This is a genomic window from Cryobacterium sp. Hz7 (assembly GCF_004402815.1).
GTDB lineage: Bacteria > Actinomycetota > Actinomycetes > Actinomycetales > Microbacteriaceae > Cryobacterium > Cryobacterium sandaracinum.
Genome location: NZ_SOFB01000048.1, coordinates 1 through 57,671 on the forward strand (window position 1 = coordinate 1; position 57,671 = coordinate 57,671).

A 57,671-nucleotide genomic window follows, 5' to 3' on the forward strand; every position below is an offset into this window, starting at 1 on the left:
ACGCCCTCATCGCCCTCGCCATGCTCAGCCTCGGCGGCCACAAACCAGTGCTCCCCGGCCGGGTTTAACCCACAGAAGCAGCAGGAGAGCCAGAATCTCCGTCGAATTGATTCACCGCCGGAGACGCTGCTCAACCTGTGATGAACAGCCTCCCCGCCCGGAGGCTGCTGCAGTGTGCCCGCGAAGGGGGGTGAGTGCCCGATCCTCGCACTCCTTTGAGTGCGTCGCCCGGCCAAACGAGGGGTGGGCGCCGCTACCCCGTAGGCTGAACGGGGCACGCTTGACCGAAATTCGACGTGCTCACGCTTGATGAGCTGAGCTCGACGAAAAAAGGCCGAATATGACGCAGAACATTTCCGAACTTCCCCGCATCCGCGCGATGATCCGAAGCGACGGAACGGGAGAGCTCGTCATCGACGGTGTCAGCTCGCGCATCACCGCCGCCGACGAGGCCGGCGTGCGCGAGGAAATCATCAACCGGGTCACGGATGCCGCGCGCGCGATCGATCGCGCGGTGCGCCTGACCGCGGAAGACGAGCAGGGCAAGTCGCCGTTGATCGTTCACCCGAACGGGGACGTAGAAGACGATGGGGCCTTCATCCCGACCTCCTTGGAACCGGGACCGGCATCGGAGCCGGTGTCGACCGCGCCTGCTCCCGTCTCCGCCGCTGTCTCCGCCGCTGTCTCCGAAACCGAGGACGTCGAACTGATCGCGCTGGTCGTGCCCGCGGAACAGCAGAAATCGGGTCTCGACACCGCCGAACTCCAGGCCGCCGGGCTCGATGACGCTGGGCTCGGCACGGCTGCGCTTGACACGGCAACGCTGAAGGAAGCCAAGCGCGATGCCGACATGCGCGATGCCGATGCCGAGGTCATCCAGCAGATCGAACCGGCCCCGTCGGCACGGGCCCATGTCCCACCCCTTACCGCGTTCGATGGCCTCGTGCTCGATCTCGACGCCGACACCGACGATGAGGACGATCAGGAGCAGGACCTCGCGGCCTCGCCCTTCTCCGCTCCCCGGGCAGCCACGAACCTCGTCGGCCCGGCACCGGTGCAGGGCGGCACGTTCGCCGAGGTACCCGCCGACGACCCCTCGATCGCCCCCGCGGCGTTCGCCGGTGGTGGTCCGAACCTCGCGGACTTCATGAATTCCCGTCCGCCGCTCGTGGCGGGACCGGCCCTTCTGGGCTGGCAGGGCACGGTGCGGCGCCTCACCGGCGGACTCGTCTCCCCGGCCCCCGGAACCGGCGAGATGTCGCACCGCGCGGCGGTCGCGTCCGTGCAGCGCAGCCTGGTCGGCCCGCGCACGATCGTCGTGCTCAACCCGAAGGGCGGCGCGCACAAGACCACCGCGACCCTGCTCATCGCCGCGACCTTCGGCATCCATCGCGGCGGATACACCCTCGCCTGGGACAACAACGAGACCATGGGCACCCTCGGCGTGCGGGCGCAGACCGCCGCCCACACCAACACCGCAGTTGACCTGCTCCGCGACCTCGACAACTTCGCCTATTCAAGCTCCGCCCGGGTCGGCGACCTCGACAACTACGTGCGCAACCAGGGTGACGCCCGGTTCGACGCGCTTGCCTCCGACCTCGACCCTGCCGGGGCAGCCAGTATCGACGACGTGGCCTTCGGCAAACTGCATGCCGCGCTCAGCCGGTTCTACCGAGTGCTGATCATCGACACCGGCAACAATATGCGGGCGTCCAACTGGGAGGCGGCCGTCGACGCGGCCGACCAACTCGTCGTCGTCTCCACCATCCGAGAGGACACCGCGTACGGCGCGGCCTCGCTGCTCGACGGCCTGCGTCAGAAGGGCCACGCCGACAAAGTCGCGCAGGCGGTCACAATCCTGGCGTCACCGGCCAAGACGGCCGATCGTCAGCTCTCCGTGCGGCTACACGACCACTTCAGCAAGCTGACCCGCACCGTCGTGGACGTGCCGTATGACTCCGCCCTCGTGGCCGGGGGATCGCTGAACTATGACGCGCTCGCGCCGCGCACCCGTAAAGCGTGGCTCGTTGCCACGGCCGCGATCGCCGAAGGTCTCTGACCCGGCGGCGTCCCGGTGTTGAGCCTGCCCGGCTGACAGTGTGCCAGCCGGGATTCAGGCGGCACTGATCTCGGTCGGGCATACTAGCGAAGGCCCGAACGGATGCCCATCGACTCAGATGCCTCGCAAATCAGTGTGTGCATCGAATCCTGCCGAACAGATCAGTGGTCGAAAAGATCATTGTGATCAGATTACCGTCGAAGAGAAAGATCAGCGTGCGTAAACTTACTGCCCTCATCTCCATTGCCACGGTTGCCGTGCTCGCCCTCGCCGGGTGCAGCGGGTCTCCCTCCGACAACACCGGAGCGGCGGGAATCGCCTGCGTCGATTCCGGCACGGCGTCGGAGGCCGTGAAAGTCTCCGGCAAGGCCGGCGCCGAGCCCAAAGTGAAGTTCGAGTCGCCGCTGACCACGAAGGCCACAGAGGTCTCCGTCGTGACCGAGGGCAAGGGTGACGCCGTCAAGACCGACGACATCGTCGAACTGGGGTTCTCCGTCTACAACGCGAACACTGGCGATAAGATGAACGCCGGCGGCTTCGGTGACGACCTCGGCGCTCCCATCACCCTGGCCAAGGACTCGAGTGTATTCCCGGCGCTGATGAAGGGTGTCGCGTGCGCGAACTACGGATCGCGCGTCGCGGTCGTGGCCCCGCCGGCTGACGCGTTCGGCGAGACCGGCAACGAGGAGCTCAAGGTCGGGGCCGAAGACAACATCATCTTCGTCATCGACGTCAAAAGTGAAATCCCCCCTCGCGCGAACGGCGAGGACCAGAAGCCGGAGGACGGCTTCCCGACTGTCAAGCTGGCCGAGGACGGCGCTCCGACCGTGACGATCCCGGCAACCGACGCTCCGACCGAGTTGAAGACCTCGGTTCTCAAGAAGGGTGACGGTGCCACAGTCGCCGAAGCGGACACCGTGGTCATGCACTACTCGGGCGTCGTCTGGTCCACCGGTGAGGTGTTCGACCAGACCTGGGGCAAGAGCGGTCCGACCCCGATCTCCCTGGCCGCCGTCGTTCCCGGCTTCGCCCAGGGTCTCGTCGGCCAGACCGTCGGCTCCCAGGTGATGATCGCGATTCCGCCGGAACTCGGCTACGGCGCCGAGGGCCAGCCCGACGCCGGCATCTCGGGTACCGACACGATCGTCTTCGTCGTCGACATCCTCGCCGCCGGCTAGCCGGCCGTTCGGCTGCGCTCGAACCGACCGGTTTTCTGGGACAGACGGCCGTCGTGCCGGGCGCCGCCGCAGTGCCGGTGCGGTATAGCACCGACGAGCACGGCGCCCTTCTGCACCTGGCCGAGGTCGCGTCCGGACCGGTCGACATGGAGTTCCACGTTGACCTGATCGGCCGGGCGCATCCGTGCGTTCAGGTGTGGCGCTTGTCCGAGCCGGTCAAGGTCCATAAAATGTTGATTTCGTGGCTCCGCTCGTTCCCGCTCGTTTCCCTCGTTTTTCCCCCGACCAGGCAGGGATGTCCCATGACCATCATTGAGGCCAGAGGTCTGACCAAGGTGTACCACTCCAAATCCGGGCCGGTGCATGCGCTCGCCGGGCTGGACCTGTCCGTGCCGCGCGGGACCGTCAAGGCGCTGCTCGGCCCGAACGGCGCCGGTAAGACGACCGTCGTCAAGATGCTGACCACCCTGATCCGGCCGGACTCCGGCACCGCGTTCGTCGACGGCATCGACGTCGTCGCCGACCCCAAGGGCGTACGGCGCATTATCGGCGTTTCGGGACAGTACGCGGCCGTCGACGAGAACCTGACCGGGTTCGAAAACCTCGAGATGGTCGGTCGGCTGTACCACCTGGGCGGCGCCGAGTCCCGGCGCCGGGCCCAGGAGCTGATCGACCTCTTCGAGCTGACCGCGGCCGGCAACCGCCCGGTCAAGGGCTTCTCCGGCGGGATGCGCCGCCGGATCGACCTGGCCGGCGCGCTGGTGATCAACCCGAAGGTGCTGTTCCTCGACGAGCCCACCACAGGGCTGGACCCGCGCAGCCGGATCGCGCTCTGGGCCGTCATCAAGCGCCTGGTCGCCGACGGCACCACCGTGCTCCTCACCACCCAGTACCTCGAGGAGGCCGACCAGCTCGCGGACGACATCGTCGTCATCGACGACGGCCGGGTGATCGCAGAGGGCACGTCCGACCACCTCAAGGCGCAGATCGGCGGCCACCGCCTCGAGGTGGCCCTGGTAGAGGCCGGCGACGGCGTGGCGGCACGGGATATCCTCGCCCGTTACGGCGCGGGAGAACCGGCGATCACCAGCGACGGCCGCGGCCTCGAGGTCGCGGTGGTCGACGGGCCGCGGGCGCTGCAGCAGGTGCTGGCGGCGCTGGGTGACGCGGACATCCGTCTGCACGACGCCGGCATGCGCCGGCCCACGCTCGACGACGTGTTCCTGAAACTCACCGGCCACAAGGCGGACAAGGCCGCCGACCAGGCGGACGACGTGGAATTGGAGAAGTCGAAATGAGCTCCGCTGCCACCCTCCCCACCTGGAACCCGCTTTCGCTCTGGTACTCCGACGGCTGGACCGTCACCAAGCGCAACCTGATCAAGATCAAGCGCTCGCCCGACATGCTCGTGTTCGCGGTGATCCAGCCGATCATGTTCGTGCTGCTGTTCAGCCAGGTTTACGCCGGGTCGATCTCCGTGGAAGGCACCGACTACGTCCAGTTCCTCATGGCGGGGATCTTCGCTCAAACCGTCGTGTTCGGGTCGACCTTCTCGGGCGCGGCGATGGCGCAGGACCTCAAGGAAGGGATCATCGACCGCTTCCGCAGCCTGCCCATGACCTCCTCCGCCGTGCTGATCGGACGCACCAATAGTGACCTGGCGTTGAACACGATCTCCATGGTGATCATGATGCTGACCGGGCTGCTCGTGGGCTGGCGGGTGAACTCTTCGGTGCCGGAATTCCTCGCCGGCGTGGGACTGCTGCTGCTGTTCAGCTACTCTTTCAGCTGGGTGATGGCGCTGCTCGGCATGAGCGTGAAGACTCCCGAGGTCATCAACAACGCGTCCTTCCTGATCCTCTTCCCGCTGACCTTCATCTCGAACGCCTTCGTGCCCAGCGACACCTTGCCGACCCCGCTGCGCGTCTTCGCCGAGTGGAACCCGGTTTCGTCGCTGGTGCAGGCGGCACGGGAGCTGTTCGGCAACGAGGGCACAGCTCCGGTGCCCGATATCTGGACCATGCAGAACCCGATTGCCACGGTGCTGATCGGCACCACGGTCATGCTGGTCGTGTTCGTTCCGCTCTGCGTGCGCAAGTTCGCGTCCATCAGTTCCCGCTAGCAGGAGTCAGTGAATCCCCTGGAGAGTGCCCATGAGTGACCCGGTGCCATTCCGCACCGACCGGCGCACCGGAGCGTTGCGCGCGCCCCGCAACACCGCGCCCGGCGGGGCCGGCCCCTGGGACGTGAAGCGCGCTCATCCGTCGCTCTACGGGCCTGCCAACGTGGACTGGGAGCTGATCGTGGTTCCGGCCCAGCGGTTCGTCGCTCTCGACGGGGTCGGCGACCCGGACACGGCGCCGGCCTACATCGAGGCCGTCGAGGCCCTCTACGCCATCGCCTTCGCGGTCAAGTTCGCGGCCAAGCGTGCGCTCGGCCGCGAGATGGTCATCGCACCGCTCGAAGGCCTCTGGTACGCCGACGATGCCTCCGTCTTCATCGCCGGCGCGAAGGCGGAGTGGAAATGGACGCTGCTGATGAGCCAGCCGGACTGGGTGACGGATGCCTTCATCGCCGGGGCCATCACCGGCGCGCTCGCGAAGAAGAAGCTGTCCGCGCTCGCCCGGGTGCGGGTGGAAAGGCTCGACGAGGGGCTGTCGGCGCAGCTGCTGCATGTCGGGCCCTACGCCGCCGAGGCACCCGCCCTCGACCGTCTGCACGGGGAGTTCCTGGCAAGCTACGGGCTGAGGGTGAACGGCCGGCACCATGAGATCTACCTCGGCGACCCGCGCCGCGCCGCGCCCGCGAAGCTGAAGACGGTGCTGAGACAGCCGGTCGCGCCGGTCTGACCCGCGCCGGCCGGGCGGCGCCTACTCCTGACGCCGGCCGAGGTCGGCCTGGATCAGGAGGGCGAACTCCCGCAGCAGCACGGGGTCGACCTCGGCGGCGCCCCGGGGTTCCGAGTCGAACACGCACAGAACGCCGATCCGCTCGCCGGAGTCGGCCTCGATGGGGAAACCCGCGTAGAAGCGGGTCTGCTCCTGGCCCAGACGGGGCGGGCGGGCGGTGAACCGGTCGTCCAGGAGCATGTCAGAAATCACGAACGCTCCGGCCCCGCTCACGGCGAGGGCCGTGATCGACCCGGCCAACGAGTAGACGCGTGGAGTGAAGCCCACGCTCACCAGGTCCCAGAGCCGGTCGCCGTCGATGAGCGTCAGGGCGGCCGACCGGGTGCCGTAGGCGCTTCTGGCCAGGGCGACGATGTGGTCGCAGCGCACCTCGGTGTCGGCGGCGAGGATGCCCAGCCTGGCGACCGCCCGGCGGGGGCCAGGCGAGAGCGGCTCGGCACCCCACGCTTCCGCGCGGCCCTCGGCCGTTCCTCGGGAAGTTCCTCGGGCAGCAGCCAGGTACTCGGCATCGAGCGGTGGCGCCATCTTGTCGGCGAGGAGATTGGCCCAATGCACGTACTGCGCGGCCGTGCGCACCCGCCCCGGCGTTGAGGCGAGGGTTGCGGCCATGGGCACAAAGCAGCTCCGCTCCTGCCCCGCGCAGATCGCCGCGCTGGCCTCGTTCAGGCTGCGGGCGTGCTTCTCGGCCACGGAGCCCAGCCCGGAGTCGAAGGCCGCGATGGACCGGATCGGCTGCATGCCGAGCACGAAGATCCTGGTGCTGAGCGAGGACTCGTGCCGGATCCGGTCGAGCAGGGCGGACAACTCGCGCTGCCAGACCAGGGCTGACAGGAGTGTGACGGCGTCGGTCGTGCCGAGGCTCACGACGACCGCGTCATAGCGCCAGAGTCCCAGCCCGTCGAGTTCGGCCTGCGATGTGCGGATGGTGACCAGCGGGTTCGGGATGACGTCGACATCCGTGCCCCGCCCGGTGCGAGACGACAACGCCCGCGCCAGAGATCCGGGCAGGGCCACGTTGTGGCTGAGCACACCCCAGCCGACGGCCGGTCCGCTGCCGAAGAGGAGCACGCGGTCGCTGTCGGTTCCCGGGGAATGCGCCTGAGGAGTGTCCCGGGGCCGCGGGATGTCGTCGTAGTCGCGCGTCACGGCGGCCGACCAGGCTCGCATCAGGGGTACCAGCACCCACCGCAGGAGTTGCGGCACGGAGGGCTACCGGCCGCCGCGGCGCTTGCCCGCCCGGGGGCTGGGGGTGTTGCGGGTGCGGCCCGGGGCGCTCGTCGCCTTCTTCGCCACGGCCGGCTTGGATTTCGCCGCCGCGACCCGTACGGCCTTCGCCGCCGCTTTGGCCTTGTCGGTCTTCTTCTCTTTTTTGACCTTTTCAGTGCCGGCGGGCAGTGAGTCGACCCGCGAGCTGTCTTTCGTGCGGCCGCGCACGATGCCGATGAACTCCTCGACGTCTACCGTGGTCTCACGGGAGAGCCAGGCCAGGGACACCTGGCTTTCGGCGACATCCTCGACCGGGCGCGAGACGACATCCTTTCGGCCGTACAGTCGGGCGATCGAATGGGGGACGATCAGGATGCCGACCCCAGCTGCGACCTGCGCCATCGCGTCGTCGAGGTCGCGCATGGCCGGGAGCGGGCGGCGGGTGCCGTCCTTGACCTCGGTGGCCACGAGGCGCCATTCGGGCACGTCGTCGGGGTCCTGCAGCAGGTGTTCTTCGGCCAGGTCGGCCACCAGCACGCTGTCGGCGTCGGCGATGAAGTGGTCTTTGGCCGCGACGACCACCGGGATCTCCCGGTAGAGGGCGATCAGGCTGAGATCGGTCTCATCGACGGGCAGGCGCACCAGGCTGACCTGGGCGCGGCCGTCACGCAGCACCGCGTCCTGTTCGGACGGGTCGGTGCGGAAGACCTCGAGTGGCTGGTCGGGGCGTCGATCGGCCCAGGTGCGGGTCCACTTGGTGGGGGTCACACCGGCGACGAAGGCAAGGGAAAAGGTCACCGGCATCCTTTCTCGTGATGGCACTGCGAACGTAGATCCGTGGGGAGCGGCTGTCTCTCAGGCTATGCGGGTGCTCTCAGGCTATACGCTTGACTGATGAGCGAGAAGAAGACCCAGACCATGAAGCCCGCCACGGCGGCCCAGAAGCTCGGGATTCTGCTCGAAGCAGCCCCGGAAGAATTCCAGAGTGCGCCCGTGTCGCGCACCGAGTTGGCCGCGCTCGAAGCGAAACCGCCTGCCTGGCTGGTCGACCTGCGAGCGAACGGCCCGCATCCCAAGCAGGTCGTCGCCGCCAAGCTTGGCGTCTCGATCTCCGGTCTCGTGCGCGGCGCCGTGACGGAGCCGCTCACCTCCGCCGAGATCCAGGCTCTGCTGCAGCAGCCGCCAGCCTGGCTCGTGACCGAGCGTGCCACCCAGTATGAGGTGCGCGAGGAGCAGATCCGGGTCAAGGACCGCGACGCCGAGCGCGCCCGCAAGATCGCCCACGTCGCCCGCCAGGCAGCCCAGAACGAGAAGGCCGGTCGCGGCCGCTAGCGCCGCAGTCCCGCGCGCACGCCGCTCCCTCCGCGTCGTCTCACCAATTCGACGGAGATTTTGCCCGTAGGACGTCGATTCCGGCCTTTTTGGCCAACTCGGGCCAAAATCTCCGTCGAATTCGTTCGGGGCGGGAGACGCTGCTGTGTCGGGTGTCGGGTGCGGGGTGCGGGGTGCCGGGTGTCAGGGTGTCGGGTGTATCGGGTGTATCGGGTGTATTAGGGGTCGGGGTGCCGGGCCTCCTAGGCGTCGTACTGCGCGCGCAGGAACGTGACGATCTCGCCCAGTTCGGCTTGCGAAATGGAATGGCCCATGCCCTCGTAGATGCGCTCGGTAAGTGTGGAGTGTTCGGGAAGCCAAGCCCGGGTGCGGTCGACGGCATCCTGCGGGATGACCGGGTCGGCCGTGCCGCGACCCCAGAAAACCGGCAGGCGCCGCTCACGCAGGCGCTCGTCACCGGTGTGCTTGCTGCGCCCCACGAAACCGGACAGCTGCACCGCGAACGCGAACCGGTCGGGTGCCTGACGCAGCAGCTGCAGCGCCATAGCCCCGCCCTGCGAGAAGCCGAGTAGTCCGACGGACGCAGGCTGCTCGGGAAGGCCGTCCAGCCATTCGAGCACCCCGGCAGCGGCAGCATCCAGTGCGTCAGCGCTCGGCGAGCCCGGGTTGACCTTGGCGCCAGCGGCCCCGATCGGGAACCAGGCCCAGCCCGGACCGGCCGGGAGCGGGGCGCGCAGCGCGGCGATCACCGGATGCAGCGGCAGGTGCGGCGCCAGCGAGAAGAGATCCCCCTCGTGCGAACCGTAGCCGTGCAGAATCAGCAGAAGCGGTCGCCCGGCGCGGTCGGCGCCAGACGCGCTCCACAGCACGGCATCCGGGTCGATGGGCTCGGCGCACGCGGCGGCGGCGCCGGTGGTGCTGCTCTCGGTGGTGTCGTCGCTCCCGGTGGAGGCGTCGCCGCCGGGATTGGTGTCGTTCGGGCCCATGGTGGTCCTCCTGTTCGAGGTCGACACCGAGAAACGCCGACGGGTCAATCTTTCCACTCCCGGGGACGCGGCAAAATCGGTCGGCATCCGTCGTACCCCGTGCAGAACTCCGGCGATCCGCTGCGAGAAGCCGGAAAGATGCCCGTATTTGCGGGAACCGTGCCACCGCTCCGCCGAATTTCAGGGGTCATGCAACACTGGCCGGCATTTCCCCACGTGGCGGCGGCATCCGCGGGCACCCCGTGGCCAACTCAGGAGATTCCGGCAGCGGCGGGCGCGCCCCCGCAGAGTTCCGCATGTCACCGCGTCGTTTCGCGGGGCGGCCGTGCCAGCCACCCGTTTCTCCTGAGTCAGCCTCACCTCACTCGCCCCGCCTGGCCTGCCCTGGCCAGCCCGAGCATCCGTCGCCACCTGCTCGACCGGCGACGGATGTCCCGATCAGCTGGTCCGCCGCCTCGCGCCGCGCCGCCGGAGTGAGGCCCGCGAGGTGGCCCGTCGCCCACCAGAGACGGCCGGCGAACCCCAGTCCGGTGTTGTGGGTGACTGCGCCGGCCCGGGCCACTCGGTCGATGAACGCGGCGAGGGGAGCGAGGCCGAAGGAGATCCCCACTGGGTGATGCGCATGGCCGCGCCGTTGGTCGTGCCGAAGCGCCCGGACTCGAGGGATGACACGCCGGATCGCAGGCGCTCAAGCGTCGTCGTCGAGGGTCCGAGCAGATCGAGGGAGCCGCGCGCCCGCGCCCGTTTCACTTAGTCGAGAAGCTGCTTCGCGAAGACGCCGGGGTCGCCCTGGCCGTAACAATCGATCAGGAGCGGGCCAGCAGACTGGCCTGCTCCGTGTCATCCGTGATCGACCCGGCGGGCATCCCGACGGCGATCGGCTGGTGCTGTCCGGGGTCCCGAAACCCCTCACTGGCGCCGTAGTCGGCCTCGATCTAAGCCCGGGACAGGTCCTGCGTCGGCATCCCGAGTGCATCGCCGAGGGCCAGCCGGTGAAGGCGCCGAGCGCGCGGTCGTGGCGCGCCGCCGCAGTTCTCTGCCTCACCATGCGCAAACCGTCGCCGCACGCGCGCCGGACCGCGCCCGTTCCGTCCGACCCGCGGCGGGGTGCCCATGGCGTATCCGGGCGCAGGGTAAGACAGAATAGCCTCATGAGCGTGCGCACACCTGACCCCGATCCGGACTGGACGCCTGGGCCCGAGGGCGCGGGGCCGCCCCACACCAACCCGGGCTGGCTGAGCGACGTCGAGCTGGCCGAAGTGCGGCGCCGACTTCCGATCCTTTACATCGAGGCGGTGCCCGTGCGAGTCGACGGCCTCGGCCAGGTCGTGGAGGTCGGCGTGCTCCTGCGCGCCCGGTCGACCGGCGAGATGACCCGGACGCTCGTGTCCGGCCGCGTGCTCTACGGCGAGACCCTGCGCGACGCCCTCTTCCGGCATCTCGAGAAGGATCTCGGCCCGATGGCCTTCCCGCAGCTGCCGATGAGCCCGGTGCCGTTCACGGTGGCCGAATACTTCCCGATGCCGGGCATCACCGCGTTCACGGATGACCGCCAGCACGCCGTTTCGATGGCCTACGTCGTTCCCGTCACCGGCACCTGCGACCCGCGCCAGGACGCCCTCGAACTGACCTGGATGACCCCCAAGGAGGCTGCCTCCGACGCGGTGGCAGCCGAGATGGAGGGCGGGCGCGGGGCGCTGCTGCGCATGGCGCTCGCCTCGGTCGGCGAGCTGCGCTAAGCCGCCTGATGGCGGCCCGATCCTGCGGGCCGCTGCTGCGAGCTACTCGGTCGTGACGAGTGACAGACGACGCGCGAGCGAGCGCGGTCGCACCAGGCGCACTTCGTGGAGCTGTTCGCCGAGCACTTCCTGATCCTGCTCGTGGCCGTCGGGGGCGTAGCCGTTGCGCTTGTAGAACGAGTGCGCGCGGGGGTTGTTTTCGGCGACCCACAGGTAGGACGGGCCCTCGTCGACGACGGCGTCGAAGAGCTGCTGGCCGATGCCGGTGCCGTGGTAGGCGTCGAGCAGGTAGATGAAGTAGAGCTCCATCGGGGCCGGTTTGTCGGCGTCGCGGGACGGCCCGCTGCCGGCGAATCCGACGATCTCGCCGTCGACGAGGGCCGCAACCTGGCGGTGGTTCGGTCCCTGGGCGCTGAACCGGCGCCACATGGCGGCCAGGCGTGCGGGCTGCAGCTGCTCAAGGGCGGCCTCGCTGAGCAACTGGTCGTAGGTTTCGTGCCAGCAGGTGGCATGCACGCGGCCGAGGCTGTCGGCATCCGCTTCTGCGACGGGACGAAGTACTGCTGTGGTTGCCATGACCCGAGACTAGCTCAGCCGCAGGCACCCGATTGACGCTGCCGGGTTCTGCCCGTGGTCACTGCGCCGACGGCTCCCGTCCGACCCGCGACTTCCCGGTCTACGGCGGCTCCAGACCCCGCCGATGAGTCGGATAACAAGTGGCTAACTCCTGAGATACGGTGGCGCCATGGTGCGGCGCCACGTGATTCCGGGGCCGAGCATCCGTCACGGGCATGTTTCTCCTGAGTTGGCCACAACGCAGAACGGGCCGGCCTCGGGAGAGGCCGGCCCGTTCACAGTGGAACTAACGTGCAGATGCTGCCGAGCGACTAGCCCTGCGCGCGGCGCGGGGCCGAGCGACGAGCGCCGCCGGTGGCGCCGGCGCCGCGCACGAGGCCTCCGACCTGGAGGCCGCCGGAGCGACCACCCTGGGCCGGACGGCTCTGGGCGTTGCCCGATCCCTGGCTGCGACCGGATGCCGCGGGGCGGCCCGAGCGCTCCTGGCGCGCTCCGCCGGTGGGTGCCACTGCGTCGCTGCCGCGGTGTCCGCGGTTGCCACGTGCTCCACCGGCGCGGGCGCCGGAGTCACGGGAGCCGGAGTCGCGCTCATCGCGGTTGACGCGCTTGCGCTGGGCGTTGGCGCCCTGCGAGCGGCCGCCCTGGGACTGGCCGTGCGGCTGCTCCACGCGGGGGAGCGGCTTGACGTACGCTGCGACGTCGCCGACTAGGGCGTCCACGGCGGGGGAGGACGCGGTCACGCGCTGCGGGGTCACCTTGATGGCGGCCTTGCGCAGCAGCGCGTCGGTGTCGCGGCGCTGTTCGGGGAGAACCAGAGTCACGACGTCGCCGGCGCTGCCGGCGCGGGCGGTCCGGCCCGAGCGGTGCAGGTACGCCTTGTGCTCGGCCGGCGGGTCGACGTGGATGACGAGTTCGATGTCGTCGACGTGCACGCCGCGGGCGGCGACATCCGTGGCGACGAGAACCTTCACGTCGCCGGCGCTGAACGCGGCGAGGTTGCGGTCACGGGCCACCTGTGAAAGGTTGCCGTGCAGGTCGACGGAGGGGATCCCGGCATCGGTGAGCGACTTGGCGAGCTTCTTGGCCTGGTGCTTGGTGCGCATGAAGAGGATGCGGCGGCCGGAACCGCTCGCGAGCTTCTCGACGAGCGCCTTCTTCGATTCGACGCCGTCGATCTCGAAGACGTGGTGCGTCATTGCGGAGACGTGGCTGTTGGCCTCGTCGACCGAGTGCATGACCTCGTTGTGCAGGAAACGGCGCACGATCTTGTCCACCCCGTTGTCGAGCGTGGCCGAGAACAGCAGGCGCTGGCCGCTGCTGGGCGTCTTGTCCATGATGCGCGTGACGACGGGCAGGAAGCCCAGGTCCGCCATGTGGTCGGCCTCGTCGAGTACGGTGATCTCGACGGCGTCCAGGCTGATGAAGCCCTGCTTCATGAGGTCCTCGAGGCGACCCGGGCAGGCCACGACGATGTCGACGCCGGCCTTGAGTGCGGAGACCTGGCGGCCCTGCGAGACGCCACCGAAGATCGTGGTTGTGTTGAGGCCGTACGCCTCGGCCAGCGGCGTGAGCGCGTTGGTGATCTGCGTGGCCAGCTCGCGGGTCGGGGCGAGGATGAGGCCGAGCGGGCGGCCCGGACGACGTCGGCCGCCGGCGAGCTTGCCGCCGAGGCGCGACACCATGGGCAGTGCGAACGCGAGGGTCTTGCCGGAGCCGGTCTTGCCGCGGCCGAGCACGTCGCGGCCGTTGAGGGTGTCGGGCAGCGTGTCCACCTGGATCGGGAACGGGCTGTCGATGCCCTGCTCGGTCAGGATGGCAACGAGAGGGGCCGGCACGCCGAGCGCGCTAAAGGAAGTTTCAGACAAAATGGTGCCTTTCGGGCATCAGATTCCTCGGGCATCCGTTCCGCACGGGCGGCAACTCGGAGCCTCAGAGGTTTCACATGGCGAAGGTGCCGATGGGCACATCCGTTCGCCGTAAGAAGGTTTAATTCGAAAAATCGGGCCGGCCCTGGTGGGCTGCCGCAATAAGAAGAGGCGTTCTACGACGCAGTGGGCGCAACTACACGCCCGCAAGCTTCTATCGTAGCGGATGCTGTCAAGCCCTAGGGTCGAACGCCCGCCCGACGGGAGCCGTGGGGTGCCGCTCCGCACCGGGGGTCAGCTCGCCGACGGGCACCTCCGCGGCCACGGTATTGCCGGCCTGGGGCAGCGGACAGGCCCACATCGGGTCGTACGCGCAGGACGGGTTGTAGGCGAAGTTGAAGTCGAGGATGATGCTGTCGTCGTCAGCCCCGGCGCCCAGGTCGGCGCCCTTGACCGTGTCGAGCAGGTAGCGACCGCCGCCGTAGGTTCCGCCGGGCTTGCCGGCCAGACCGTCGCGCACAGGCAGAAAGAGCCCGCCGCCGTAGTTGGAGAGCCGCCACAGGTCGATTGGTCCCAGGTAGGGCAAACGCACGGTGCCGACGAGGTCGAACTGCACCTTCCCGTCGGTGCCGGTGTCAACCGAGATGCGCATCGGATGTTCCGCGCGGTGCACCTCGGCCTCGAACCGCCAGTCGGGGTCGTAGGCGGCGACCGGCAGCCCGGTGAAGCCGGCCCGGTCGTCGGGCATCAACGGCGACGCCGAATGCCCGCCGAACAGGTCGTCCCTGCCGCTCCGCCACAGTTCGTGGCCGGCGGCCGGGTCGTGCGCGCTGAGCTGGCGCACGCCGCCGTACAGCCCGAACACGCGCCGACGCCAGTCGGCCACCTGCAGGGCGCCGAGGGTGGTGCTCACGAGCTCGCGCCGGACTCATCGACGCCGAGGTCGAGGCTCCAGTTCGGCGCGAGGCGCTTGAGCTGGTGCAGCCGCCACTGCCAGAGCGCCCAGAAAACGGGCCAGCTGGCCAGGGTGAGCGCGCCGGTGCGGAAGATCAGCTGGTCTCGAAAAAGCGTCTTGCCGGTGCCGGCCGGGTCGGGAGACACGGCCATCCGGTGGTCCCAGAGGGTGACCGAGGCGAGCGGCCCCGATACCCCGCGGCCGGTGTCACGCAGGATGCGCACGCCATCCTTCCGGGTGGTCGCCATGGTCAGGCGAATCACTTGGTCGCCCATCGGCACCAGGCCGAGCGCAGTCAAGCTGACCGGATGCTCACCCGGCTCCCAGATGGTGGGGAACCCATCCATCTCAAGCGATTCGACGCTCACCACGGGCGAACTTACCTCGCGGAACACGGCAGGACTCCGCAGGGCGCGCCAGGCGGCATCGGGGGAGCAGTCGAGGATCTCTTTCAGAAGAACACGCATGACCCCAGTCTGTGGTGCTGGGGCATGCAGTACAACTAAGAGGGTGGCAATTCGACACTGGCTGGGCGTTGCCTCACGCGAACACGTGCTGCGCGCCGTCGCGGTGGGGCTTGTGCAGGCCAGCCACGGGGCCCGGGTGGCGCTCGAGCAGATGGGCGAGTCCGACGGGGTGGTCTACTATTCCCCGAAGACGAACATCGACGGCGACACGCTGCGCGAGTTCACCGCGATCGGTCGCATCGCCCCCGGAATCGTGCATCAAGGCGAGTCCGCCGCCCCGAGCTCGTACCGCCCGTGGCGACGTCACATCGATTACGAAACGGATGTCGTGGCCGCCTCCATTCGCCCGCTCCTGTCGGTGCTCGAGTTCACCCGCAGCAACCCCGACTGGGGCTACCAGCTGCGCCGGGGGCTGCTCGAGATCTCCCGGCACGACTTCGAGGTGATCCGGCGGCAGATGCGCCGGGAGTAGCGCTGGTACCAGCCGTTCTTCGCAGATGCTGCCGAGGCGACCCGTCTCCGCGGCGATTGTGGGTGGGATCGGCGATTTTCGAGGACGTGCCACCGGGTGCGGCGCCGGGGTGAGGCGCATCCTTTCGGTACACTGAAGGCATGACTGGCGAGTTCTGGTGGGTGCCCTCGGCCGTCGTTTTCGGTGGGGCGGCAGCGGTCGTCGTGGTGATCGTGATGATCATGCGGCGCCGGGTCCGCGCGCGCGCGCGCGTCGACCTCGCTCTGGCCGCGGAGCGCACCCGAGCCGCCGCAATCGCCCTCGTGCGTGCGGATGACCTGATCGAGGTCGCCACCGACGAGCTCGGTTTCGCGGTCGCCCAGTTCGGGGAGAACGCCACCAGCGACTTCGCCGCCGCGCTTGACGCCTCCCGGCGGCAGGTGCGTGACGCGTTCCTGCTGCAGCAGAAGCTCGACGACAGCGTGCCCGACTCCGAGGGTGAGCGTCGCCGCTGGACCGAGGAGATCATCGTGCTCGCCGACGAGGCCGTCAAGCGCCTCGGCGCGCAGACCCGCACTTTCGACTCCCGGCGCGGCGTCGAACGGGATGCCCCGCTGCTGCTTGAGAAGTTGCGTCGTCGCCTCGACCGGGTCGCCGACCGCGTCGCGGCCGGCACCGCCAGCCTCTCCCGGCTCAGCCGCACGTATGCCGCGCACGCCCTGGCCCCGATCAGCGGCAACGTCGCCCGCGCTGAAGAGGCCGTCGATGACGCCCGCCGGGCAGCGGATACCGCGGCCGCCCGTCTCTCCCGCGAAGCCACCGACCCCGTGGGTGACCAGTTGCTCGCGGCCGAGCAGGCCCTGCACCGCGCCGGCACCCTGCTCGACGCGATCGAACAGGGCGAAGACCAGTTGCACGTCGGATTCGCCTCCCTGGCTCGAGCGCTCGACGCGGCGGACGCCGAGCTGGCCGAGGTGCGCGCGCTGCGCGACACCCACGAGGAGACCACGGCCCGCGGCGAACTGAACCGCGTTATTGCGGAGGCCGACCGGGTGGTCGGCGAGCTGCGGCAGCCGTCGCGCTTGAGCGACCCTGCCGCTGACCAGTCCCGACTGCGCACGGCAATGGACGGTCTCGACCTGATCCGTTCCGAGGCCCGCAACCGCCAGTTGCGGCTCGACAACGCCCGCGGCGCGCTGACCGGCGCTCTGTTGGCCGCGCGCAGCCAGATCACCGTGACCCGCGACTTCATCACCGCGCATCCCGGCCGCGTGGGCGCTGTGGCGCGCACCCGCCTCGCGGAGGCCGAACGCAAGCTGAGCCTGGCGGCTTCGGAGGCCGACCCGGTGTCCGCACTGGACACCGCGCGCAGCTCGATGACCCATGCCACGGATGCCGACGCGCTCGCCCGCTTCGACGACCGGTAGCGCCGCCGCTACCCTTGGGGAGTGAACAAAGACGCGCCCCAACAGAAGTACCAGGTCCGTTTCGATGTCGGCCTGGCCGGGTTCCAGGCTCTGGCCGCCGAGGCCGACGTGGTCATCCTGGCCGACGCTTTGCCGTCGCCCGGCTCCGAGATCGTTCTCCCGACTGCCCTGCACGAGCACCAGGTCATCGCCGCGAACCTCGCCAATCGCGAGAGCGTGGCTGATTGGGTGCTCGCCCGCCAGGCGGAGAAGGGAGACCGGTTCTCCGTGGCCGTGATTGCCGTGGGCGAGCAACGCCAGGGCGGCACCCCCCGGTTCGCGGTGGAGGACTTCCTCGCCGCCGGCGCCGTGATCGACGCCCTCGCCGCCCGCGGCATCGACCACTGCTCGCCGGAGGCGGCCGCGGCCGCCGCGGGATTCGCGGGTCTCGCGCGGGCCGTGCGGCACCTGGTCACCGCGTCCGAAACCGCCCAGGCGCTCGTCGCCGAGGGGCGGTCGGCCGAGGTGCAGGCGACGGATGCCCCGGCGCGCTCCCCGGGAATCTCCCGATTGCGGGAATTCGCCTTTCCGGGCTGAGGTTGTTCCTGAAGCGGTCTCTGAGCCGAACCCCTCGTTTCACCCTCACCGTTTGAATCTCACTGAAGGAGCAACTCCCATGAAGGCAGTACTCAACGGCACCGTCATCGCCGAAGCACCGCAGGCAGATCTTCTCAAGATCGAGGGCAACTGGTACTTCCCACCGGCGAGCGTGAACTCCGAGTTCCTCGTCGAGAGCCCCACGCAGTACACCTGCTCCTGGAAGGGCGCGTGCCAATACTTCAGCGTCAAGGACGGTGAGACTCTGCTGCAGGATCGCGCCTTCAGTTACCCGACTCCGCCCTCGGCCTCCTTCGACCGGGTCGGCCAGGACTACAGCAACTACGTCGCCTTCTGGAAAGAGGTCCAGGTCTCCGAGTAGCCCGCTCCCGGCCGGACGGACGGCCCGGGTAATCGGTGGTCGAGCCTGTCGAGACCACAGGGCAGCGCTAGGGCTTCGCCGCCCCCGCAGCCTGTCGCCGGGCGGCGGCCGTGATCTCGCGCCGTGTCCACCGGATCAGGAACCGCTTGTCGAATCCGCGCACGCACAACCCGCAGGCGAACGCCCGGGTGGGTTGTCGGTAACGATAGTGCGCGTGGCCGGCCGGGCAGGTGCCGACCCACGGGGCGAGCTCGTCGGCGATGTCGCCGTCGTGCGTGCTCTTGCCGTCATAGCCGAGGTTCCGCGCGATCACCTTCCACTTCGGCCCGTGGCCGGCGCGCGGTCCGGCCAGAGCGTGCGCGACCTCGTGCAGCAGGATCTGGTGCACGTCATCGTCTTCGTAGCGCGCCGCCAGGTAGCGGGACACGGTGATGCGCCGCACGGTGAAGTTGCAGAGCCCCGCTCGCTTCTTCGCGTTGTCGAAGGCGAAGGTCCAGCTGGGATCGAGGTGCAGCGTGATCAACGCGTCCGCCCAGTGCCGCACCCGGTCGAGGTCGGCCATCAGGGTGCGACCGCCACCTGGTAAAGCCGGTCGTCGCCGGAGGAAGGGGTGCCGCGGCCATCCGTATTATTGCTCACGAACCACAGTGTGCCATCGGGCCCCGACACCACATCGCGCAGCCGCCCGAAGCTGTTCCCGAACCAGTCATCGACCTCGCCTGTGGAGGGATCGATGCGCCACAGCCGCTCGCCGCGCAGGGTTGCCATGAAGATGGTGTCGTTCACGATGGCGAGCCCGCTCGGGCTGGCCTCACTGGTGGGCCACTGCTGCTCCGGGTCGAGGTAGCCGGAGTCTGCGCTCTGTCCCCGGCCCTCGACGATCGGCCAGCCATAGTTGCCGCCCGGGGTGATGAGGTTGAGCTCGTCCCAGGTGTTCTGTCCGAACTCGCTGGCCCAGAGTCGGCCGCTGGAGTCCCAGGCGATCCCCTGCGGGTTGCGGTGGCCGTAGGAGTAGACGAGCGTGCCGAACGGGTTGTCGTCCGGCACGGCGCCGGTCGGCGTCATCCGCAGGATCTTGCCGCCGAGGGAACCCAGGTCCTGAGCGTTCTCGGGGTTCCCGGCGTCGCCGACCGTGGCGTAGAGCAGGCCGTCCGGGCCGAAACCGAGCCGACCGCCGTTGTGGTTACCGGCCTTCGGGATGCCGCCCTGCACCGGTTCGGATGCGCCGAGGGTGTGGCTTCCGACCGTGCCGAGCAGCGGCATCCGTACGATCCTGTTGTCGTCGGCGGACGTGAAGTAGGCGTAGACCCACCCGGTTCCGCCCGGTGCGGCCGGGTCGACCAGTGCGGCGAGGCCGAGCAGCCCGCCTTCACCGCCTGGGCTCGCCTCGGCGACCCGGCCGGCGTCGCGCAGGCTGCCGTCGGGCAGGAGTTCGCGCATGAGGGTCGTGTCGCGTTCGCTGATCAGGGTGCCGTCGTTCGGCAGTCGCAGGATCGACCAGGGGGCATCCAGCCCGGATGCGATCACGACCGGGGCGTCGACCGGCCGCACCGATGGCCCGGCGGTGCCGGTCGGCCCGGGTGCAACGGTGTCGGACGGAACCGGCCGGGCGGGGGTCGAGGTCTCTGCCGCGGGCCCGGGCGCGGTCGCCGTGCACGCGCTGAGCAGCAGGAGCGCGCCCAGGGCCAGCACCCCGGCCGCGCCGCTACGTGGTGGCATCCACCCGCTCATCTTCCACCTCCTTCGCACCGGCACGCTCGCCGGCGCTGTGTCCAGCATGCCCCGAATTTCTGCTTCGTGGTGAGTGGCCCGTTCCGTGCGTAGCTCCTGCAAATCGATGTCCGGATGCAGCCGGCCGGTCAATCGCCGGCCGGCGCCCCGCGGCGCCGACGCGCTACTGCTGTAAGCGGGTCTGTCGCCGCTCGGCGATGAAGGACTCGACCACCGCAACGGCGACGAGCGCGCTCTCGAGGAGGGCGGGTGTGGCGCCGGCCTGCTCCCGCAGCGTCACCGAGGCCGTGAAGTCTGCCAGGGCGGCGTCGAGGTCGCCCTGTTCGAAGTGAACCTTGCCGCGGCTTTCCCGGGCGAACGCCGCGACAGCGCCCCACTCGTGCGTCTCGGACTCGAGCACACAATGGGTCAGCTCGGTCACCGCCTCGTCGAGCTTGCCTCGGTACTGCTGTACCTGGGCGCGACGGATGCGACTGAACGCGAGTTCTTCCCGCGACCCGGTGAACCGGGACTGGCGCAGCGCAGTGTTCGCCATGTCCCAGGCCTCGTCGATCCGGCCGGTCAGCCGCAATAGCACGACCTTCTCGTTGAGGGCGGACAGGCTGCGAAGCTCGCCGAGTTCTTCGAGGCGCAGCTCAGCAGCAGAGAGGTCGACTTTCTCACGCAGGGTGACGGCGTCGTAGCCAATGATGATGGGCAGGGTGTGGTCCTGAGGCGAAGGCGGCACATGCCGCGGAGTAAACGTGGTCCCAACCAGCGTAGCCGGGCCGGGCCGGGCTGGTCCCCGATCCGGCCTGATCCACCGGCATCCGTCGCCCTCGTTCCCCCGCCGCGAGCCGCACACGTGGCTAACTCAGGAGATCCCAGCGCGTGAGCACATAAAGCCGCATGAACACGGATGCCCGCAGCACCTTGGCCCCGGATCTCCTGAGTTGGCCACACATCACCCGGCGCGCGACGCCCAACCCGTGACCCCCGGCGTAACCGCGGCTCAGCTGCCGAGTTGGAACACCGTGCGGCCGGGCAGCGGGGACGGGGTGGCCGTCACATCCGTCGTCACCATCGCGGTCGCCATGAAGTGCGTGAGCTCAGCACCCTCGACCACTTTCGACGGATGCGGCCCGCCCGCCAGCAGCCGCGACACCCAGCTCGTGTCGATGGGGGTGTGCGCGGCGACGAAGACGATATTGCCGAACCGGCGCCCCTTGAGCACCTGGGTCTCCGCGAGGGCGAGCACGTGTCCGAAGACGGCTGACAGCGTCGCGGCCTGTGAGCGGGCGAACGGCAGACCGGGCCCGTCGGCGACGTTCACGACGAGCACCCCGCGCGGCGACAGAAGGGGAGCGGCCAACTCGTAGAACTCGCGGCTGGTCACGTGGGCCGGGGTGCGGGCCCCGGAGAAGATGTCGACGACGACGAGGTCCACCGCGCCGTGCAGCCCGGCCGGCAGCTTGGCCAGAACCTCGCGGGCATCACCGTGCCGCACGCGCAGCTGCGCCCGCTTGTCCCAGGGCAGCTCGCCGCGAACGAAATCGATCAGGTCGCTCTCCAGCTCCACGACCTGCTGGCGGGAGCCCGGCCGGGTCGCCTCCACGTATCGGGGGAGGGTCAGCGCGCCGGCGCCGAGGTGCACGGCGGTGATCGGCTCGCCCACCTCGCCGATCAGGTCGATCACGTGACCGATCCGCTGCACGTATTCGAAGAACAGCTCGCCCGGATCGTCCAGGTTCACGTTCGACTGCGGCGTGCCGTCCACGATCAGGTTGAAGCTGCCCGGGGTGAATCGGTCGGGCTCGATGACGGCATGGTGGCCGCTCAGTTTCAAGTTGATCGACGGATGTTGCGCTACAGGCCTGCTCATCCCTCAAGTCTGCGCCCTCCGCAGTCTGAACCGGAGCGGCCCGAAACCGGGTTATACCTGAGAATTTATGGCACGTCAAGAATTGAGTGGACACAGAGAGCTAACCGGCATATAGTTGTTCTTTGCGCTCCCAGACTAAACTCTGCCTTCATATTGCGGTCGGCTTTGCGTGCTCAAGCCACCTTGACGCATACCTCGTTCCAGGATTTCAGAAAACCGGAATTTCAGAACCCGAGGGTCTGAGGAGTTCGTACTCGGTATTCCTTACTAACAGTGACTAGACCTGACGGGGTCCACGGAGGTTATTTCCTTGGCTGCTGCGCGCAACGCAACCACCAACTCACCCAAGAACGGACGCGCCGCTGGCCGTCTTTCGTTCGCGAAGATCACCGACAATCTGACTGTTCCGGATCTGCTTGCTTTGCAGACCGAGAGCTTCGATTGGCTCGTCGGTAACGACAACTGGAAACAGCGTGTCGCAGAAGGCCAGGCGGCCGGTCGACAGGACCTGCCGACTCGCACCGGGCTCGACGAGATCTTCGAAGAGATCTCACCCATCGAGGACCTCGGCGAAACGATGCAGCTGTCGTTCACCAACCCGGAGCTCGAGCCGGAGAAGTACACCATTGACGAGTGCAAGGAAAAGGGTAAGACCTACTCCGCACCTCTCTATGTGAACGCTGAGTTCATGAACCACCTCACCGGTGAGATCAAGACCCAGACCGTGTTCATGGGTGACTTCCCGCTGATGACCCCCAAGGGCACCTTCGTGATCAACGGCACGGAGCGTGTCGTCGTCTCACAGCTGGTCCGCTCCCCGGGCGTCTACTTCGACCGCCAGCAGGAGAAGACGTCCGACAAGGACATCTACTCCGCTCGCGTCATCCCGAGCCGCGGTGCCTGGCTCGAATTCGAGATCGACAAGCGCGACCAGGTCGGCGTTCGCATCGACCGCAAGCGCAAACAGTCCGTCACCGTCTTCCTCAAGGCCCTCGGCCTCACGAGCGAAGAGATCCTCGAAGAGTTCAAGGGCTTTGCGTCGATCGAGCTCACCCTGGAGAAGGACAACATCCTCACCAAGGAAGAAGCCCTCAAGGACATCTACCGCAAGCTGCGTCCGGGCGAGCAGGTTGCCGCCGAGGCCGCGCGTGCGCTTCTCGACAACTTCTTCTTCAACTCCAAGCGCTACGACCTGGCCAAGGTCGGTCGTTACAAGATCAACCGCAAGCTCGGACTCGAAGCGCCGCTCAGCGACTCCGTGCTGACGCTCAAGGACATCCTGGCCACGATCAAGTACCTGGTTGCGCTGCACGACAACCAGACCACGATCGCCGGCGTCCGCGACGGCAAGCAGACCGACATCCGCATCGACATCGACGACATCGACCACTTCGGCAACCGTCGCATCCGTGCCGTCGGCGAGCTCATCCAGAACCAGGTGCGCACCGGCCTGTCCCGCATGGAGCGCGTCGTTCGCGAGCGCATGACCACGCAGGACATCGAAGCGATCACCCCGCAGACCCTGATCAACGTGCGCCCCGTCGTCGCCGCGATCAAGGAGTTCTTCGGTACCAGCCAGCTGTCGCAGTTCATGGACCAGAACAACCCGCTCGCCGGACTGACGCACAAGCGTCGCCTGTCCGCGCTGGGTCCGGGTGGTCTGTCCCGTGACCGTGCCGGCGTCGAGGTGCGAGACGTTCACCCCTCGCACTACGGCCGCATGTGCCCCATCGAAACCCCGGAAGGCCCGAACATCGGCCTGATCGGTTCGCTCGCCTCGTTCGCGCGGATCAACGCCTTCGGTTTCATTGAGACCCCGTACCGCCGCGTCGTCGATGGCAAGGTCATGAACGACCAGATCGACTACCTCACCGCCAGCGAAGAAGACGAGTTCATCGTCGCCCAGGCGAACGCCCCGCTCACCAAGGACTGGCACTTCGCCGACGCCCGTGTTCTCGCCCGCAAAAAGGGTGGAGAGGTCGACCTCTTTCCCGCGGAAGACATTGGCTACATGGATGTTTCGCCTCGCCAGATGGTGTCCGTCGCCACCTCGCTCATCCCGTTCCTCGAGCACGACGATGCGAACCGCGCCCTCATGGGTGCCAACATGCAGCGTCAGGCCGTCCCGCTCCTGATGAGCGAGAGCCCGCTCGTCGGTACCGGCATGGAGGTCTTTGCGGCCATCGACGCCGGTGACGTGCTCACCGCCGACAAGGCCGGCGTGGTGATGGAGGTTTCGGCCGACGTCGTCACCATTCAGCTCGACGAGGGCGGCACGCAGGAGTACTACCTGCGCAAGTTCGCGCGCTCCAACCAGGGCACGAGCTACAACCACCGTGTCATCGTGCAGGCCGGCGAGCGGATCGAAGTCGGCGAAGTCATCGCCGATGGCCCCGCCACCGAAAACGGAGAACTCGCTCTAGGCAAGAACCTGCTCGTCGCGTTCATGCCATGGGAAGGCTACAACTTCGAGGACGCGATCATCCTGAGCCAGAACCTGGTCAAGGACGACACCCTCTCGTCGATTCACATCGAGGAATACGAGGTTGACGCTCGCGACACCAAGCTGGGCAAGGAAGAGATCACCCGCGACCTGCCCAACGTGTCGCCTGATCTGCTCGCCGACCTCGACGAACGCGGCATCATCCGGATCGGTGCCGAGGTTCGCCCCGGCGACATCCTCGTCGGCAAGGTCACGCCCAAGGGCGAGACCGAGCTGTCCGCCGAGGAGCGCCTGCTGCGTGCCATCTTCAACGAGAAGAGCCGCGAAGTTCGCGACACGAGCCTCAAGGTTCCCCACGGTGAACGCGGCACCATCATCGGTGTCAAAGTCTTCGACTCGCAGGACGGCGACGACGAGCTCGGCTCGGGCGTCAACCAGCGCGTCGCGGTCTTCATCGCGCAGAAGCGCAAGATCACCGAGGGTGACAAGCTCGCCGGCCGTCACGGCAACAAGGGTGTCATCTCCCGCATCCTGCCGATCGAGGACATGCCGTTCCTCGCCGACGGAACCCCGGTCGACATCATCCTCAACCCGCTGGGCATCCCGGGCCGAATGAACTTCGGTCAGGTTCTGGAAACCCACCTGGGCTGGATCGCCAAGCAGGGCTGGCAGGTGGAAGGCAAGCCCAAGTGGGCCGGCCGTCTGCCCGAGGCCGCGCACAGCGCAGCTCCGAACACCAAGGTCGCGACCCCGGTATTCGACGGCGCGCTCGAGGTCGAGATCGAGGGTCTTCTCGACTCGACGACCCCGACTCGTGACGGCGACCGCCTGATCGACCGCACCGGTAAGACCCAGTTGTTCGACGGCCGCTCCGGCGAGCCGTTCCCCAACCCGGTTTCCGTGGGCTACATGTACATCCTGAAGCTGCACCACCTTGTCGATGACAAGATCCACGCCCGTTCCACCGGCCCCTACTCCATGATCACGCAGCAGCCGCTGGGTGGTAAGGCGCAGTTCGGCGGACAGCGTTTCGGTGAGATGGAGGTGTGGGCGCTCGAAGCATACGGAGCCGCTTATGCCCTGCAGGAACTCCTGACCATCAAGAGCGATGACATCCTCGGCCGGGTGAAGGTCTACGAGGCCATCGTCAAGGGCGAGAACATTCAGGAGCCGGGTATCCCCGAGAGCTTCAAGGTTCTGATCAAGGAAATGCAGTCGCTGTGCCTGAACGTCGAGGTGCTGTCGAGCGACGGTACCGCCGTCAGCCTGCGCGACACGGATGACGAGGTGTTCCGCGCTGCGGAAGAACTCGGCATCAACATTTCCACCCGGTTTGAGTCGTCTTCGATCGACGACATCTAGGCCCGGCCGATGACGAACACTTCGAATACTTTCCAAGGAGAGAAATTGCTCGACGTAACCACATTTGACGAGCTTCGCATTGGCCTTGCGACCGCCGACGACATCCGTCGCTGGTCTCACGGTGAGGTCAAGAAGCCCGAAACAATCAACTACCGCACGCTCAAGCCGGAAAAAGACGGCCTGTTCGGCGAGCAGATCTTCGGCCCGTCCAGGGACTGGGAATGCTCATGCGGCAAGTACAAGCGAGTGCGCTTCAAAGGCATCGTCTGCGAGCGCTGCGGCGTCGAGGTCACGAAGTCGTCGGTGCGCCGTGAGCGCATGGGCCACATCGAGCTCGCCGCCCCGGTCACCCACATCTGGTACTTCAAGGGTGTCCCCTCGCGTCTCGGCTACCTGCTGGACATGGCTCCGAAGGACCTCGAAAAGGTCATCTACTTCGCCGCGTACATGGTCATCACGGTTGACGAAGACGGCCGCCACCAGGACATGCCCGGCCTTGAGAACGAGCTCCGCCTCGAGATCAAGACCATCGAGGGCCAGCGCGATTCCCGCATCGCTGACCGTCTGCAGCGCCTGGAAACCGACCTCGCGGCACTGGAGGCCGAAGGTGCCAAGAGCGACCAGAAGAAGCGCACCAAGGACGCCGCCGAAAAGGAGATGAGCCAGGTCCGCAAGTCTCTCGACGAGCAGATCGCTCACCTCGAGCGCGTTTGGGAAGACTTCCGCACCCTCAAGGTCGGCGACCTGAAGCCCGAAGACTCCGTTTTCCACGAGCTGCAGGACCGTTTCGGCATGTACTTCGAGGCCTACATGGGCGCCGAAGCCATCAAGAAGCGCCTGCTGGCCTTCGACCTGGTCACCGAGAGCGAAAACCTGCACCTGCAGATCGCCGAGGGCAAGGGCCAGAAGAAGATCCGTGCGATCAAGCGCCTCCGCGTGGTCAACGCGTTCATCATCACCGGCAACTCGCCGGCCGCGATGGTGCTCGACGTCGTCCCCGTGATCCCGCCCGAACTGCGCCCGATGGTGCAGCTCGACGGTGGCCGCTTCGCGACCTCCGACCTCAACGACCTCTACCGTCGCGTGATCAACCGCAACAACCGCCTGCGTCGTCTGCTTGACCTCGGTGCCCCCGAGATCATTGTGAACAACGAGAAGCGGATGCTGCAGGAGGCCGTTGACGCACTCTTCGACAACGGTCGTCGTGGCCGCCCCGTCACGGGTACCGGAAACCGCGCCCTCAAGTCACTGAGCGACATGCTCAAGGGCAAGCAGGGTCGTTTCCGTCAGAACCTGCTCGGCAAGCGCGTCGACTACTCCGGCCGTTCGGTCATCGTCGTCGGCCCGCAGCTCAAGCTGCACCAGTGTGGTCTGCCCAAGCAGATGGCACTCGAGCTGTTCAAGCCGTTCGTGATCAAGCGCCTGATCGACCTGAGCCACGCTCAGAACATCAAGGCCGCCAAGCGCATGGTCGAGCGTTCACGCCCGCAGGTCTGGGACGTGCTCGAGGAGATCATCCGCGAGCGCCCCGTGCTGCTGAACCGGGCACCGACGCTCCACCGCCTCGGCATCCAGGCGTTCGAGCCTCAGCTCGTGGAGGGTAAGGCGATCCAGTTGCACCCTCTCGTCTGTGCCGCGTTCAACGCCGACTTCGACGGTGACCAGATGGCTGTCCACCTGCCGCTGTCGATGGAAGCCCAGGCCGAAGCGCGCATCCTGATGCTCGCCTCGAACAACATCTTGAAGCCGTCTGACGGTCGCCCGGTGACCCTGCCCACCCAGGACATGATCATCGGTCTGCACCACCTGACCACGCTCAAGGAAGGCGTCATCGGCGAGGGCCGGGCGTTCTCCTCGATCGCGGAAGCGATTCTCGCTTTCGACCAGAAGAAGGACGCGAACCAGGGCCTCGACCTGAACGCCAAGGTGCGCATCCGTCTGGCCGACAAGTACTTCGAAGAGGGCACGCAGCCCGAAGGCGTCGAACTCGTCAACGGCCAGGCCGTCGGAACCGTGTTGGTGACCACCACGCTCGGCCGCGCGATCTTCAACGAGGCCATGCCGGTTGACTACCCGTACTTCGAAAAGGTCGCCGACAAGGGCAGCCTCTCGGCGATCGTCAACGACCTCGCCGAACGGTACCCGAAGGTGGAAGTCGCCGCGACGCTTGACCGCGTCAAGGACGCCGGTTTCTACTGGGCCACCCGGTCCGGTGTGACCGTGGCGCTCAGCGACATCCTGACCCCGCCGAACAAGCCGCAGATCGTTGCCGGCTACGAGAAGCAGGCCGCCAAGGTGCAGTCGCAGTTCGAGAAGGGTCTCACGACCGACCTCGAGCGTCGCCAGGAGCTCATCCAGATCTGGACCAAGGCGACCGAAGACGTTGCCGCGGCCATGCAGGAGAACTTCCCTGCCGACAACACCATCAACCGCATGGTTACCTCCGGTGCCCGTGGTAACTGGCTGCAGGTGCGGAACATCGCTGGTATGCGAGGCCTGGTCAACAACCCGAAGGGTGAGATCATTCCTCGCCCGATCATTTCGAGCTACCGCGAAGGCCTGTCCGTCGCCGAGTACTTCATTGCTACTCACGGTGCTCGTAAGGGTCTGGCCGACACGGCTCTGCGTACCGCCGACTCCGGGTACCTCACGCGTCGTCTCGTGGACGTCTCGCAGGATGTCATTATCCGCGAAGACGACTGTGGCACGACCAAGGGTCTGGAACTGCCGATCGCCGAGGTCAACCCGATGGGCGATCTCGTCCGCCACCCCAACGTGGAGAACGCGGTCTACGCTCGCAGCCTGGCCACCCCGGCGGTCAACGCCAAGGGTGAGATCGTGGCTGACGCCGGCGACGACGTGGGTGACGTGCTCATCGACAAGCTGGTCGAGGCCGGTGTCGAGACCATCAAGGTGCGCTCGGTGCTGACCTGTGAGTCGGCCGTCGGAGTGTGTGCGGTCTGCTACGGCCGCTCGCTCGCCACCGGGCTACTCGTCGACATCGGTGAGGCCGTCGGTATCATCGCCGCACAGTCCATCGGTGAACCGGGTACCCAGCTCACGATGCGTACCTTCCACACCGGTGGATCGGCATCCGCCGACGACATCACCCAGGGTCTGCCTCGTGTGCAGGAACTGTTTGAGGCCCGAACCCCCAAGGGTGCGTCGCCGATCGTCGACACCGCCGGTCGCATCACCATCGAGGACACCGACCGCAGCCGGAAGGTCATCCTGACCCCCGACAACGGCGATGAGCCGATTGCCTACCCGGTGCTCAAGCGCTCCACTCTCCTCGTCGAGGATGGCCAGCATGTCGAGCTCGGCACGCAGATCATCATCGGTGCCGTCGACCCGAAGGAAGTTCTTCGCGTCAAGGGTGTTCGCGCCGTGCAGAAGCACATCGTCGGTGGCGTGCAGGATGTCTACCGGTCGCAGGGTGTGCCGATTCACGACAAGCACATCGAGGTCATCGTTCGCCAGATGCTGCGCAAGGTGACCGTCGTCGAGCACGGCGACACCGGCCTGCTCCCCGGCGAGCTCGTTGACCGGTTGAAGTACAACGACCTCAACCGCACCGCGCTCACCGAGGGCAAGAAGACGGCGTCGGCTCGTCAAGAAGTCATGGGTATCACCAAGGCTTCGTTGGCGACCGAGTCCTGGCTGTCGGCCGCTTCCTTCCAGGAGACCACCCGGGTTCTGACCCAGGCGGCCATGGAAGGCAAGAGCGACCCGCTGATGGGCCTCAAGGAGAACGTGATCATCGGTAAGTTGATCCCGGCCGGCACCGGTCTTCCCCGCTACCGCGACGTCACCGTCGAGGCAACGGATGAAGCCAAGGCTGAGCGTTACCCGAACCGCATCTTCACCGATGATGCAGCGTTCAACGAGGGTGACCTGAGCTTCGTCGACTTCGACAGCTTTTCGTCGGATGACTTCACCCCCGGCACCTACAACTAGTCACTAGCGATAGGTTCCACGGACGGCCTCCTGCCTCGGCAGGGGGCCGTCCTCGGTTAAGCCCGTTCGCCTCCGCTGGTCGAGCCTGTCGAAACCCGAGCCTGTCGAGACCCGCGATAGGCTGGTCCAGAATCTTTCTGGGGGTATCGCATGGGTGCAGGTCCGGTGTCCGCTTCGGCAATGACGCGTCGACGGATGTGGGTGCTCCTCGGCGCCGTCGGCTCCATGCTGGTCATCGCCCTCATTGTCCTGCTCATTGTCTGGCGGGGCGGCGCGGGCGCGCCGGAGCGAGAGGCGGTCGGGCGGCCGCAGCCGCACTCGTCCCCTGCGCCTCTGGCCCTCGCGAGTGTGCCTGCTCCGACGGCCACGACGGATGGGCCGCATCCGTCGACCTGTGATGAGCTCTACAGCCCGGCGATCGTGGCCGCTTTCGATGACCTGGTGCTCAACCCGGCCTGGGTCGCTGAGGAGAACTCGGACGTCAACCGCGGGTCCGGGGACCCGGAGTTGATCGCCCTGATCGACGCTACCGGGGAGCGCCTCACCTGCGTGTGGGCGAACGCCAACGGCGGGTCCGGCCTGGGACTGACCACGGAGTTGGTGTGGGTGACCCCGGAACAGTCGACCAAGATTCAAAGCCGGCTGACCGCCGCAGGTATGAACTGCTACGAGGAACTCGGCGGAATGCGTTGCCTCATCGAGACAACCGAGGATGGTGAACTCGTCGGTGAGTCGCACTTTCTTCGCGACGACATCTGGCTGGCCACCAGATATGTCAATACCGGACCGGACGGCTACACGCACGACATCATCGCCAACGTGTGGGCCGACGAGTAGTCGCCCGGGAGATCCGCAATCCGCGCACAAAGTAGGGTAGAAGCAACGACCGGCAGACCTGCTTTTCGGGAGCAGAGGAACAGTATGCGGTTGGTCGGGCAGCTCGGTGGAGCGCTAGTCGGTGCCATGGGTCTCCTGGTGCTGGTCAGTTGGTACGTCGGAGTCGACGCCCTGCCGCCCGTGCTCCGCGACCTGCTGGCGATGAAGCCGATGGCAGCCCTGGGGCTCGTGCTGGTGGCGGTTGCCGTGCTGGCCGTCGATCGTCGCAGGCTGACCGTGATCCTGGGTCTGCTGGCACTGATGATCGGCGCCCTCACGATCGCGGAGTTCGTCGTCGGCCGATCACTCGGCATCGATGTGCTCCTGCCGGGAATCGACTTCGGCGGGCGGTCGGAGCGGATGGCGCCGTCCACGTCGGTGGCGCTGGTCCTGCTCGGTGCGTCCGTCATCGCCAGCCGGGCCGCTCGATCCGCCGTGATGCTCGGCTTCGCATTCGCGGCTCTGGGCGTCAGCCTGGTCGCGATCCTGGGTTATGCCTATGGCGTCTCCTCGCTGTATTCGCTGGGCGGCTACACGAGTATGGCCTGGCAGACGGCCTTGGGCGTCGGAATCCTCGCCACGGCCCTGTTGATTCAGCGCCCCGATGCCGGTCTGATCGGCCTCTTCCGAGACGGTGGCAGTGCGGGTCGGCTCCTCCGCCAGGTCATTCCATTCCTAGTTCTGGGACCGTTCATCCTCGGTTGGCTGCGGCTGTGGGGACAGCGCCAGGGCTGGTACGACACGGCCTTCGGCGTCGCCATCCTGATCCTCGGCATGACAGTGCTGAGCTGCGTGCTGGCGTGGGTCGCTGCCCGCCGGCTGCGTGACCTCGATCGTCAGCGTGATGGCGCGATGCAGGCTCTCGCTGAGGCCAACCACACGTTGGAGGCGACGGTCGAGGACCGAACCCGCCAGCTCGCGGAGACGGCCGACACGCTGCACACCCTCATCAAGATCGCACCCGTTGGAATCGTGCAGATGGATGCCGCGGGCGGGCTCGTGTCCGCCAACGACCAGTGGCTGGCACTCAGCGGCCTCACGAAGAGTCAGTCGCGCCGCGACGGCTGGGCCACCGCGCTCCATCCGGATGACGCGGAACGGGTGCTCCTCGGTTGGGAAGCGAGCGCCGCAGCCGGCGAGCCCTTCGAAACCACCCTGCGGTTTCGCACCCCTGAGGGCCACATCAACTGGGTGCAGGTGAACACCGCTCCGATGCGTGATGAGAAGGGCATCATCGGGCACCTGGCCAGCGTCACCGATGTCACCGCGCAGCGTGAGGCCGAGAACGCGGCCACGGCCGCCGCGGCCCGGTTCGAGGCTGCCTTCGCTTCCTCGCCGTTGGGAACGGCCATCGTGACGCTCGACGGACAGGTAGTGGCCGCCAACAGGCGGCTCCTGGAACTGGCGGGTCACCAGAACCCGCTTGTCAGCGCCCATATCGAGACGATCTTCATGCCGGCTGAGGACGCTGACGATGAGGAGATGGAGAGCGCTGGCCTGGAAGGTCCGTCGACCCGACAACGCATCGACCGGCGGATGCGCCACGAAGGCAATCAGGAAACCTGGGTCAAGGTCAGCATCGCCGAGATCTTCGAGGGCGACCAGGCCGGGGGACTGCTGTACCAGCTGGAGGACATCACCGCCCGACGCCTGGCCGAGGCGCGGGTTGAGCACCTGGCATTCCACGACCCGCTGACGAACCTGCCCAACCGTCTGCTCCTGCTCGACCGGTTGAAGCAGGCGCTTCTGCAGGCGTCGCGCCAGGGTCGCGGCGTTGCGGTGCTATTCATCGACCTCGACCGGTTCAAGTTCGTCAATGACAGCCTTGGGCACCACGCCGGTGACACAGTGCTGAACGAGGTTGCCATCCGCCTCCGGCAAAGCATCCGGGCCGGCGACACGGTGTCCCGGATCGGAGGCGACGAGTTCGTCGTGATCTGCCCGGATGTCGGTGGCAGCGAGGATGTGCACCGGATCGCCGATTCGATCCAGGCGGCCATCGCGCGGCCGATCACGATCGGCGACCAGTCGGCATCCGTCGACGCCAGCATCGGGATTGCTTTCGGCCTCGGGCACGACGATGCCGAACTGCTCCTGCGCAATGCGGATCAGGCCATGTACCTGGCGAAGGACCGCGGGCGCGCCCGCTACGAGGTCTTCGACGACGACCTGCGGTACCGCATCCATCAGCGGCTCGACAGCGAGTTGGCCCTGCGCGACGCGGTGGAACTGGGCCAGATCGAATCCTGGTATCAGCCGATCGTGGATCTGCAGGACCACAAGGTGGTGGCGACCGAGGCTTTGGCACGCTGGCGAAGGCCCGAGCGCGGGCTCGTGATGCCGGGTGACTTCATTGCTCTCGCCGAGGAAGTGGGTCTGATCAAGGGAATCGGATCGACGGTGCTCGGCCAGGCGTGCCGGGCGGCCACGGGGCTGGCTCAGGGAGTGGCGGTCAGCGTCAACGTGTCCGCGCGGCAATTCGTGCAGGATGACTTCGGTGACGTCGTCAAGCGGGTCCTCGCCGAGTCGGGTCTGCCGCCGGAACAGCTCTGGCTGGAGCTGACCGAGAGCGCGGTGCTCGACGCCATCGATTCCGCGGCCCGGACCTTCCAAGAACTGCGGAGCCTCGGCGTGCGGCTGGCCATCGACGACTTCGGCACGGGGTATTCATCTTTCACCCACTTGCGCGCGTTCACGGTTGACCTGCTCAAGATCGACCTGACGTTCATTCGCGACGTCGAGAGCTCCGATCACGATCGCGCGATCGTGGAGGGAATCCTGCGTCTGGCCGATTCCCTGAACCTGGATGTCGTCGCCGAGGGCATCGAGACGACGAGCCAGCGGGACCTGCTGAGATCCATGGGCTGCCGCTTCGGCCAGGGCTATCTGTTCTCCAAGCCCACGCCGTCCGTGCATCCCGAAGTGCAGTTCGCCCACTAGCCTTGGCGCTCTGCGGTGCCCGGGGCGGAGGGTGATGTCGCAGCCGCCCTATGAGAGTGCCACCGCTCGGCCTTATCCCGTCGGGTTCGCCCGGTCGAATTGAAGGCCGGCCTCGTAGCCCACCCAGCGTCGTTTCACCCACCGCACCTCGGCCACCTCCGGTTGTGCCAGGCTTCCGGGGATCTCGACGATGACGAGCGCTCCCGGTTCCAGACGGTGGCGGAGCGATAGGCGGCACCCGCCGAAGCCGATGTCCTCGACCGCTGCCGTGAGCGCCCCGGGATCCCGATCCAGGGATTCCGCTTCCGGATGATCGACGACGTCGAGTGCCAGCCCTCCCGCCGCGGCGGTGGGCACGCGGTCGACGGCGAACGCGGCCTCACGTTCCCGGGCGAGTTCGAGAGCTGGGCCGCGCTCGAAGAGGGTGACGGGATGCAAAACAGCCGACGAGTTGGTAGCCATCCGAACCTGGGCGCGCCGCCAGGGAAGCGTGGGCGTTGTGGCCCCACGTACTGCACGCCAGCCGGCAGTGGCGAGGTAGGCCTTCTCCTCCTCGTCTCCCCGGACCCAGCTCGGTGATTCGGTGATCACCTGTACCAGGTCCACGGTCTGCTCTGGGGTGAGCGGATCGAAACGGAAGCCGATCGTCACACCGTCCGAGGAGTTCACGATCCAGCTGCCTATTCCGGGCAGTTCGCCGACCTCAGGGATCTGAAGAGCGGTGACCGACGATGCCTTGGAGGCGAAGCCCTTCGGGTCGAGCCGCTCCGACCAGGGAATGGATATGCGCGCCCCCATCAGGCTCAGGTCGACGAGTTCACCCGGGTGAGCGCCAAAATTCTGGAAGGCCGCGGTCACCGGTGTACTCATCGGCGTGCGCTCGGCTGACCGGAGGCGTGGACGCTCAACGCACAGAGTGACGGCCAGCACCAGGCCGACCACGAAGTACAGGCACCAGAAGACGTTGATGTACAGCGCGCTCGTGTTGGCGAGTTCCGGGCTGAGGAAGATTCCTCGCACCAGGCCGACGGCCGCCAGGGTCAGAAGCACCAGGTGGGGGAGCGCGATTCGCCAGTGGAAGACCTGTTCTTTCAGGCCAACGCCCTTGGGGGTGACGTTGAAGGCTTTGACTCGCAGGCCCAGCGTCTCAGCTGCCGCGGAGAGCGCGATGGCGGGGGTCAGAGCCAATTCGTAGATGTTGCTCCAGGAATGGCTCCGGCGACGTCCGACGATGATGGCGAAACACAGCATCACGCAGAGATAGGTGGGCAGCCAGAAGATAAGCAGGGCCTCCACGCTCGTGTCCAGGGCGACCACCCCGAAGAGGAGGAAGAGCAGCGGGGTAATGATGTAGATCAGCTTGAAAACCCCGAAGTACCAGTAGACGACCGCATCGGAATAGAGCCACCTCTGCATGAGTGTGAGTCCGGGCAGGGTCAGTGGGTTCCACTTGCGGGCCGTCTGGATGTTGCCGCGGCACCAGCGGTCACGCTGCTTGAGCATGTCGGCCAGGTTCTCCGGGGCCAGCCCGGCCGCAATGATGTCCGGCACGAATTCGGTCCGGTACTTGGCCCCCTGGATCAGGAGGCCCGTGGCGAGATCCTCCGTGATCACACCCACTGCAAATCCTCCCACGCTTTCCAAAGCCGAGCGGCGGAACATCGTGTTGCTCCCCACGTACATCACCGCATTGAAGCGCGATTTGCCGGCCTGCAGGGTACGCATGAAGAAGTCCTGCTCGTTCGGCAAAGCCTGACCGGAGAACAGGTTGTACTGGAACGGGTCCTCGTTGTAGAACGCCTGGGGCGCCTGGACGAAGCCCAGCTCGGGGTCCTGAAAACGACCGACGGTGCGCTCCAGGAAGTCCGGCCGGGGAACCATGTCCGCGTCCAGGGTCACGATCAGGTCCCCGTCGCTCCGCCCAAGCGCATTGTTGAGGTTGCCGGCTTTGGCGTGAGCGTGGTCAGGCCGGATGAGATGGATGGCCCCGTACTCTTCGGCAAGTTGGCGCACTTCCTCACGCGCGCCGTCATCGCAGACGAAAACGCGAACGCCGTCGGTCGGATAGCGCATGCCCACGGCGCCGGCGATGGTCATCCGGAGCATTGACACGGGCTCGTTGTAGGTGGCAATGAACACGTCGACCCGCGGGAGCTCGTCTGCTGGCGGCAACGGCACAGTGCGCCCGGCGTATGGGGTCCAGAGGGTGACATACACCGCCAGCGATTGTGCGAATCCGAGTACTTCGACCGTCAACAGCAGAATGCCGGTCGCAGTGTTCCACCAGGCGTCGGACGGGATGGTGAACAACACGCGCCACGTGAGGTAGATGATTCGCACGACAATGGTGATCACGATGGCACTCTTGTGCCCGAAGCCGGGGCGCCGGCGTGAACCGATCCAAAGCGTTTCCATCACGACCAGTATCAAGGCCGGATAGACAAGCATCCAGTACCAATTTTCAATCATCATGCAGCCCCCTGGTCGTTCCTAGGGAAAACCTAGCAGTGCTGGTTCAGATTCGGTGAGCATCAGAATTTTCGGTTTCCCGGGGGTTTTGATGATTGCAGGAGGGCGTTCTTGCCGGGCAGGACCGCCGGCGTCTGCGAGCCATTGGTCGAGGTGGTGGGCTTCGGTCCAGGCGGGTGGGCGTTCGTAGCCGGGCCAGCGGCATCCGACGTAGCGGGCCACGATTCCCGCGCGTTGCTTCTCGGTGAAGAGGCGCTGCGCGAGGCGGACGTTGACGCATTGTCCGTCGTCGAGAAGTGTGACTGGACTACAGCCCCGATCTCTTGCTCGGCAACGCCACCAGCGTCTGCTCTGGATCGAACTCGACCGGTGGCCTCAGCCAGTACTGCGTTCCGGTGCGAATGATCGTCCAGTGCTGGTTGTGCAGTAGCAAATGGTGCGGATGGCACAGCAGCACTCCGTCGGCCAAATCGGTGTACCCGTTTTCCTTCAACCATTCGTTGACGTGATGGGCCTCAGTCCACGCCGGTGGCCTGTCGCAGCCGACCCAGAGGCATCCACCGTCACGGACTGCCATTGCGGCGCGCTGGTGCTCGGTGAAGAGCCGTTCGTCGCGGCCGACATTGATGATTTGGCCGTCCGCGTCGAACTTGATGCCGCGGGTTCCGGTGTCGCAGAGGAGTCGGTCGATGGTCTCCTGCGAGATGGGGACCGGGTTGCCCTCGATCTGCCCGTGAGCGGCCGGTGCGGCCGGCTGCCGCGCCTCTGCTTCCTGCGCGGCTGCTTCCGGCTTGAGCGCCTTCTCGGTCACGATCACGCGCACCGAGGGTCGGCGTCCGCCGAAGACCTGGCCCGGGTCGGCTTCGCCGGCGATTTTGAGCAGCTGCACGAGAGAGTCCGCGGCGATCTGTTCGGTCGTGCGGAGGTCGTCTTGCATCTTCTTTGCCCAGGCTGCCCGCTCTGCGTCCACGAATCGAACCCCGCCGCGGCGCGGGCCCGTGATCGAGTCGAAGGTGGAGAGCACGAACTCGCCGTCTTCGGGCGCGAACAGCCCGTTCAGGCGCACGGTGCCGTTGCCCAGCCGGTAGACCCGCAGGTAGCGGTCGTCGTAGGCCTGCTTCTCGCGGGCGGCGATGCCGGCCTCGTCAAGCCGGTCGCGAATCCGTCTCGCCTGCTTGAACACCTGATCGGCATTCAGTGACGAGGCCTCGGTGAGCAGCGCCGCCAGGGCCACCCCGAGCTTCTCCGCGGTAACTGCCGCATCGACCTGGCCGAGCCCGGCCCGGATCGCCTCGGCCGCGTCAACCGAGAGCGTGCCGGCGGTAACGGCCCGGGCGATCGGCGCCTGCCACGGCACCTTCGCCTCGAACTCGGCGACCTCGGCGGCATCCCTGTCGGGCGAGGACAGCGCCGCCTCGACGAGCCTGTCGGCCGCCTCGGCATCGGCCATCATCGTGCCGACCGCGACCAGCTTGTAGGCGTCGCCCTTGGACGAGCCGGTCGAGTTCTGAATCAGGGCCTCCGGGGAGAGATACCCCTGCTGCGCCGCCAAACCCGAGTGCCCGAGCTCCGGTCGGGAACGCTCGGCGATGGTCGCCGCCATCCAGGCAGCATAGGTATCGACGAGACGGCGGATCGAAGCGATTCGCTTCTGACCGGCCAACACCTCGGCATCAGGAAGGGCCGAGAAGTCAGCGCATGACGAGCCCAGCAGGGCCACGGCATCGGCCGCCTGCCNAGAGAATACCTCAACTCGCACCCAGTGTCGAGAGATACTCACATAATTTGAGAGAATAATCGAATTTATCTCTGAGCAACTCCGGCCGCTCCGAAGCCGTCCAAGGCCGCCGGTTGCCTCAATGGAGACCCCGGGGCGGTGAAGGTTTCCCGGGCGCAGGCGAGACCCCCGGAACCGCCACCGTGGCGCCCGCCCCGACCAACGCACCCACCCCTACAGATTCTCCGACCACCACCACGCCCCCGGCAACCCTCAAGCCGACTCAATCCGCACCCGGGCAGACCGCGGCGCCGGGCGATCCACGTTCAACCGCGTGCACGCAGCTCTACAGCCCGGCCATGGTCGAGGCGCTCGGCGACCTGACCTTGAACCCCGTCTGGAGCCAGGACCCGGATGCCGCCGTGTCCCACGGCACCGACGATGCCGAGCTGCGCGTCCAGATCGACGCTCTCGACCACCTGACCTGCGTCTGGGCGAGCCCGTACCGGGGATCCGACACCGGGATCATCACCACTGTGGTCTGGGTGACCCCGGAACAGACCGTCGCGGTGGAGGCCCGGCTCGTCGCAAACGGACTGGAGTGCTTCACCCAGTCGGAGGGCCGCCGCTGCATCATCCAGACGACACGGCAGACGGCACTTTCGGTGAGTCCCACTTTCTGAGGGGCGGCATCTGGCTCGCCACGAAGTACACGAATGCCGGCCCGCTGGGCTACACACAGAACATCATCGACAACCTTTGGATGGGCGTCTAGACCGTTTCGAGCAGGCCGAGCCCGGCCCGGGCATCGCCCAGCAGCGGCCGCATTCCGCCTGCCGCCCCGCGGGCCGCAACCGGATCGAGGCCGGGTCGATGCCGTGTCGATGCCGTGTCTATGTCGGGTCGAAGCCCCGCCCCGTTAGGATCACTGAACAGAGGCTGCTTTCGAACCGTGTCCCCCTCATTGTGGGTCTGGCCGGATTCCCTGCCCCCGAGATAGCGTTGTCCGTTACTTACTTACCGAGCCTGTTCGAGAGGATCGCGTGGCCAGCCTCACCGAAATCTTGATCCTGCACGGTCTGCTGCCGATCGAGGAGCTCGACCACCTGATGGCCGGCGACCCCGCCGATGAGAGCGCCGTCCGCGCGCTCGTCGCCAAGGGCGTCATCACCGAGGTGCAGTTCGCCAAGGCTCGGGCCCAGCAAGCCAACCTGCCCTTCGTCGAGCTGATCGACTACCCGGTCGATCGCCTCGCCGTGGCTCTCGTTCCGGTGGCCGTCTGCAAACGCCACGAAGTGCTCCCGATCGCCGTCGACGACGGCCGGCTCATCCTCGCCATGGTCGACCCTGGCAACGTCTTCGCCGTTGACGACGTGCGCGAAGCATCACGGATGCGCGTCACCCAGGTTGTCGCCGAGCGCAGCGACCTCCTCGCGGCTATCACCCGCTACCACCGCGCCGACGACGAGCTCAGCGACCTCACCTCCACACTCGAGGAAGAGAACGCCGCCACCGAGAGCTCCTCTTTCGGAGTCTCGGACTCCATCGACGACGATGCCCCGATCGTGCGGTTCGTGAACCTGTTGGTCAGCCAGGCCATCCAGGACCTGGCCTCGGACATCCATATCGAGCCCGGCGAGCACAGCCTGCGGGTGCGCTACCGCATCGACGGCGTGCTGCACGAGATGCAGACCGCACCCAAGAGCATCCAGAACGGTGTTATCTCCAGGCTCAAAATCATGAGCGATATCGACATCGCCGAGCGGCGCAAACCGCAGGACGGCCGCATGACCGTGCGCCATGCCGGCCGTCAGATCGATCTGCGCGTTGCGACTCTCCCCACAGTGTGGGGCGAGAAGGTCGTCATGCGCATTCTCGACAACTCGAACACGACTCTCGACGTGCGCGCGCTGGCCCTGCTCGAGCACAACTTCGAGGCCTACAAGACCTCCTACTCCAAGCCTTACGGCATGATCCTGATCACCGGTCCGACCGGTTCGGGCAAGTCGACCACGCTCTATACGACCCTGGGTGCGGTCGCTCGCCCCGAGATCAACGTGATCACGGTCGAAGACCCGGTGGAGTACCGCATGGCGGGCATCAACCAGGTTCAGGTGAACCCGAAGGCGGGCCTCACCTTCGCGAGTGCGCTGCGTTCCATCCTGCGCAGCGACCCGGATGTCGTTCTGCTGGGTGAGATCCGCGACCACGAGACCGCACAGATCGCCATCGAGGCCTCGCTGACCGGCCACCTCGTGCTCTCCACTTTGCACACCAACGACGCGCCGAGCGCCATCACCCGGCTGACGGAAATGGGTATCGAGCCCTTCCTGGTGGGTTCCGCCCTGGACTGCGTGGTCGCCCAGCGCCTGGCGCGGCGCCTCTGCGACAAGTGCAAGACGCCATCCGTTCTGACCCCCGACTACCTGACGCGCCTCCGCTTCGCGTTCGACCCGGAGCACCCACTGCCCACGATCTTCGAGGCGGTCGGCTGCACGCAATGTTCGAAGACCGGTTACCGGGGGCGCATCGCCGTGCACGAGGTGATGACCGTGACCGAGGAGATCGAGCGGCTCGCCGTGGCCCGAGCATCGAGCGCCGAAATCGGCCGGGTGGCGCGCGAACAGGGCATGATCACCCTCCGCGAGGATGGCTGGGCCAAGGCCCAAATGGGTTTGACATCGATCGAAGAAATCTTGCGAGTGGTCGCATAGTGCAAAAGGGGATATCTGCATGAGCCAGCCCATCTATGAAATTCCGGTCACGCCTCCTGGGGCTGCCGGGGGCAGCTGGAGCCTCGGCGATCCCGAGCGTCGTGGTGCCGAACCGACGGAGCACGATGCCGCGCCGGCCGCTCCTGACTCGGCGGAGTTCGAGTTCGTCGATGTTACGGATGCCGCGCAGCCGGCGACAACGGTCCTCCCGGTGGACACCGGCGCGGTCGAGACGACCGGGCGCCGCGCCCGCGCTAACCGCACCGGCGACAACGAGGTCTCCGACCTTGACCTGCTGAACGCCCTGGCCGAGGTTCTCGACCTGAACGCCTCCGACCTGCACATCACCGTCGGAGCGCCACCGAGCATCCGTGTCGATGGCGGCTTGCGGCCGATTGAGGGCGCGAGCAAGTGGATGGGTGACAAGGTCACCTCTGCGCTCTACAGCATCCTCTCGGCGAAGCAGCGCGCGCAGTTCGAGGAGGAGCTCGAACTCGACTTCGCCTATACGGCCGGCGGCGCGCGCTTTCGCGTGAACTACTACTACCAGCGCAACTCGATCGGCGGGGCCTTCCGCCTGATCCCGCGCGAGATCAAGCCCCTGAAAGAGCTCGGCATCCCCGAAACCGTCGGCCAGTTCGCCAAGCTTCCTCGCGGCCTGGTTCTGGTGACCGGCCCCACCGGTTCGGGCAAGTCCACCACCCTGGCGGCACTGATCGACCTGGTCAACCGCACCCGTGCCGACCACATCGTCACGGTCGAAGACCCGATCGAGTTTCTGCACAAGCATCAGAAGTCGCTGGTCAACCAGCGCGAGGTCGGCCACGACACGAAAAGCTTCGCCTCCGCGCTCAAGCACGTGCTGCGCCAGGACCCCGACGTGATTCTGATCGGCGAGCTGCGCGACCTGGAGACCATCTCCGTGGCCCTGACTGCTGCCGAGACCGGCCACCTCGTCTTCGCCACCCTGCACACGCAGTCGGCGGCCCAGACCATCGACCGCGTGATCGACGTGTTCCCGCCGCATCAGCAGGGTCAGGTGCGCGCGCAGCTGGCCGCCACCCTGCAGGGTGTGGTCTGTCAGACCCTGGTCAAGAAGATCGGCGGCGGCCGGGTGGTCGCCACCGAGGTCCTGGTCACGACCTCCGCGGTCGCAAACCTGATCCGCGAGGGTAAGACCTACCAGGTGGCGTCCGCGATGCAGGCCGGCCGTGCGCTCGGCATGCACACCATGGATCAGCACTTGGCCGAGCTCGTCGACGCGGGTCTGATCACCCGCGCATCCGCTGAGGAGAAGGCGCAGGACCTCGAGGGGCTCAACCAGTTGATCCGCCGCGTGGACCCCACCGAAACCACTGGCCGGGGAATGTCGGCTAGCGGAATCGACTTCGGCGACTCGTACTCATCCAGAGGACACTAAATGGCAACAACTCAGGCTTATGCCTACAAGGCGCGCAACGCCGCTGGTAAAGCTGTAAAGGGGCGACTGGACGCAGCCTCTGAGAGTGCCGCGATGGCACGCCTGAGCACCATGGGGCTGTCACCGATCTCGGTCAGCGAGGCCGCGGACGGAACCGGACTCAGTACGGAGATCCGGATTCCCGGGTTCAGTAAAAGTATCGGACTCAAAGATTTGGCGATCATGAGCCGCCAAATGGCGACGATGACCTCGGCTGGCCTCTCGCTCTTACGAACCCTGAATATTCTCTCCGAGCAGACCGAAAACAAGGAACTTGCCAAGATCTTGGGGAAAATCCGTACCGATGTGGAGACAGGCGTTTCCCTGTCAGAGGCCATGGAGAAGCACTCCATCGTCTTTCCGCCCATCATGATCAACTTGGTCCGGGCAGGTGAGACGGGTGGATTCCTCGAAAAATCGCTCAATTCAGTGGCTGGGAACTTCGAATCCGAGGTGAAGCTGCGCGACACCATCAAGTCAGCCCTGGCCTATCCGACCATTGTGCTCATCATGGCTGTCGTCGCTGTGATCGGCATGCTTACCTTCATCGTTCCGGTCTTCGAGAAGATGTTCGCTGGTTTCGGCGGGCAGCTCCCCGCGCCCACGATGGTATTGGTCGTGCTTTCGAAAGCAATGGTATGGCTGCTACCTGTTCTCATCCTCGTGGCAATTGCGTTCAGTATTTGGTGGAAGAAGAACAAGAACACCGAGCGCGTGCGCAAAGCCGTCGACCCGGTCAAACTCAAACTCCCCGTCTTCGGTCAACTCTTGACGAAGCTCGCAATTGCGCGTTTCAGTCGCAACTTCTCAACGATGATTGGGGCCGGTGTGCCTATCCTCCAGTCGCTGAGCATCGTGGGTGAAACCTCCGGAAATTGGGTCGTCGAGTCTGCCCTGCATAAGGTGCAGGAATCGGTGCGTCAAGGTAAGTCAATCGCGGGACCGCTCAGTCTGGAGCCGGTCTTTCCAGCCATGGTGACCCAGATGATCGCGGTCGGCGAGGACGCCGGCGCCCTGGAACAGATGCTGGGCAAGATCGCCGACTTCTATGACCAGGAAGTCCAAGCGACCGCCGAGCAACTCACTGCGCTGATCGAACCCCTGATGATTGCGTTCATCGGTGTTGTCATCGGCGGGATGATCGTTGCCCTCTACATGCCCATGTTCAGCATCTTCGAATACATCAAGTAGCCCCCCCGCATTGGGGGCATGAAATCGGCCCCCTACCCCTGAACGTGGGATAGTACAACGTTGGCTGGCCCATAAGCTCAAATCAGGCAAACGCAATCGCCTTTCCCAGCACCCATCCAGAAAAGGACTTCCACATGATCCGCAGCATCTCGGAAGCGCTTGCCCACAAGCGTTCAGAACTCGGCCAGAAGGAAAAGGGCTTCACGCTCATTGAGCTTCTCGTCGTCGTCATCATCATCGGCATCCTCGCCGCGATCGCCATTCCGATCTTCCTCGGGCAGCAGGATTCAGCCAAGGACGGCGGCGTGAAGTCCGACCTCGCAACGGCGAAAATCGCCGTCGTGTCCTACTTCACGGACGGGGCGACGACAGTGCCGGCTTTGACCGTCGCCGGACTGGGCAAATATGGACTTGCCATCAGCGACAACACGGCATCCATCGCTTGGAAGGGCACCGGCCCGGCTGCCTCTGGTGTCGCTTTCTGCATCGATGGTGTGAGTAAGAGCACGGGTGCCACGAAGTTCCACATCACGGACAGCAGTGGAGTTAAAACTGGCGTGTGCCCGTAGGCGCTACCGCTAATCCTGTCTTATGCCGAACGGGGGTACCGCAAAACTGCGGTCCCCCGTTTGGTTCATTCCTGTAACCTTCCGCAGCACGACCTGGCAGACCGGAACCCAACCGTGACGATGCTACAGATTTCGCCGGGTGCGAACCCAGACCGCGGCGATCCCGGCTTCGGCTTGATTGAGGTTGTCATCTCGATGTTCCTTCTCTCCCTGTTGACAATTGCATTTCTGCCCCTCCTGATCACGGCAATGAAGACCACGGTTCTGAGCTCGACCATTGCCTCTGCGAGTCAGCTGGTGAGTCAGCAACTCGACGCGATTCGTGCGGTGGCTCCGAACTGCGCCGAAGTAGGTGCGTTCGATGACGGGTCCGTCGCTACCTCGGGTTTGTCCGGAGGTACAGTTTTCCAGCCGCACCGTCTGGTGGGCCCTTGTCCCGGAACCTATCCTGGAGTGGTCAGTGTTAGGGCTTGGGTTACCAAAGCAGGCGACGTCAAGGTGATGGCCGAGGCGACAACTCTGGTCTACGTCAAGTCGGCCACCCCATGAGTGCTGTGCGCGGCCTCCCTCTCAGTGGTGATAAAGGCGTTAGCCTCATCGAATTGATCATCTATTCAATGCTCTCAGTCGTAGTGCTCTTTATTGTTGGAAGCCTCCTAATCAGCTCGCTTTCCGCACAAGGCACTGTGCGGAAATCCTCTCAAGCCAGTAGCACCGGCCAATTGGTCTCAAAGTCCGTCACGCAGGGAATTCGAAACGCAAGTTCCATGCAATTGATCGTCCCCTCCGCAGGCACGCAACTTCTGAAGGCGCGAACCGTCGGCGCGGGTATCGATCCCATCTGGCGCTGTCAGGCTTGGTACTTCGGCAACGGTGAAGTGCGATACACGACTTCAGGAACGACTATCCCCACGCCGACCCCGACTGACGTTGCGACGTGGACGCTCCTGAGTACTGGTATTCAGCCGATCTCTGGAGCGACCGTTTTCACCCTCACGGGCCGACAGCTCGACCTCGCAATGCAAGTGAGAGACGACGGAGGCAACTCCGTGCTCATTAAGACGTCTGCATTGAGTCGTCAACCCGTGCCTGATGCTGGGGAGAGTGTGCCGACATGCTTATGAGTCTTTCGTCTTTCACCTCTCGACCGTCACCGTCCAATGAGCAGGGCAGCACTCTATTGGCTGTCATCGGCGTCATGGCCGTTACAGCGATCATCGCTCTCACGGTAACAGCGGCGACGCTGAACGGACTAGGTGCCACGAGCTCCGCGCGAGCGTCAGTCCAGTCCCGCGCCGCCGCCGAGGCAGGCATCGACGTTACGATGGTCGGCCTTCAGACCTCGACAGGGCCAGAAAGTTGCAGTGCACGCAGCAGTTTGTACAGCTCCGCATCGGGAGCTGTGCCGAAGTACGACACCAAGGTTCAGATCGACACGGGAACTGGCTGGGTCACCGGCTGCCCTACCAGCGCCTCCACAAAGGTGAAAATCATCTCAACCGGATTCGCGCAGGCGAACGGGGTCTCGGGTGCATCTTCGGGTGACGACAGCGTGCTCGAAGCGGTCTACACCTACATTCCTACCCAGGTAACAATTCCCACCATCGGCTCCGCGGTCTACGCCCACACCATCTCGGGTGTGCTCAAGAACTTCACCCTCGACTCCGCCGTCAACACCGTTGCGGCTGACGTTCAGATCAAAAACGGCAACGCGATCTGCACGAATGGAGCCAAGATCGCCGGGAACCTCATTCTCGGTAACGGCTTTGCGTTACTCGACAATTGCACCGTCTCGGGCACGATCCACGTTGCCAAGTACGTCACCTTGGAGGGTGGCGCGAGTCTCGTTCAAGGCGACGTCATCGCCGCAGGTCAGGGAGTCGCCGCAGGGTCAAATGTCATTTCCGTCGCGAATGGTGCCACAGTGAACGGGAGCCTGCTGTCCAGCGGGAACGTGAGCGTAACGAGCAGCCCCGGTTCCACGGTCAAGGGGAATGTCACCGTTGCCGGAAGCGCAACGAGCGTCGCTAGGGTGGCGAACAATTCCAAAGTCAACGGCTTCGTGCAGTCCAGTGGAACAATCTCCAATCTCGGCACCATCGTCGGTGCCAAAACCCAGAATGTCACCGGATTGGTCCCTCCTCCTGTTCCAGCCGTCCCCAACTGGAGCGAGATCCCATACCCAGCACCGTTCTCCTCGACGACTTGGGCTGCACAGGGATTCCAGGAACTCGTCTGGAACGGACCGTGCGTGATCAGCGGCGTTGAGCCCGCGTGGACGGGCTTGTCCGCCCTCACCGTACCAACCGTCGTCAACACGCTGACCAAGTGCGGTGCAGCCGGCATCTCGACCGACTCTAACGTCAAGACTCTCACGCTGCAGACACACGTTGCCCTGGCCGCCCATAGTTTCGCCTTCACCAAACTCAAGGTTCTTTCCAGCGACACGACCGCACGGAAACTGTGGCTCTACGTCCCGGACAGCAACAGTGCGGACGGCCTCCCGACCTGTGTCGCGCCGTCTGGGAACATCACAATGAGCAGTGAGACTGACATCGCGCCAGAGGTATCCGTCATGGCATACACGCCCTGCAAGTTCTACAGCGACCGCGACGGCTGGCGAGGGCAGATCTACGGCGGCGAGGTCGAGTTCGGCCAGCAGGCCAAACTCACCTTCGTTCCCGTCGGCGTGCCCGGAGTCGACCTTTCGGGAAACCCCTACGTTCCTCCGATTCCCGCGCACCTCGGCGAACGGATCAGCCTGCGCGACCGGGAAACGAGTGATTAGCCTGTTCGTCGCGGGCACTGGACTGTTCGGCTCCCTGATCGGTTCGTTCTTGAACGTGGTGATTTTCCGAGTTCCTGCGGGGCGGTCGATTGTGTCACCTCCGAGTGCCTGCGGTGGCTGTGGGAGGCGCATTCGCCCCTGGGATAACGTTCCCGTACTCTCGTGGCTGGTATTGGGCGGACAATGCCGGGATTGCAAGGTGCGCATCTCGGCGCGTTATCCGCTTGTTGAGCTCGGAACGGCGGTCTTCTTCGCCTGCGTGGCCGTGTGGGTGCTGTCGGGGGTCTCGACAGGCTCGACCACCGGGTTCGGCTCGACCACCGGGCTAGCGATGGCAGGGGTGCTTGCCACCCTGGTGGCGTTCCTGTATCTGGCGGCCGTGAGCGTTTCGCTCGTCATGATCGACCTTGACACCCAGACTCTGCCCAACCGCATCGTGCTACCGGCATATCCGGTCGCCGGCATCCTGCTGGGTACGGCGGCGTTACTTGCCGGTGAGCCAGAACGAATCCTCGGCGCTCTGGTCGGTGCTGCGGTGCTTTTCGGCGTCTACCTGCTGCTGGCCTTGGCATACCCGGCCGGCATGGGACTCGGCGATGTGAAACTCGCCGGCGTACTCGGCCTGTACCTGGGTTGGCTCGGCTGGGGAGAACTCGCGGTGGGCGGCTTCGCCGCCTTCCTGCTTGGTGGTGTCTTCGCGCTTATTCTCCTGATCGCACGCAAAGCGAACCGCAAGAGCGGCATCCCCTTCGGCCCCTGGATGTTGTCGGGCGCCTGGCTCGGAATCTTCTACGGTGAACAGATAGCCAACGGTTATCTCTCGCTCTTTGGTTTGGCATCATGACTCGATCCTCGAAGGAGACGCAATGACGGCGAACGTCGTAGGAATCGATATCGGCACGGCCGGTCTGAGGGCCGTCGAGGTGAGCGATGCTGGCAGCAGCAAGCCCACTCTGGTGCGCTACCACGAGGTGGGACTGCCCGAGGGGGCGGTCAACAGGGGCGAGGTCGTCGAACCCAATACGGTGGCAGCGGCGATCAAGAGCCTGTGGTCGTCCGGTGGCTTCAAGAGCAAGAACGTCGTGCTCGGCATGGGAAACCATCGAGTGCTCGCCCGCGACCTGACCGTCCCTAAAATGTCGATCAAACGCATCCGCGAATCGCTGCCCTTCCAGGTGCAGGACATGCTTTCGGTGCCGGTGGCGGACGCTCTGCTCGACTTTTACCCGATCTCCGAGACCGAGGGTGAGAATGGTCCGGAAATCAATGGATTGCTGATCGCCGCAATCAAGGAAGCGGTTCAGAGCAACGTGAAGGCCGTGCAGCTGGCTGGGTTGAACCCGGTTGAAGTCGACCTCATCCCGTTCGCCTTGAGTCGAGTCATCTATCGCGGGGCCAAATCCGAAGATGCCGTGGTGCAGATCGACGTCGGCGTCGCGACGACGACGGTAGTCGTGACACGGGCGGGCGTCCCGCAGTTCGTGCGCCTCATACCGGCCGGTGGAGGCGACCTGACACAGGCGCTCGTCCTTCGCCTGGGAATCACGGCGGAGGAGGCAGAAGCGTTGAAGCGAACGCAGGGCCTGCACTCCGCGTCGGTGACTGACAACCAGATGGCCGACACAATCATTTCCGAGGTGACAACAGAGTTGCTCACGAGCCTGCGCAACACCGTCAACTACTTCGTCAACACCAGGCAGAACCTGCCGGTGACCCGCATCGTGCTGACCGGTGGCGGTGCCCAGCTGAATGGATTTGCCAAGGCATTGGGCGAAATGACACGGATGCCGGTCTTCTCGGCCGACCCGAGCGCGGCGGTTGCACTGGGCAAAGGTGTCACCGCGCAAGCCCTGCAACAGTCGCGCGGTGCATTTTCTGTCGCGCTGGGTCTCGCGTTGGGGAGCCAGGCATGAGCCGCCGTTCATCCGTCACCGACGAGCTGGTGCTGGGAGCAGAGCCGCGCGTAGACCTTCTTCCTCCCGAAGTGGCCGCAGGACGACGAGGCAAAGCCCTGCGGCGAAACCTCGGTGCCTCCGTCGTTCTTGTGGTCCTCCTTGCTTTGGCGGGCGTGGCCGGCTCTTCATGGCTCGTGATGCAAAGTCAGGACAATCTGGTTGCAGCGCAGGACCGCACAATCGAACTCCTGGCCGAGCAGTCGAAGTACGTCGAGGCGCGCAACGTTCAGAACGAGGTCGACCTGGCGATCTCAGCACGCCGGCTGGGCGCATCCACCGAGATCGACTGGAAGGAGTACCTCGAAAGCGTGCGGACCATTCTGCCCACGGACGTGACCATCGACGCCGTAACGGTGAACTCTGCATCGCCGCTGTCGCTATATGACCAGGCGACTGTGCCGTTGCAGGGCGCCCGAGTGGCAACACTCATACTCGACCTCACCAGCACGAATCTGCCCGAAGCCCCTGCGTGGCTCACAGGGCTGAAGGACCTGCCCGGCTATGAAGATGGAACTCCGGGCACGATCACACAGACCGATCTGGGTACCTACCAAGTGAATCTGGTCCTGCACATCAACGAGGAAGCGTTCTCACAACGCTTCGCCGACGCTGAGGAGAAGTAACCGTGGATCGGAACCGACTCTGGGTGCTCGGCGTAATAGCACTAATGGGGGTCACCATCCTCCTCGGCTGGATGGTGGGCATTTCCCCGAATTTGAAGACGGCGAGTGCTGCGAACGCAGATCGCCTCCTCGTCGAACAACAGAATGCGGACGCTGACGAGCGTCTCTCGGCGCTCAAGAAGCAATTTGAGGGCATTGGCGCACTCAAGAATGACCTGGCGTCTGTTCGGAAGGCCGTCCCCGATGGGGCAGAGATCCCAGCCTTCCTGAGCCAGCTCGATGCCTTGAGTAGCCAAAACGAGGTCAGGCTGACGGCTTTCTCCGTCGGCGATGCCGAGCGGTATGCACCCGAGGCGCCGGTTGCTCCTGTGGCCACCGAAGCTCCCGTTGCAGAGGAAGAAGCGGCAACCGTCAGTGAGGACACGGCTGCAGCTGCGGCTGCTCCGGCCGCTGCCGCCGCAGCTCCTACCCTCCCGGTGGCCCCTGCAGGCATCACAGGGGAAAACTTCGTGGCTGTGCCGATCACGGTCTCCATCGAGGGCAACTACTCCAAGCTTCTGGATTACCTCGACGGTCTCCAGAAGGGCGACCGCCTCGCACTGGTGACGTCAATTGAGACGACGACCGTATCGCCGGACATCTCGACCGCCAAAATTTCTGCTTTTGTCTACGTCTTGCTCAATCCGGCTTCCGTCGCAGCAACCCCCGCAGGCTAGCTCGACTTGACTCGACACAGCGCCCCGTCCGGTCGAGCCTCCCTCAGCTGGGGGGCACACATTGCTAAAGTTATGGCTGATCGTCACGGCCAACCACAAGGAGCGCACCATGAGCGACACATCGTCCCCTGAGGGCAACCGCAATCGCAACCACGACAACGAGCCTGAACCGGTCGACTACGCCGGCCATGAAGAGCGCACGGATGCCCCCGACTACACCGGCACCGGCTCCCACTCCGCTCCGGCCGAGTCCGGCGACGCGACCGATGCTGCCGCTGAGACACCGGCGCACTACCCGGCCACCCCCGTCGGCGAGCCGATCTCCTATGACACCTCCGCGACCTCCCGCGAGCCCGCGACGCCTACCTACGTGCCCGCCGCCTCCGTGAACATCGCCCCGGTGAACACCACCGCCGAGACCCGGCGCATCGAGCCCGGCGAGAACCCGGCTGCGACCCCATCAGAGGCCCCGCCCGCCGAGGCCTATGCCACTACGAACAGCACGGCGCAGCCCCCCGTCTACATCCAGGCGCCGACCGCTCCCCGCTACAAGAGCAACCGCGGTCCCGGCGCGTTGATCGCCCTGCTCTCCACCGTCATCTTCGCCGCCCTCTACGCCGTGGTCGCCTTCGTGCTGTCCGGCATCGGCAGCTTGTCCATTGCGGACACGGCCTCGAAGTTCACCGACTTCATCGTGCTGCCCATCTTCTACGTGCCGGTCATCTTCTTCTTCGTCGCGTTCGCCCTGCTGGTGCTGATCGTGAACCGCGGCGGCTGGTGGGCCTACGTGCTCTTCGGCTTCCTGGTGGCCGTGGTCGTCTACTTCTCCTACATCGGTGCGGCGCTGCTGAGCGTGCAGGCCTGGAACTTCACGCCCGACCAGGCAGCGCGCTTCATCAGCCAGCAGTGGCTGAACCCGGGGGCCATCGCCGCTGCGGTCGTCGCCCGCGAGGTGCCGATCTGGGCCGGCGCCTGGATCGCCCGCAACGGCCGTGCCGTCACCGAACGCAACGCTGCAGCGAAGGCCGAATACGACCGCGTCCTCGCCGCCGGACCGCAGGGCATCCGCAGCAACTAGTCGGTCGACGCCCGGCGCTCAGCGTGCCGGGCCCCAGCAGGTACGCCATCAAGGAGGATCGATGCGAAATTACCAGAAGTACGCGACGGTCGTCGCCGTCTTCGCGGCAGTGCTCCTTGCCGCGCTCCTCGTCGCCGCCTTCGGAATGATCAGCCTGCTGACCGACACGGATGTCATCAGTGACCCCAACGCCGGACCTCTCGTCGGCCCGATCATGACCGCCGCCGCCGTGGTGCTGGTGTTCACCCTGATGCTGCTGCTCGGGCTGCGCACCAGACCGGAGAACCAGCGGATCGCCGTCGGGTACTCCCTCGGCACCGGGGTCGCCGCGCTTGTCGTCTTCGTTCTGGTGGGCGGGGTGCTCTACGCGCTCGGCACCGGGGTGCCGGCCGACACCGCCGGGCTCCCGGGCGATAGCGTCGGGTTCGCAGCCTCCGTGCTGCTGGGCCCGTTCGCGGTGACCACCGGCATCCTCTCCTTCATCGTCACCCTGCTCTACTCGCTGGTCCTCGCCTCACGGATGCCCGAACGCGGCCCCCCGAAATGGCCGTGGGAGCACGGCGAAGACTGAAACACCGCCGGCCTGAAAGTCGCTGACTGCGGTGCACTCCGATCGGGTACCCTTGTCTTTCATGGGCGGTTCCATCGAGTTGCGGGTCAGCCAGCAGGTTGACGACTGGCTCAACTGGCTGCCGCGCTGGCGCCCGGGCACGCATCGTGGCCGTTCACGCCTGTGCCGCACCTGCTTCGGGTCGCCGGTCATCGCCGCCGCCGGCCTCGCCACGGATGTCCCGCACGCCGTGCAGCACGCCCTCGCCATGCGCCTGAAGCACCTGATCGACGCCGAGGTCGACGAGTTCACCGAGACGCACCTCCCCCTGCTGCTCCGGGAGATCCGCCTGAACGAGGAGCGCAAGCAGGCCGCGTTGACCTACCGCCCCGCTGAGGGTCTGGACCCGGCCTACACCGGCCTCGACCTCGACCCGCCGGCCATGCCCGACGCCCCCTACCTCTTCACCTTCGCCGAACTCGCCCGGCCCGAGGCATCCGTGGCCCTGCCCGTTGACCCGCCTCCCTTGACCGTCGAGGAGAAGGCGGCCATCCGCGCCGAGGTCACACGCGCCGACGAACACGCGGCACTGGTCGGCGGTCGGGTCTGCGCCGAACTGTCCCGGCACCGTGAACGGATGCGCAGCGCCGTCACCGAATTCGCCGAACCCTGGGTGCTCGCTCTCCTCGCCGACCTCGACACCGCGCTCGATTCCCCGCTCTGGCCGCGCGGCCCGTGAACAACACCTGAACGAACCCCCGGGGCCGCGTGATCCATTTGACCCAGCGGTCACCCCCGGGATATCCTTTCGAGGTGTGCGCTTTGACGTGCGCTTGAGTCATGCCACCGCGATCTTGTCGTGCCGCACCTTAGGCGCCTTGATGTGGCACTCACACAGGGTGTGCTCTCCGAGCAGCCCCCACGGCATACCCACTACGGCCCGCGAAACTCATTCCGCGTGTTTCGGTGGGTCCAGATGAACTCGATCGGGCCGGAAACGGAACGATTCGAATGCTAACCATCAATGAGCTGTCACCGTGCAGCACAAACAAGGAGTAATTAGTGCCCACCATTCAGCAGTTGGTACGAAAGGGCCGCAGCCCCAAGGTCACCAAGACCAAGGCGCCCGCCCTGAAGTCCAACCCCCAGCAGCGCGGCGTGTGCACCCGTGTTTACACGACCACGCCGAAGAAGCCGAACTCGGCCCTCCGCAAGGTCGCCCGCGTCAAGCTGTCGAACGGTACCGAGGTCACCGCCTACATTCCCGGCGAGGGTCACAACCTGCAGGAGCACTCGATGGTGCTCGTCCGCGGTGGTCGTGTGAAGGACCTCCCCGGTGTTCGATACAAGATCGTTCGCGGCGCACTGGACACCCAGGCCGTCAAGAACCGCAAGCAGGCTCGTAGCCGCTACGGCGCCAAGATGGAGAAGAAGTAATGCCTCGTAAAGGCCCAGCGCCCAAGCGTCCCGTTATCGCTGACCCGGTATACGGCGCCCCCATCGTCTCCCAGCTCGTCAACAAGATCCTCCTCGACGGCAAAAAGGGCCTCGCCGAGCGCATCGTTTACGATGCACTCGAAGGCGTCGTTGCCAAGAACGGTGCGGATGCCGTCGTCACCTTGAAGAAGGCACTCGACAACGTGCGCCCGACCCTTGAGGTGCGTTCGCGCCGCGTCGGTGGTTCCACCTACCAGGTGCCCGTCGAAGTCAAGCCGCACCGCGCCAACACCCTGGCTCTGCGATGGTTGACCAGCTACGCCAAGGCTCGTCGCGAGAAGACGATGACCGAGCGTCTCACCAACGAAATCCTCGACGCATCCAACGGCCTCGGCGCCGCTGTGAAGCGCCGCGAGGACACGCACAAGATGGCCGAGGCGAACAAGGCCTTCGCTCACTACCGCTGGTAGTCGCGCTCCGGAATCCGGGCTTGTCGAGAGCAGATCTCGATGGGCCCGGCGACCGGATGCTCTGTTTCGCCCCAAGATCCACAAGCAAACTTCCGGAGGACCCCCGTGGCACTTGACGTGCTCACCGACCTGAGTAAGGTCCGCAACATCGGCATCATGGCTCACATTGATGCTGGCAAGACCACCGTCACTGAGCGCATCCTGTACTACACGGGTGTCAATCACAAGATCGGCGAGACGCACGACGGCGCCTCGACCATGGACTGGATGGCGCAGGAGCAGGAACGTGGCATCACCATCACGTCTGCCGCGACGACCTGTTTCTGGGCCTCAAACCAGATCAACATCATCGACACCCCCGGCCACGTCGACTTCACCGTTGAGGTGGAGCGTTCGCTCCGCGTCCTCGACGGCGCCGTCGCAGTGTTCGACGGCAAGGAGGGCGTTGAGCCCCAGTCGGAGACCGTCTGGCGCCAGGCCGACAAGTACGACGTGCCCCGCATTTGCTTCGTCAACAAGATGGACAAGCTCGGCGCCGACTTCTTCTACACGGTCGACACCATTGTCAAGCGCCTCGGCGCGAAGCCGCTCGTCATCCAGCTTCCCATCGGCGCCGAGAACACCTTCGAGGGTGTTGTCGACCTCGTCGAAATGCGTGCACTGACTTGGCGCGGCGACTCCAAGGGTGACGTCGAGATGGGCTCCAAGTACGCCATCGAAGAGATCCCGGCCGACCTTGCCGAGCAGGCCGCGGAATACCGCAAGCTGCTCCTTGAAACCGTCGCCGAGACCGACGACGACCTCATGGAGAAGTACTTCTCCGGCGAAGAGCTCACCGTCTCCGAGATCAAGCACGCGATTCGGGGGCTCACGGTCTCCAGCGAGATCTATCCGGTCCTCTGCGGTTCCGCGTTCAAGAACCGCGGCGTTCAGCCGATGCTTGACGCAGTCGTCGACTACCTCCCCACCCCGCTCGACGTGCCGGCCATCGAGGCCCACGACGCGCGCGACGAGGAAAAGGTCATCATGCGTCACCCCGACGCGACGGAGCCGTTCACGGCCCTCGCGTTCAAGGTCGCCGTTCACCCGTTCTTCGGTCGTCTGACCTACGTTCGCGTGTACTCCGGTCACCTTGACTCCGGCGCCCAGGTCGTCAACTCGACCAAGGGCAAGAAGGAGCGCATCGGCAAGATCTTCCAGATGCACGCCAACAAGGAGAACCCGGTGGCCTTCGTGACCGCCGGTCACATCTACGCGGTCATCGGCCTCAAGGACACCACCACAGGCGACACCCTGTGCGACCCGAACGCGCAGGTCGTGCTCGAGTCGATGACGTTCCCTGACCCGGTCATCGAGGTTGCGATCGAGCCGAAGACGAAGCAGGACCAGGAGAAGCTGGGTCTTGCGATCCAGAAATTGGCCGAAGAAGACCCGACCTTCCGCACCGAGCAGAACCAGGAAACTGGTCAGACGGTCATCAAGGGAATGGGTGAACTTCACCTGGACATCCTGGTCGACCGGATGCGACGTGAATTCAACGTCGAAGCCAACGTCGGCAAGCCTCAGGTCGCCTACCGCGAGACCATCCGCAGGGCGGTCGAGCGTCACGACTACACGCACAAGAAGCAGACCGGTGGATCCGGGCAGTTCGCGAAGATTCAGATCGCGATCGAGCCGCTCGAGATCACTGCCGAGAAGAGCTACGAGTTCGTCAACAAGGTCACGGGTGGCCGCATCCCCCGGGAGTACATCCCCTCGGTGGACGCAGGAATCCAGGATGCGCTGCACGTTGGCGTCCTGGCCGGTTATCCGATGGTGGGCGTCAAGGCAAGCCTGCTTGACGGCGCCGCGCACGATGTCGACTCCTCGGAGATGGCGTTCAAGATTGCCGGTTCGATGGGCTTCAAGGAAGCCGTTCGTAAGGCTGACCCTGTTCTGCTCGAGCCGCTGATGGCCGTCGAGGTTCGTACGCCCGAGGAGTACATGGGCGACGTCATCGGCGACCTCAACTCGCGTCGTGGACAGATCCAGACCATGGAGGACGCTCAGGGCGTGAAGGTAATTCGCGCCAACGTGCCGCTGTCGGAGATGTTCGGATATATCGGTGACCTGAGGTCGAAGACCTCGGGCCGCGCGGTGTACTCGATGACCTTCGAGAGTTACGCGGAGGTCCCCCGGGCCGTGGCCGAAGAGATCATCCAGAAGAACAAGGGCGAATAGCCTGAGGCTTCCGGTCTCTCCGGGCCTTCGGGCCCAAATCGCTTCGGCCTCCCGGCCCGAGTAGCATAAGTACACAAATCCAGCAGTTTCACCGGCCGCAAACCAGCGGTCGATGGAGCCATGAGTCCTGAGGAGGACCCACAGTGGCCAAGGCCAAGTTCGAGCGGACCAAGCCGCACGTAAACATCGGAACGATCGGTCACGTTGACCACGGAAAGACCACGCTGACTGCAGCGATCTCCAAGGTCCTTGCCGACACGTACCCGTCCAAGACGAACGTTCAGCGCGACTTTGCGTCGATCGACTCTGCTCCGGAAGAACGCCAGCGCGGTATCACGATCAACATCTCGCACGTTGAGTACGAGACCGAAAAGCGTCACTATGCGCACGTAGACGCACCGGGCCACGCTGACTACATCAAGAACATGATCACCGGTGCTGCTCAGATGGACGGGGCGATCCTTGTGGTTGCCGCTACTGACGGCCCGATGGCTCAGACCCGTGAGCACGTCCTGCTCGCGAAGCAGGTCGGCGTGCCGTCCCTGCTCGTGGCACTGAACAAGTCCGACATGGTTGACGACGAAGAGATCCTCGAGCTCGTTGAGCTCGAGGTTCGCGAACTCCTCTCCGCCCAGGGCTTCGACGGCGACAACGCTCCCGTCGTGCGCGTTTCCGCACTCAAGGCGCTTGAAGGCGACGAGAAGTGGGTCGGCAACATCCTTGAGCTCATGAAGGCTGTCGACGACTACTTCCCGGAGCCCGTCCGCGACAAGGACAAGCCCTTCCTGATGCCGATCGAGGACGTCTTCACGATCACCGGTCGTGGAACCGTCGTCACCGGCCGCGCCGAGCGTGGAACCCTCAAGATCAACTCCGAGGTCGAGGTTGTCGGCATCCGCCCGACCATCAAGACCACGGTCACGGGTATCGAGATGTTCCACAAGCAGCTCGACGAGGCATGGGCCGGCGAGAACTGTGGCCTTCTTCTTCGTGGCACCAAGCGCGAAGACGTCGAGCGCGGCCAGGTTGTCGTCAAGCCGGGTTCGGTCACGCCGCACACCGACTTCGAGGGCACCGCGTACATCCTGTCCAAGGATGAGGGTGGGCGTCACAACCCGTTCTACGCGAACTACCGCCCGCAGTTCTACTTCCGCACCACGGACGTCACCGGCGTCATCACGCTGCCTGAGGGCACCGAGATGGTCATGCCCGGCGACACCACCGACATGAACGTCGCGCTGATCCAGCCCATCGCCATGGAAGAGGGCCTCGGCTTCGCCATTCGTGAAGGTGGCCGCACCGTCGGCGCCGGAACGGTGACCAAGATCGTCAAGTAGTTCCCTTCAGAAAATGGGGTCGGTCCTTCGGGGCCGGCCCTTTTTTCGTGCCCGACTTGCGGGGCCAGTTGATCCCGAATCGCCCAGGAACTAGCCTTGACATGGACCTCAACAGCCCCAGATCGGAGCACCCGTGAATTTCAACGACATCAGCCGCAAAGCGCAGGAGTTCCTCAAAACAGAGAAGGGCGAGAAGATCGCCGACAAGATCCTCGACGGGGGCGCCGCCGCCGCGAACAAGGTCACCGGCAACAAGCACGCCGACAAGATCAAGGATGCCCGAGCGGCGGCGGACAAACACCTCGGTCGCGGGGACGGTCCGACCGACCGCGACGCTCGAGGCACTGGCCCCGACGGCAGGTAACCGCTGGTCGAGCTCACTTCGGTGACCGAGCGCACCGTGGCGCGGGTCGTGCGCCGCTTCGCGCGTGGCATGCCACCTGCGAACGGGTCCGCGGCTGTCCTGTGGGGACTCCCCACTCTCGCCGGCTGGCCGCCCGAGGTCCACTCCCTCACCGAACGCACCCGCGGCGGACGCTCGACGCCGGGTATCCGCAAGCATGCATTGGGACTCGACACGCGGGATATCGCCGTGGTGAACGGACTCCTGGTCACCAGCGTCGAACGCACGGTCGTCGACCTCGCCGCCACTCTGGATCTGAAGTCCGCGGTCGCCATGGCCGACCGCTCCATTGCGGTGGATCGCAGGGGGCGCATTCTGCCTCTGACCACCAGAGCCAGGCTGCTTGAGACCTGGGAAGGGTTGCTTCCCTTCCGCGGGTCCGTGCGGGCGCGGGCCGTGATCGACTTCTCTTCGACGCTGTCCGGTTCCCCCAACGAGTCCGGAAGCCGCGTCAACGTGGCGCTGAACGGATTTCCGGAGCCGGTGCTGCAGCATCCGTTCGTCGTCGAAGGCAAGACCGTCTTCACGGACTTCTACTGGATCGACGAGAACTCGGTGGGGGAGGCCGGCGGCAAGGGCAAATACTTCGACCCCGTGTTGCGAGGCGATCGCACCACCGCCGAGGTGTTCTACGACGAGAAACGCCGTGAGGATGGCGTGCGGCACCAGGTGCACGCGTTCACCCGGTGGGACTTCC

At 65.7% G+C, this 57,671-nt stretch carries 50 protein-coding genes (1 of these 50 running past the window's edge); 35 read left to right on the forward strand and 15 right to left on the reverse strand.

Going from position 1 to position 57,671, the window contains the following annotated elements; all coding sequences use genetic code 11:
* The first annotated feature begins 340 nt into the window (after nucleotides 1-340).
* Nucleotides 341-2,059 carry a chromosome partitioning protein gene (locus tag E3N86_RS09715; RefSeq protein ID WP_134511864.1) on the forward strand — a complete coding sequence of 573 codons (1,719 nt, stop codon included), beginning with the start codon at nucleotides 341-343 and terminating at the stop codon, nucleotides 2,057-2,059.
* A gap of 215 nt (nucleotides 2,060-2,274) precedes the next feature.
* Complete coding sequence (locus tag E3N86_RS09720; RefSeq protein ID WP_134511865.1) at nucleotides 2,275-3,237, forward strand: FKBP-type peptidyl-prolyl cis-trans isomerase; 963 nt, start codon at nucleotides 2,275-2,277, stop codon at nucleotides 3,235-3,237.
* Here E3N86_RS09720 and E3N86_RS09725 read toward each other — a convergent pair.
* Nucleotides 3,234-3,464 carry a hypothetical protein gene (locus tag E3N86_RS09725; protein ID WP_134511866.1) on the reverse strand — a complete coding sequence of 77 codons (231 nt, stop codon included), beginning with the start codon at nucleotides 3,462-3,464 and terminating at the stop codon, nucleotides 3,234-3,236. The genes E3N86_RS09720 and E3N86_RS09725 overlap by 4 nt on opposite strands.
* 75 nt (nucleotides 3,465-3,539) lie before the next feature.
* On the opposite strand from E3N86_RS09725, the gene E3N86_RS09730 reads away from it, so the two are divergent.
* The 3 genes from E3N86_RS09730 to E3N86_RS09740 are packed head-to-tail and all read left to right on the forward strand — an operon-like array spanning nucleotide 3,540 to nucleotide 6,086.
* The gene (locus E3N86_RS09730; protein ID WP_134341752.1) at nucleotides 3,540-4,535 is read left to right on the forward strand and encodes an ATP-binding cassette domain-containing protein; all 996 of its coding nucleotides are present in this window, start codon (nucleotides 3,540-3,542) and stop codon (nucleotides 4,533-4,535) included.
* Nucleotides 4,532-5,359 carry an ABC transporter permease gene (locus E3N86_RS09735; protein ID WP_134341753.1) on the forward strand — a complete coding sequence of 276 codons (828 nt, stop codon included), beginning with the start codon at nucleotides 4,532-4,534 and terminating at the stop codon, nucleotides 5,357-5,359. Before E3N86_RS09730 ends, E3N86_RS09735 begins: the two co-directional genes overlap by 4 nt.
* Before the next feature lie 31 nt (nucleotides 5,360-5,390).
* On the forward strand, nucleotides 5,391-6,086 hold the full coding sequence (locus tag E3N86_RS09740) for a GyrI-like domain-containing protein (RefSeq protein WP_134511867.1): 696 nt from the start codon (nucleotides 5,391-5,393) through the stop codon (nucleotides 6,084-6,086).
* Nucleotides 6,087-6,107: 21 nt separating this feature from the next.
* Here E3N86_RS09740 and E3N86_RS09745 read toward each other — a convergent pair whose 3' ends face one another.
* Both E3N86_RS09745 and E3N86_RS09750 read right to left on the reverse strand, forming a co-directional pair.
* A complete protein-coding gene (locus E3N86_RS09745) occupies nucleotides 6,108-7,349 on the reverse strand; it encodes a GAF domain-containing protein (protein WP_134420331.1) in 1,242 nt (413 codons plus the stop codon).
* Nucleotides 7,350-7,355: 6 nt separating this feature from the next.
* A complete protein-coding gene (locus E3N86_RS09750; protein ID WP_198411560.1) occupies nucleotides 7,356-8,150 on the reverse strand; it encodes a LysR substrate-binding domain-containing protein in 795 nt (264 codons plus the stop codon).
* Between the two features lie 96 nt (nucleotides 8,151-8,246).
* Here E3N86_RS09750 and E3N86_RS09755 point away from each other — a divergent pair, with 96 nt between their 5' ends.
* Nucleotides 8,247-8,684 carry a DUF5997 family protein gene (locus E3N86_RS09755; protein WP_174843012.1) on the forward strand — a complete coding sequence of 146 codons (438 nt, stop codon included), beginning with the start codon at nucleotides 8,247-8,249 and terminating at the stop codon, nucleotides 8,682-8,684.
* Between the two features lie 242 nt (nucleotides 8,685-8,926).
* On the opposite strand, the gene E3N86_RS09760 is transcribed toward E3N86_RS09755, so the two are convergent.
* Both E3N86_RS09760 and E3N86_RS09765 read right to left on the reverse strand, forming a co-directional pair.
* A complete protein-coding gene (locus E3N86_RS09760) occupies nucleotides 8,927-9,670 on the reverse strand; it encodes an alpha/beta hydrolase (RefSeq protein WP_134342094.1) in 744 nt (247 codons plus the stop codon).
* A 361-nt stretch (nucleotides 9,671-10,031) separates the two neighbouring features.
* Nucleotides 10,032-10,280, reverse strand: coding sequence for a hypothetical protein (locus E3N86_RS09765; protein WP_134511868.1), 249 nt, complete (start codon nucleotides 10,278-10,280; stop codon nucleotides 10,032-10,034).
* 541 nt (nucleotides 10,281-10,821) lie between these two features.
* Between E3N86_RS09765 and E3N86_RS09770 the strand changes: the two genes are divergently transcribed.
* Entirely contained in the window at nucleotides 10,822-11,409 is a 588-nt protein-coding gene (locus tag E3N86_RS09770) for an NUDIX hydrolase family protein (RefSeq protein ID WP_134511869.1), read from the forward strand.
* 42 nt (nucleotides 11,410-11,451) lie between these two features.
* Here E3N86_RS09770 and E3N86_RS09775 read toward each other — a convergent pair whose 3' ends face one another.
* The 4 genes from E3N86_RS09775 to E3N86_RS09790 form a co-directional block, all read right to left on the reverse strand.
* Complete coding sequence (locus E3N86_RS09775) at nucleotides 11,452-11,985, reverse strand: GNAT family N-acetyltransferase (protein WP_104101003.1); 534 nt, start codon at nucleotides 11,983-11,985, stop codon at nucleotides 11,452-11,454.
* Nucleotides 11,986-12,296: 311 nt separating this feature from the next.
* Nucleotides 12,297-13,850, reverse strand: a complete 1,554-nt coding sequence (locus E3N86_RS09780) for a DEAD/DEAH box helicase (protein WP_134415663.1) — start codon at nucleotides 13,848-13,850, stop codon at nucleotides 12,297-12,299.
* A 232-nt stretch (nucleotides 13,851-14,082) separates the two neighbouring features.
* Nucleotides 14,083-14,763: a DUF1684 domain-containing protein gene (locus E3N86_RS09785; protein ID WP_198412905.1), complete on the reverse strand. Its 681-nt coding sequence runs from the start codon at nucleotides 14,761-14,763 to the stop codon at nucleotides 14,083-14,085.
* The gene (locus tag E3N86_RS09790) at nucleotides 14,760-15,272 is read right to left on the reverse strand and encodes a hypothetical protein (protein ID WP_104101001.1); all 513 of its coding nucleotides are present in this window, start codon (nucleotides 15,270-15,272) and stop codon (nucleotides 14,760-14,762) included. The genes E3N86_RS09785 and E3N86_RS09790 overlap by 4 nt, the downstream gene beginning before the upstream one ends.
* A 43-nt stretch (nucleotides 15,273-15,315) precedes the next feature.
* Here E3N86_RS09790 and E3N86_RS09795 point away from each other — a divergent pair, with 43 nt between their 5' ends.
* The 4 genes from E3N86_RS09795 (at nucleotide 15,316) to E3N86_RS09810 (ending at nucleotide 18,108) form a co-directional block, all read left to right on the forward strand.
* A complete protein-coding gene (locus E3N86_RS09795) occupies nucleotides 15,316-15,744 on the forward strand; it encodes an EVE domain-containing protein (RefSeq protein ID WP_241986010.1) in 429 nt (142 codons plus the stop codon).
* 140 nt (nucleotides 15,745-15,884) lie between these two features.
* A complete protein-coding gene (locus E3N86_RS09800; protein WP_134511871.1) occupies nucleotides 15,885-17,150 on the forward strand; it encodes a hypothetical protein in 1,266 nt (421 codons plus the stop codon).
* A 21-nt stretch (nucleotides 17,151-17,171) separates the two neighbouring features.
* Nucleotides 17,172-17,726, forward strand: a complete 555-nt coding sequence (locus E3N86_RS09805; protein WP_104100998.1) for a 2-phosphosulfolactate phosphatase — start codon at nucleotides 17,172-17,174, stop codon at nucleotides 17,724-17,726.
* A 79-nt stretch (nucleotides 17,727-17,805) separates the two neighbouring features.
* Complete coding sequence (locus tag E3N86_RS09810) at nucleotides 17,806-18,108, forward strand: DUF427 domain-containing protein (protein ID WP_104100997.1); 303 nt, start codon at nucleotides 17,806-17,808, stop codon at nucleotides 18,106-18,108.
* A 67-nt stretch (nucleotides 18,109-18,175) separates the two neighbouring features.
* Here the strand turns inward: E3N86_RS09810 and E3N86_RS09815 are convergent, their stop codons facing one another.
* From E3N86_RS09815 to E3N86_RS09830, 4 genes are all read right to left on the reverse strand, one after another.
* Nucleotides 18,176-18,670 carry a SprT-like domain-containing protein gene (locus tag E3N86_RS09815; protein ID WP_134420323.1) on the reverse strand — a complete coding sequence of 165 codons (495 nt, stop codon included), beginning with the start codon at nucleotides 18,668-18,670 and terminating at the stop codon, nucleotides 18,176-18,178.
* Complete coding sequence (locus E3N86_RS09820; protein WP_241986011.1) at nucleotides 18,670-19,839, reverse strand: sorbosone dehydrogenase family protein; 1,170 nt, start codon at nucleotides 19,837-19,839, stop codon at nucleotides 18,670-18,672. The genes E3N86_RS09815 and E3N86_RS09820 overlap by 1 nt, the downstream gene beginning before the upstream one ends.
* 163 nt (nucleotides 19,840-20,002) lie before the next feature.
* Nucleotides 20,003-20,566, reverse strand: coding sequence for a hypothetical protein (locus E3N86_RS09825; protein WP_241980696.1), 564 nt, complete (start codon nucleotides 20,564-20,566; stop codon nucleotides 20,003-20,005).
* A gap of 264 nt (nucleotides 20,567-20,830) precedes the next feature.
* Entirely contained in the window at nucleotides 20,831-21,700 is an 870-nt protein-coding gene (locus E3N86_RS09830; protein ID WP_134511872.1) for a spermidine synthase, read from the reverse strand.
* 310 nt (nucleotides 21,701-22,010) lie between these two features.
* Here E3N86_RS09830 and rpoB point away from each other — a divergent pair, with 310 nt between their 5' ends.
* The 4 genes from rpoB to E3N86_RS09850 all read left to right on the forward strand — a co-directional run bounded on the left by rpoB (nucleotide 22,011) and on the right by E3N86_RS09850 (nucleotide 33,278).
* Nucleotides 22,011-25,505, forward strand: coding sequence for a DNA-directed RNA polymerase subunit beta (gene rpoB, locus E3N86_RS09835; RefSeq protein WP_104100993.1), 3,495 nt, complete (start codon nucleotides 22,011-22,013; stop codon nucleotides 25,503-25,505).
* Between the two features lie 45 nt (nucleotides 25,506-25,550).
* The gene (locus E3N86_RS09840; RefSeq protein WP_104100992.1) at nucleotides 25,551-29,462 is read left to right on the forward strand and encodes a DNA-directed RNA polymerase subunit beta'; all 3,912 of its coding nucleotides are present in this window, start codon (nucleotides 25,551-25,553) and stop codon (nucleotides 29,460-29,462) included.
* 180 nt (nucleotides 29,463-29,642) lie between these two features.
* A complete protein-coding gene (locus tag E3N86_RS09845) occupies nucleotides 29,643-30,299 on the forward strand; it encodes a hypothetical protein (RefSeq protein WP_134401543.1) in 657 nt (218 codons plus the stop codon).
* Nucleotides 30,300-30,383: 84 nt separating this feature from the next.
* Nucleotides 30,384-33,278, forward strand: a complete 2,895-nt coding sequence (locus E3N86_RS09850; RefSeq protein WP_134511873.1) for a bifunctional diguanylate cyclase/phosphodiesterase — start codon at nucleotides 30,384-30,386, stop codon at nucleotides 33,276-33,278.
* Between the two features lie 72 nt (nucleotides 33,279-33,350).
* Here the strand turns inward: E3N86_RS09850 and E3N86_RS09855 are convergent, their stop codons facing one another.
* Nucleotides 33,351-35,750 (reverse strand): glycosyltransferase family 2 protein, encoded by a 2,400-nt coding sequence (locus E3N86_RS09855; protein WP_134511874.1) that lies wholly within the window; start codon nucleotides 35,748-35,750, stop codon nucleotides 33,351-33,353.
* Nucleotides 35,751-36,054: 304 nt separating this feature from the next.
* Nucleotides 36,055-37,527 carry a DUF222 domain-containing protein gene (locus tag E3N86_RS09860; RefSeq protein WP_134511875.1) on the reverse strand — a complete coding sequence of 491 codons (1,473 nt, stop codon included), beginning with the start codon at nucleotides 37,525-37,527 and terminating at the stop codon, nucleotides 36,055-36,057.
* 140 nt (nucleotides 37,528-37,667) lie between these two features.
* Between E3N86_RS09860 and E3N86_RS09865 the strand changes: the two genes are divergently transcribed.
* From E3N86_RS09865 to E3N86_RS09960, 20 genes are all read left to right on the forward strand, one after another.
* Nucleotides 37,668-38,147 carry a hypothetical protein gene (locus E3N86_RS09865; RefSeq protein WP_134511876.1) on the forward strand — a complete coding sequence of 160 codons (480 nt, stop codon included), beginning with the start codon at nucleotides 37,668-37,670 and terminating at the stop codon, nucleotides 38,145-38,147.
* A 360-nt stretch (nucleotides 38,148-38,507) separates the two neighbouring features.
* Nucleotides 38,508-40,178, forward strand: coding sequence for a GspE/PulE family protein (locus tag E3N86_RS09870; RefSeq protein WP_134511877.1), 1,671 nt, complete (start codon nucleotides 38,508-38,510; stop codon nucleotides 40,176-40,178).
* 19 nt (nucleotides 40,179-40,197) lie between these two features.
* Nucleotides 40,198-41,598: a type IV pilus twitching motility protein PilT gene (locus E3N86_RS09875; RefSeq protein ID WP_134511878.1), complete on the forward strand. Its 1,401-nt coding sequence runs from the start codon at nucleotides 40,198-40,200 to the stop codon at nucleotides 41,596-41,598.
* Nucleotides 41,599-42,828, forward strand: coding sequence for a type II secretion system F family protein (locus tag E3N86_RS09880; RefSeq protein WP_134511879.1), 1,230 nt, complete (start codon nucleotides 41,599-41,601; stop codon nucleotides 42,826-42,828).
* A 134-nt stretch (nucleotides 42,829-42,962) separates the two neighbouring features.
* Nucleotides 42,963-43,397 (forward strand): type II secretion system protein, encoded by a 435-nt coding sequence (locus tag E3N86_RS09885; protein ID WP_134511880.1) that lies wholly within the window; start codon nucleotides 42,963-42,965, stop codon nucleotides 43,395-43,397.
* Nucleotides 43,398-43,517: 120 nt separating this feature from the next.
* Nucleotides 43,518-43,946 (forward strand): prepilin-type N-terminal cleavage/methylation domain-containing protein, encoded by a 429-nt coding sequence (locus E3N86_RS09890; RefSeq protein WP_241986018.1) that lies wholly within the window; start codon nucleotides 43,518-43,520, stop codon nucleotides 43,944-43,946.
* A gap of 853 nt (nucleotides 43,947-44,799) precedes the next feature.
* On the forward strand, nucleotides 44,800-46,185 hold the full coding sequence (locus tag E3N86_RS09895; protein ID WP_134511882.1) for a hypothetical protein: 1,386 nt from the start codon (nucleotides 44,800-44,802) through the stop codon (nucleotides 46,183-46,185).
* Nucleotides 46,178-47,029: an A24 family peptidase gene (locus E3N86_RS09900; protein ID WP_134511883.1), complete on the forward strand. Its 852-nt coding sequence runs from the start codon at nucleotides 46,178-46,180 to the stop codon at nucleotides 47,027-47,029. The genes E3N86_RS09895 and E3N86_RS09900 overlap by 8 nt, the downstream gene beginning before the upstream one ends.
* A gap of 22 nt (nucleotides 47,030-47,051) precedes the next feature.
* The gene (pilM, locus tag E3N86_RS09905; protein WP_134511884.1) at nucleotides 47,052-48,098 is read left to right on the forward strand and encodes a type IV pilus assembly protein PilM; all 1,047 of its coding nucleotides are present in this window, start codon (nucleotides 47,052-47,054) and stop codon (nucleotides 48,096-48,098) included.
* The gene (locus tag E3N86_RS09910) at nucleotides 48,095-48,763 is read left to right on the forward strand and encodes a hypothetical protein (RefSeq protein ID WP_134511885.1); all 669 of its coding nucleotides are present in this window, start codon (nucleotides 48,095-48,097) and stop codon (nucleotides 48,761-48,763) included. The genes pilM and E3N86_RS09910 overlap by 4 nt, the downstream gene beginning before the upstream one ends.
* 44 nt (nucleotides 48,764-48,807) lie before the next feature.
* Nucleotides 48,808-49,479, forward strand: coding sequence for a hypothetical protein (locus E3N86_RS09915; RefSeq protein ID WP_134373310.1), 672 nt, complete (start codon nucleotides 48,808-48,810; stop codon nucleotides 49,477-49,479).
* 109 nt (nucleotides 49,480-49,588) lie between these two features.
* The gene (locus E3N86_RS09920) at nucleotides 49,589-50,557 is read left to right on the forward strand and encodes a hypothetical protein (protein WP_134511886.1); all 969 of its coding nucleotides are present in this window, start codon (nucleotides 49,589-49,591) and stop codon (nucleotides 50,555-50,557) included.
* A gap of 61 nt (nucleotides 50,558-50,618) precedes the next feature.
* A complete protein-coding gene (locus tag E3N86_RS09925; protein ID WP_134511887.1) occupies nucleotides 50,619-51,128 on the forward strand; it encodes a DUF6121 family protein in 510 nt (169 codons plus the stop codon).
* A 61-nt stretch (nucleotides 51,129-51,189) separates the two neighbouring features.
* Nucleotides 51,190-51,846 carry a spermidine/putrescine ABC transporter substrate-binding protein gene (locus tag E3N86_RS09930; RefSeq protein WP_134511888.1) on the forward strand — a complete coding sequence of 219 codons (657 nt, stop codon included), beginning with the start codon at nucleotides 51,190-51,192 and terminating at the stop codon, nucleotides 51,844-51,846.
* A gap of 323 nt (nucleotides 51,847-52,169) precedes the next feature.
* Nucleotides 52,170-52,544, forward strand: a complete 375-nt coding sequence (rpsL, locus tag E3N86_RS09935; protein WP_055811472.1) for a 30S ribosomal protein S12 — start codon at nucleotides 52,170-52,172, stop codon at nucleotides 52,542-52,544.
* The gene (rpsG, locus tag E3N86_RS09940; RefSeq protein WP_066597688.1) at nucleotides 52,544-53,014 is read left to right on the forward strand and encodes a 30S ribosomal protein S7; all 471 of its coding nucleotides are present in this window, start codon (nucleotides 52,544-52,546) and stop codon (nucleotides 53,012-53,014) included. The genes rpsL and rpsG overlap by 1 nt, the downstream gene beginning before the upstream one ends.
* 105 nt (nucleotides 53,015-53,119) lie before the next feature.
* The gene (gene fusA / locus E3N86_RS09945) at nucleotides 53,120-55,234 is read left to right on the forward strand and encodes an elongation factor G (protein ID WP_104100974.1); all 2,115 of its coding nucleotides are present in this window, start codon (nucleotides 53,120-53,122) and stop codon (nucleotides 55,232-55,234) included.
* Between the two features lie 143 nt (nucleotides 55,235-55,377).
* Nucleotides 55,378-56,571: an elongation factor Tu gene (gene tuf, locus E3N86_RS09950; RefSeq protein WP_104100973.1), complete on the forward strand. Its 1,194-nt coding sequence runs from the start codon at nucleotides 55,378-55,380 to the stop codon at nucleotides 56,569-56,571.
* 133 nt (nucleotides 56,572-56,704) lie between these two features.
* Nucleotides 56,705-56,935, forward strand: a complete 231-nt coding sequence (locus tag E3N86_RS09955; RefSeq protein WP_134511889.1) for an Rv0909 family putative TA system antitoxin — start codon at nucleotides 56,705-56,707, stop codon at nucleotides 56,933-56,935.
* Nucleotides 56,936-56,956: 21 nt separating this feature from the next.
* A protein-coding gene (locus tag E3N86_RS09960; RefSeq protein WP_134511890.1) for a hypothetical protein crosses the window boundary here: on the forward strand, nucleotides 56,957-57,671 show its 5' portion. The gene runs 86 nt beyond the window's last position; 715 of the gene's 801 nt are visible here — the first part of the coding sequence; it begins with the start codon at nucleotides 56,957-56,959; its stop codon lies off the right edge, out of view.

Excerpts from the sequence above, each read along its gene's own strand:
- E3N86_RS09715 (WP_134511864.1), top strand. The coding sequence starts at position 341 with ATGACGCAGAACATTTCCGAACTTCCCCGCATCCGCGCGATGATCCGA.
- E3N86_RS09725 (WP_134511866.1), bottom strand. The coding sequence starts at position 3,464 with ATGGACCTTGACCGGCTCGGACAAGCGCCACACCTGAACGCACGGATG.
- E3N86_RS09730 (WP_134341752.1), top strand. The coding sequence starts at position 3,540 with ATGACCATCATTGAGGCCAGAGGTCTGACCAAGGTGTACCACTCCAAA.
- E3N86_RS09735 (WP_134341753.1), top strand. The coding sequence starts at position 4,532 with ATGAGCTCCGCTGCCACCCTCCCCACCTGGAACCCGCTTTCGCTCTGG.
- E3N86_RS09740 (WP_134511867.1), top strand. The coding sequence starts at position 5,391 with ATGAGTGACCCGGTGCCATTCCGCACCGACCGGCGCACCGGAGCGTTG.
- E3N86_RS09755 (WP_174843012.1), top strand. The coding sequence starts at position 8,247 with ATGAGCGAGAAGAAGACCCAGACCATGAAGCCCGCCACGGCGGCCCAG.
- E3N86_RS09760 (WP_134342094.1), bottom strand. The coding sequence starts at position 9,670 with ATGGGCCCGAACGACACCAATCCCGGCGGCGACGCCTCCACCGGGAGC.
- E3N86_RS09770 (WP_134511869.1), top strand. The coding sequence starts at position 10,822 with ATGAGCGTGCGCACACCTGACCCCGATCCGGACTGGACGCCTGGGCCC.
- E3N86_RS09775 (WP_104101003.1), bottom strand. The coding sequence starts at position 11,985 with ATGGCAACCACAGCAGTACTTCGTCCCGTCGCAGAAGCGGATGCCGAC.
- E3N86_RS09790 (WP_104101001.1), bottom strand. The coding sequence starts at position 15,272 with ATGCGTGTTCTTCTGAAAGAGATCCTCGACTGCTCCCCCGATGCCGCC.
- E3N86_RS09800 (WP_134511871.1), top strand. The coding sequence starts at position 15,885 with ATGACTGGCGAGTTCTGGTGGGTGCCCTCGGCCGTCGTTTTCGGTGGG.
- E3N86_RS09810 (WP_104100997.1), top strand. The coding sequence starts at position 17,806 with ATGAAGGCAGTACTCAACGGCACCGTCATCGCCGAAGCACCGCAGGCA.
- E3N86_RS09815 (WP_134420323.1), bottom strand. The coding sequence starts at position 18,670 with ATGGCCGACCTCGACCGGGTGCGGCACTGGGCGGACGCGTTGATCACG.
- E3N86_RS09820 (WP_241986011.1), bottom strand. The coding sequence starts at position 19,839 with ATGAGCGGGTGGATGCCACCACGTAGCGGCGCGGCCGGGGTGCTGGCC.
- E3N86_RS09830 (WP_134511872.1), bottom strand. The coding sequence starts at position 21,700 with ATGAGCAGGCCTGTAGCGCAACATCCGTCGATCAACTTGAAACTGAGC.
- E3N86_RS09845 (WP_134401543.1), top strand. The coding sequence starts at position 29,643 with ATGACGCGTCGACGGATGTGGGTGCTCCTCGGCGCCGTCGGCTCCATG.
- E3N86_RS09850 (WP_134511873.1), top strand. The coding sequence starts at position 30,384 with ATGCGGTTGGTCGGGCAGCTCGGTGGAGCGCTAGTCGGTGCCATGGGT.
- E3N86_RS09855 (WP_134511874.1), bottom strand. The coding sequence starts at position 35,750 with ATGATGATTGAAAATTGGTACTGGATGCTTGTCTATCCGGCCTTGATA.
- E3N86_RS09875 (WP_134511878.1), top strand. The coding sequence starts at position 40,198 with ATGAGCCAGCCCATCTATGAAATTCCGGTCACGCCTCCTGGGGCTGCC.
- E3N86_RS09880 (WP_134511879.1), top strand. The coding sequence starts at position 41,599 with ATGGCAACAACTCAGGCTTATGCCTACAAGGCGCGCAACGCCGCTGGT.
- E3N86_RS09885 (WP_134511880.1), top strand. The coding sequence starts at position 42,963 with ATGATCCGCAGCATCTCGGAAGCGCTTGCCCACAAGCGTTCAGAACTC.
- E3N86_RS09890 (WP_241986018.1), top strand. The coding sequence starts at position 43,518 with ATGCTACAGATTTCGCCGGGTGCGAACCCAGACCGCGGCGATCCCGGC.
- pilM (WP_134511884.1), top strand. The coding sequence starts at position 47,052 with ATGACGGCGAACGTCGTAGGAATCGATATCGGCACGGCCGGTCTGAGG.
- E3N86_RS09910 (WP_134511885.1), top strand. The coding sequence starts at position 48,095 with ATGAGCCGCCGTTCATCCGTCACCGACGAGCTGGTGCTGGGAGCAGAG.
- E3N86_RS09915 (WP_134373310.1), top strand. The coding sequence starts at position 48,808 with ATGGGGGTCACCATCCTCCTCGGCTGGATGGTGGGCATTTCCCCGAAT.
- E3N86_RS09920 (WP_134511886.1), top strand. The coding sequence starts at position 49,589 with ATGAGCGACACATCGTCCCCTGAGGGCAACCGCAATCGCAACCACGAC.
- E3N86_RS09925 (WP_134511887.1), top strand. The coding sequence starts at position 50,619 with ATGCGAAATTACCAGAAGTACGCGACGGTCGTCGCCGTCTTCGCGGCA.
- E3N86_RS09930 (WP_134511888.1), top strand. The coding sequence starts at position 51,190 with ATGGGCGGTTCCATCGAGTTGCGGGTCAGCCAGCAGGTTGACGACTGG.
- rpsG (WP_066597688.1), top strand. The coding sequence starts at position 52,544 with ATGCCTCGTAAAGGCCCAGCGCCCAAGCGTCCCGTTATCGCTGACCCG.